The sequence below is a fragment of the Flavobacterium sp. DW-iso2 genome (assembly GCF_058725285.1).
Genome location: NZ_JBZXDY010000026.1, coordinates 1 through 57,671, shown reverse-complemented (window position 1 = coordinate 57,671; position 57,671 = coordinate 1). Strand labels below are relative to the sequence as shown.

General features: G+C 34.3%; 50 protein-coding genes and 2 tRNA genes. 39 read left to right on the top strand and 13 right to left on the bottom strand.

What is annotated here, in order from left to right; genetic code table 11:
- The first annotated feature begins 1,897 nt into the window (after positions 1-1,897).
- Both AC4PRO_RS15225 and AC4PRO_RS15220 read left to right on the top strand, forming a co-directional pair.
- Positions 1,898-3,037 (top strand): DegT/DnrJ/EryC1/StrS family aminotransferase, encoded by a 1,140-nt coding sequence (locus AC4PRO_RS15225; RefSeq protein WP_492117958.1) that lies wholly within the window; start codon positions 1,898-1,900, stop codon positions 3,035-3,037.
- A 105-nt stretch (positions 3,038-3,142) separates the two neighbouring features.
- Positions 3,143-5,113, top strand: a complete 1,971-nt coding sequence (locus AC4PRO_RS15220) for a polysaccharide biosynthesis protein (RefSeq protein WP_492117957.1) — start codon at positions 3,143-3,145, stop codon at positions 5,111-5,113.
- A gap of 1,638 nt (positions 5,114-6,751) precedes the next feature.
- Here the strand turns inward: AC4PRO_RS15220 and AC4PRO_RS15215 are convergent.
- Positions 6,752-7,492, bottom strand: a complete 741-nt coding sequence (locus AC4PRO_RS15215) for a tyrosine-protein phosphatase (RefSeq protein ID WP_492117956.1) — start codon at positions 7,490-7,492, stop codon at positions 6,752-6,754.
- A 454-nt stretch (positions 7,493-7,946) separates the two neighbouring features.
- Here AC4PRO_RS15215 and AC4PRO_RS15210 point away from each other — a divergent pair, with 454 nt between their 5' ends.
- From AC4PRO_RS15210 to AC4PRO_RS15085, 26 genes are all read left to right on the top strand, one after another.
- Positions 7,947-8,816, top strand: coding sequence for an ABC transporter permease (locus AC4PRO_RS15210; RefSeq protein ID WP_074724532.1), 870 nt, complete (start codon positions 7,947-7,949; stop codon positions 8,814-8,816).
- Positions 8,817-9,037: 221 nt separating this feature from the next.
- Positions 9,038-10,333, top strand: coding sequence for an ABC transporter ATP-binding protein (locus tag AC4PRO_RS15205; RefSeq protein WP_492117955.1), 1,296 nt, complete (start codon positions 9,038-9,040; stop codon positions 10,331-10,333).
- The gene (locus AC4PRO_RS15200; protein WP_492117954.1) at positions 10,330-11,061 is read left to right on the top strand and encodes an FkbM family methyltransferase; all 732 of its coding nucleotides are present in this window, start codon (positions 10,330-10,332) and stop codon (positions 11,059-11,061) included. Before AC4PRO_RS15205 ends, AC4PRO_RS15200 begins: the two co-directional genes overlap by 4 nt.
- Entirely contained in the window at positions 11,061-11,846 is a 786-nt protein-coding gene (locus AC4PRO_RS15195; RefSeq protein WP_492117953.1) for a glycosyltransferase family 32 protein, read from the top strand. The genes AC4PRO_RS15200 and AC4PRO_RS15195 overlap by 1 nt, the downstream gene beginning before the upstream one ends.
- Positions 11,847-11,851: 5 nt before the next feature.
- Positions 11,852-12,751: a glycosyltransferase family 2 protein gene (locus AC4PRO_RS15190; RefSeq protein ID WP_492117952.1), complete on the top strand. Its 900-nt coding sequence runs from the start codon at positions 11,852-11,854 to the stop codon at positions 12,749-12,751.
- Between the two features lie 10 nt (positions 12,752-12,761).
- Positions 12,762-13,673, top strand: a complete 912-nt coding sequence (locus AC4PRO_RS15185; protein ID WP_492117951.1) for a glycosyltransferase — start codon at positions 12,762-12,764, stop codon at positions 13,671-13,673.
- Positions 13,670-14,875 carry a glycosyltransferase family protein gene (locus AC4PRO_RS15180; RefSeq protein ID WP_492117950.1) on the top strand — a complete coding sequence of 402 codons (1,206 nt, stop codon included), beginning with the start codon at positions 13,670-13,672 and terminating at the stop codon, positions 14,873-14,875. Before AC4PRO_RS15185 ends, AC4PRO_RS15180 begins: the two co-directional genes overlap by 4 nt.
- Positions 14,869-15,753, top strand: coding sequence for a glycosyltransferase family 2 protein (locus tag AC4PRO_RS15175; protein ID WP_492117949.1), 885 nt, complete (start codon positions 14,869-14,871; stop codon positions 15,751-15,753). Before AC4PRO_RS15180 ends, AC4PRO_RS15175 begins: the two co-directional genes overlap by 7 nt.
- On the top strand, positions 15,754-16,764 hold the full coding sequence (locus AC4PRO_RS15170; protein WP_492117948.1) for a glycosyltransferase family A protein: 1,011 nt from the start codon (positions 15,754-15,756) through the stop codon (positions 16,762-16,764).
- A gap of 2 nt (positions 16,765-16,766) precedes the next feature.
- Complete coding sequence (locus tag AC4PRO_RS15165) at positions 16,767-17,681, top strand: glycosyltransferase family 2 protein (protein ID WP_492117947.1); 915 nt, start codon at positions 16,767-16,769, stop codon at positions 17,679-17,681.
- Between the two features lie 24 nt (positions 17,682-17,705).
- Complete coding sequence (locus AC4PRO_RS15160; RefSeq protein WP_492117946.1) at positions 17,706-18,383, top strand: acylneuraminate cytidylyltransferase family protein; 678 nt, start codon at positions 17,706-17,708, stop codon at positions 18,381-18,383.
- Positions 18,384-18,443: 60 nt separating this feature from the next.
- Positions 18,444-19,484 (top strand): N-acetylneuraminate synthase family protein, encoded by a 1,041-nt coding sequence (locus AC4PRO_RS15155; RefSeq protein ID WP_492117945.1) that lies wholly within the window; start codon positions 18,444-18,446, stop codon positions 19,482-19,484.
- Positions 19,485-19,835: 351 nt separating this feature from the next.
- On the top strand, positions 19,836-20,960 hold the full coding sequence (gene neuC, locus AC4PRO_RS15150) for a UDP-N-acetylglucosamine 2-epimerase (protein ID WP_492117944.1): 1,125 nt from the start codon (positions 19,836-19,838) through the stop codon (positions 20,958-20,960).
- Entirely contained in the window at positions 20,960-21,889 is a 930-nt protein-coding gene (locus AC4PRO_RS15145) for an alpha-1,2-fucosyltransferase (RefSeq protein ID WP_492117943.1), read from the top strand. The genes neuC and AC4PRO_RS15145 overlap by 1 nt, the downstream gene beginning before the upstream one ends.
- A 9-nt stretch (positions 21,890-21,898) precedes the next feature.
- The gene (locus AC4PRO_RS15140) at positions 21,899-23,296 is read left to right on the top strand and encodes a hypothetical protein (protein WP_492117942.1); all 1,398 of its coding nucleotides are present in this window, start codon (positions 21,899-21,901) and stop codon (positions 23,294-23,296) included.
- Positions 23,289-24,368: a glycosyltransferase family 4 protein gene (locus AC4PRO_RS15135; RefSeq protein ID WP_492117941.1), complete on the top strand. Its 1,080-nt coding sequence runs from the start codon at positions 23,289-23,291 to the stop codon at positions 24,366-24,368. Before AC4PRO_RS15140 ends, AC4PRO_RS15135 begins: the two co-directional genes overlap by 8 nt.
- Before the next feature lie 56 nt (positions 24,369-24,424).
- Complete coding sequence (locus AC4PRO_RS15130; RefSeq protein WP_492117940.1) at positions 24,425-25,858, top strand: MBOAT family O-acyltransferase; 1,434 nt, start codon at positions 24,425-24,427, stop codon at positions 25,856-25,858.
- 18 nt (positions 25,859-25,876) lie between these two features.
- Complete coding sequence (locus tag AC4PRO_RS15125; RefSeq protein WP_492117939.1) at positions 25,877-26,764, top strand: hypothetical protein; 888 nt, start codon at positions 25,877-25,879, stop codon at positions 26,762-26,764.
- Positions 26,761-27,915 (top strand): glycosyltransferase family 4 protein, encoded by a 1,155-nt coding sequence (locus AC4PRO_RS15120; protein ID WP_492117938.1) that lies wholly within the window; start codon positions 26,761-26,763, stop codon positions 27,913-27,915. The genes AC4PRO_RS15125 and AC4PRO_RS15120 overlap by 4 nt, the downstream gene beginning before the upstream one ends.
- Positions 27,908-29,449: a glycosyltransferase family 2 protein gene (locus AC4PRO_RS15115; protein ID WP_492117937.1), complete on the top strand. Its 1,542-nt coding sequence runs from the start codon at positions 27,908-27,910 to the stop codon at positions 29,447-29,449. Before AC4PRO_RS15120 ends, AC4PRO_RS15115 begins: the two co-directional genes overlap by 8 nt.
- A 1-nt stretch (position 29,450) precedes the next feature.
- On the top strand, positions 29,451-30,443 hold the full coding sequence (locus AC4PRO_RS15110; RefSeq protein ID WP_492117936.1) for a glycosyltransferase family 2 protein: 993 nt from the start codon (positions 29,451-29,453) through the stop codon (positions 30,441-30,443).
- Positions 30,444-30,476: 33 nt separating this feature from the next.
- Complete coding sequence (locus tag AC4PRO_RS15105; RefSeq protein WP_492117935.1) at positions 30,477-31,430, top strand: glycosyltransferase; 954 nt, start codon at positions 30,477-30,479, stop codon at positions 31,428-31,430.
- A gap of 45 nt (positions 31,431-31,475) precedes the next feature.
- Positions 31,476-32,594, top strand: a complete 1,119-nt coding sequence (locus AC4PRO_RS15100; RefSeq protein WP_492117934.1) for a glycosyltransferase — start codon at positions 31,476-31,478, stop codon at positions 32,592-32,594.
- The gene (locus tag AC4PRO_RS15095) at positions 32,591-33,667 is read left to right on the top strand and encodes a glycosyltransferase (RefSeq protein ID WP_492117933.1); all 1,077 of its coding nucleotides are present in this window, start codon (positions 32,591-32,593) and stop codon (positions 33,665-33,667) included. Before AC4PRO_RS15100 ends, AC4PRO_RS15095 begins: the two co-directional genes overlap by 4 nt.
- On the top strand, positions 33,664-35,028 hold the full coding sequence (locus tag AC4PRO_RS15090) for an O-antigen ligase family protein (protein ID WP_492117932.1): 1,365 nt from the start codon (positions 33,664-33,666) through the stop codon (positions 35,026-35,028). Before AC4PRO_RS15095 ends, AC4PRO_RS15090 begins: the two co-directional genes overlap by 4 nt.
- Before the next feature lie 103 nt (positions 35,029-35,131).
- Positions 35,132-36,529, top strand: coding sequence for a sugar transferase (locus AC4PRO_RS15085; protein ID WP_492117961.1), 1,398 nt, complete (start codon positions 35,132-35,134; stop codon positions 36,527-36,529).
- Positions 36,530-36,944: 415 nt separating this feature from the next.
- Here AC4PRO_RS15085 and AC4PRO_RS15080 read toward each other — a convergent pair whose 3' ends face one another.
- Both AC4PRO_RS15080 and AC4PRO_RS15075 read right to left on the bottom strand, forming a co-directional pair.
- Entirely contained in the window at positions 36,945-38,084 is a 1,140-nt protein-coding gene (locus AC4PRO_RS15080; protein ID WP_492117931.1) for a lipoprotein N-acyltransferase Lnb domain-containing protein, read from the bottom strand.
- A gap of 19 nt (positions 38,085-38,103) precedes the next feature.
- A complete protein-coding gene (locus AC4PRO_RS15075; RefSeq protein ID WP_492117930.1) occupies positions 38,104-39,174 on the bottom strand; it encodes a putative type IX sorting system protein PorV2 in 1,071 nt (356 codons plus the stop codon).
- Between the two features lie 193 nt (positions 39,175-39,367).
- Between AC4PRO_RS15075 and AC4PRO_RS15070 the strand changes: the two genes are divergently transcribed.
- Complete coding sequence (locus tag AC4PRO_RS15070; RefSeq protein ID WP_492117929.1) at positions 39,368-40,093, top strand: CDP-alcohol phosphatidyltransferase family protein; 726 nt, start codon at positions 39,368-39,370, stop codon at positions 40,091-40,093.
- Complete coding sequence (locus AC4PRO_RS15065; RefSeq protein ID WP_492117928.1) at positions 40,074-40,937, top strand: glycoside hydrolase family 25 protein; 864 nt, start codon at positions 40,074-40,076, stop codon at positions 40,935-40,937. Before AC4PRO_RS15070 ends, AC4PRO_RS15065 begins: the two co-directional genes overlap by 20 nt.
- Before the next feature lie 25 nt (positions 40,938-40,962).
- On the opposite strand, the gene AC4PRO_RS15060 is transcribed toward AC4PRO_RS15065, so the two are convergent.
- From AC4PRO_RS15060 to AC4PRO_RS15040, 5 genes are all read right to left on the bottom strand, one after another.
- Positions 40,963-41,196: a DUF5808 domain-containing protein gene (locus AC4PRO_RS15060; protein WP_074724502.1), complete on the bottom strand. Its 234-nt coding sequence runs from the start codon at positions 41,194-41,196 to the stop codon at positions 40,963-40,965.
- Positions 41,197-41,437: 241 nt separating this feature from the next.
- Positions 41,438-42,178 (bottom strand): LPS export ABC transporter ATP-binding protein, encoded by a 741-nt coding sequence (lptB, locus tag AC4PRO_RS15055; protein WP_074724501.1) that lies wholly within the window; start codon positions 42,176-42,178, stop codon positions 41,438-41,440.
- Positions 42,179-42,340: 162 nt separating this feature from the next.
- Entirely contained in the window at positions 42,341-42,694 is a 354-nt protein-coding gene (locus AC4PRO_RS15050; RefSeq protein WP_074724500.1) for a carboxymuconolactone decarboxylase family protein, read from the bottom strand.
- A 2-nt stretch (positions 42,695-42,696) separates the two neighbouring features.
- Complete coding sequence (gene tatC, locus AC4PRO_RS15045; protein WP_074724499.1) at positions 42,697-43,503, bottom strand: twin-arginine translocase subunit TatC; 807 nt, start codon at positions 43,501-43,503, stop codon at positions 42,697-42,699.
- Entirely contained in the window at positions 43,503-44,468 is a 966-nt protein-coding gene (locus tag AC4PRO_RS15040; RefSeq protein WP_492117927.1) for a KpsF/GutQ family sugar-phosphate isomerase, read from the bottom strand. Before AC4PRO_RS15040 ends, tatC begins: the two co-directional genes overlap by 1 nt.
- 95 nt (positions 44,469-44,563) lie before the next feature.
- Here AC4PRO_RS15040 and AC4PRO_RS15035 point away from each other — a divergent pair, with 95 nt between their 5' ends.
- Positions 44,564-46,759, top strand: a complete 2,196-nt coding sequence (locus tag AC4PRO_RS15035) for a RecQ family ATP-dependent DNA helicase (protein ID WP_492117926.1) — start codon at positions 44,564-44,566, stop codon at positions 46,757-46,759.
- Positions 46,760-46,969: 210 nt separating this feature from the next.
- Here AC4PRO_RS15035 and AC4PRO_RS15030 read toward each other — a convergent pair whose 3' ends face one another.
- Positions 46,970-47,218, bottom strand: coding sequence for a hypothetical protein (locus tag AC4PRO_RS15030; protein ID WP_074724497.1), 249 nt, complete (start codon positions 47,216-47,218; stop codon positions 46,970-46,972).
- A 158-nt stretch (positions 47,219-47,376) separates the two neighbouring features.
- On the opposite strand from AC4PRO_RS15030, the gene AC4PRO_RS15025 reads away from it, so the two are divergent.
- Positions 47,377-48,951, top strand: coding sequence for an NAD(P)/FAD-dependent oxidoreductase (locus AC4PRO_RS15025; RefSeq protein ID WP_492117925.1), 1,575 nt, complete (start codon positions 47,377-47,379; stop codon positions 48,949-48,951).
- 43 nt (positions 48,952-48,994) lie between these two features.
- Here the strand turns inward: AC4PRO_RS15025 and AC4PRO_RS15020 are convergent, their stop codons facing one another.
- The 4 genes from AC4PRO_RS15020 to AC4PRO_RS15005 all read right to left on the bottom strand — a co-directional run bounded on the left by AC4PRO_RS15020 (position 48,995) and on the right by AC4PRO_RS15005 (position 54,109).
- A complete protein-coding gene (locus AC4PRO_RS15020; protein ID WP_492117924.1) occupies positions 48,995-49,951 on the bottom strand; it encodes a quinone oxidoreductase family protein in 957 nt (318 codons plus the stop codon).
- Positions 49,952-50,039: 88 nt separating this feature from the next.
- Positions 50,040-52,502 carry a PAS domain-containing hybrid sensor histidine kinase/response regulator gene (locus tag AC4PRO_RS15015; protein ID WP_492117923.1) on the bottom strand — a complete coding sequence of 821 codons (2,463 nt, stop codon included), beginning with the start codon at positions 52,500-52,502 and terminating at the stop codon, positions 50,040-50,042.
- Positions 52,503-52,880: 378 nt separating this feature from the next.
- On the bottom strand, positions 52,881-53,330 hold the full coding sequence (gene msrB, locus AC4PRO_RS15010) for a peptide-methionine (R)-S-oxide reductase MsrB (RefSeq protein ID WP_492117922.1): 450 nt from the start codon (positions 53,328-53,330) through the stop codon (positions 52,881-52,883).
- A 317-nt stretch (positions 53,331-53,647) separates the two neighbouring features.
- A complete protein-coding gene (locus tag AC4PRO_RS15005; RefSeq protein WP_492117921.1) occupies positions 53,648-54,109 on the bottom strand; it encodes a GNAT family N-acetyltransferase in 462 nt (153 codons plus the stop codon).
- A 169-nt stretch (positions 54,110-54,278) separates the two neighbouring features.
- On the opposite strand from AC4PRO_RS15005, the gene idi reads away from it, so the two are divergent.
- The 7 genes from idi to AC4PRO_RS14970 all read left to right on the top strand — a co-directional run bounded on the left by idi (position 54,279) and on the right by AC4PRO_RS14970 (position 57,499).
- Complete coding sequence (idi, locus tag AC4PRO_RS15000; protein WP_074724491.1) at positions 54,279-54,806, top strand: isopentenyl-diphosphate Delta-isomerase; 528 nt, start codon at positions 54,279-54,281, stop codon at positions 54,804-54,806.
- Positions 54,807-54,887: 81 nt separating this feature from the next.
- Positions 54,888-55,298 carry a 6-pyruvoyl trahydropterin synthase family protein gene (locus AC4PRO_RS14995; RefSeq protein WP_074724490.1) on the top strand — a complete coding sequence of 137 codons (411 nt, stop codon included), beginning with the start codon at positions 54,888-54,890 and terminating at the stop codon, positions 55,296-55,298.
- A complete protein-coding gene (locus AC4PRO_RS14990; RefSeq protein WP_074724489.1) occupies positions 55,298-55,756 on the top strand; it encodes a peroxiredoxin in 459 nt (152 codons plus the stop codon). The genes AC4PRO_RS14995 and AC4PRO_RS14990 overlap by 1 nt, the downstream gene beginning before the upstream one ends.
- 62 nt (positions 55,757-55,818) lie before the next feature.
- Positions 55,819-56,787 (top strand): type I phosphomannose isomerase catalytic subunit, encoded by a 969-nt coding sequence (locus AC4PRO_RS14985; RefSeq protein ID WP_492117920.1) that lies wholly within the window; start codon positions 55,819-55,821, stop codon positions 56,785-56,787.
- Between the two features lie 57 nt (positions 56,788-56,844).
- Complete coding sequence (locus tag AC4PRO_RS14980) at positions 56,845-57,111, top strand: hypothetical protein (protein ID WP_074724488.1); 267 nt, start codon at positions 56,845-56,847, stop codon at positions 57,109-57,111.
- Positions 57,112-57,189: 78 nt separating this feature from the next.
- Positions 57,190-57,263 (top strand) — tRNA-Thr (locus AC4PRO_RS14975).
- A gap of 162 nt (positions 57,264-57,425) precedes the next feature.
- Positions 57,426-57,499 (top strand) — tRNA-Thr (locus AC4PRO_RS14970).
- The last annotated feature ends 172 nt before the right edge of the window (positions 57,500-57,671 follow it).

Genomic DNA, 57,671 nt, shown 5'->3' with positions numbered 1-57,671 from the left:
AAAAGGGGAAACGAATGGGTACTTCACTTGCGATTGCATATTGTTTTTTGAATTACTATTTTACTTTTTTAGCTCATTACTTTTTTATTTTTAGCGGTACTCGCTGAATCTTTGATTTATCTTGATGAACCCTTCGTCTTCGCTCAGGGTGACGGTAACAAAAAATTATTCATGGGTTAATATTGGTTTTTTTGTATTCATGACCCGAGCCTGAAAGGCGAACGGATGAAATAATCTTCGATTTCACTGCCTGAAAATTAAAAACTTAAAAACTGTTTTTTACCTGACAGCCACTGGCTGTCCTCCTTTTAATTTCAAATGTTTTTTCGTTGTTTTTCGACGTTTTTAATTTAAGGGCGGGGCAGGAATCGATTCCGATCACGTTATTTTTTCCTCAACCAGTTTGCTTCATTCTTCGCAATGCCGAGGTGAAATTAAAAAAGGGAAAATTGGGTTTGCCTTGTGATTGTTTGGTTCTTCGTAATGCGAGGCGAATTAAATGATGAGTTTTAGAATAGTGGTTTTTTTAATTTTTTCCCCAACCCTAAAGGGAGAAATTAAAAAAGGGGAAACGAATGGGTACTTCACTTGCGATTGCATATTGTTTTTTGAATTACTATTTTACTTTTTTCCTTGATGAACCCTTCGTCTTCGCTCAGGGTGACGGTAACAAAAAAATCACTGCCTCACGATTTTTATCCCAGAAATCATCGGCCAAATTTATCTCACTTAACCTTTATTTTATTTGTGTTCGATGAACCTCACTTCATTTCGGTTTTCCCTATCGCAGCCCCAGCCGCTCGTCGTTCCTCCTCGACTCGGGGGCCACTCCCGCCGGCCAACGCAAAAATCCACGCCGTGATTTTAGAGATAAAATAGTAGGGCGGGACAGGAATTGATTCCGATCACATTATTTTTTCCTCAACCAGTTTGCTTCATTCTTCGCAATGACGAGGTGAAATTAAAAAAGGGAAAGGGACGAGTACTTCACTTGCGATTGCATATTGTTTTTTGAATTACTATTTTACTTTTTTCCTTGATGAAAAAAGTAACAAAAAAATCAAGCCTGAAAATTAAAAACTCAAAAACTACCTCAAAACACCGTTCCGCGCCCCGAGCCGTTCGCCTTTCAGGCTCAACTCGCGGAGCGCTGCCACTTTGTTTTTTCGTTGTTTTTCGACGTTTTTAATTTAAGGGCGGGGCAGGAATCGATTCCGATCACGTTATTTTTTCCTCAACCAGTTTGCTTCATTCTTCGCAATGACGAGGTGAAATTAAAAAAGGGAAAAGGGATTGTTTTTTAACGAGTTATCTTTCTTTAAAAAAATCACAGGGCTCCCTTTAGGGTTGGGGCTAAACCTCTGTTTTTTTTAATTTCCAGTAGAAGTTTATTAAGTGGAATGATAATTATATTTTACTTTTTTAGCTCATTACTTTTTTATTTTTAGCGGTACTCGCTGAATCTTTGATTTATCTTGATGAACCCTTCGTCTTCGCTCAGGGTGACGGTAACAAAAAATTATTTATGGGTTAATATTGTTTTTTTTGTATTCATGACCCGAGCCTGAAAGGCGAACAGATGAAATAATCTCCGATTTTACTGCCTGATCCCGATAGCTATCGGGATTTAATGATTAAAAATGTGTTCTTTATTTACCTGACAGCCAATGGCTATCTTCCTTTTAATTTCTGATATTTCTTGAGGGTTTAAATTTAAGGGCGGATTTAAAAGTGAAGTTTTGACTCTAAGGGGCATAAGATTATCGACATGACTTCATGGTAATTGTTATGAAATAAAAGAATAGTTATTGAAGCTTTAAAAGCATTGCACTCACAAAGTGCAAAATATATATTATTTTAGCCTAGGTTACACTCCATAAGTATTAATTTTTAAGTAATGGCTGAGAATAAAATTTGGCTTTCGACTCCCCACATGGGTGGCACTGAACAGAAGTATATTCAAGAGGCTTTTGATTCTAATTGGATTGCTCCAATAGGACTAAATTTGACTGTTTTTGAACAAAATTTAGAAAACTATTTGGGGTTGGGAAATGTTGCCGTTTTAAATTCGGGGACGGCGGCGATTCATTTGGGATTAATTCTTTTGGGGGTGGAGTCAGGGGATGAGGTGCTTTGTCAAAGCATGACCTTTTCGGCCTCTGCCAATCCAATTTTATATTTGGGGGCAGCGCCTGTTTTTATTGATAGCGAACCTGAAACTTGGAATTTGTGCCCCGTTGCACTTGAAGCAGCGATTGTAGATAGAATTGCTAAAGGCAAAATTCCAAAAGTGATAATAGCGGTCGATTTATATGGTACTCCTTATAAGATCGAGGCGATACGAGCGATTGCTGAACGCTATGGGATTCCTATTCTTGAAGATAGTGCAGAGGCATTGGGTAGTTGTTATAAAGGACAAAAATGCGGTACTTTTGGTGATATTAGTGTTTTATCTTTTAATGGAGGGAAGGTGATAACGACGTCGGGTGGAGGAGCGATTGTAGCTAATTCTGCAGTGTTAAAACAGAGGGCTATATTTTTAGCGACGCAAGCAAGAGAAGAGACACCGCATTTTGAGCATACCGAAATTGGATATAATTATCGAATGAGTAACATTTGTGCAGGAATTGGTCGAGGTCAAATGGAAGTTTTGGATGCTCATGTAATTTTAAGAAGGGAAATGCATGAATTTTATGTGGATGTATTCAAGGATATTGCGGGGGTAACGGTCTTTACCGTACCCAATGACCATTTCTTTTCAAATTATTGGTTAAGTACCGTTTTGATAGATCCTAAAAAGACACTTGGAATTACTAGGGAAGCAATGCGATTAGCGCTAGAGAAAGCAAATATAGAATCACGTCCGTTATGGAAGCCGATGCATTTGCAGCCTGTTTTTCGCGATTTTCCTTATTATGGTAACGCTATTGCTGAGACCCTTTTTGCCAATGGACTTTGTTTGCCATCTGGTTCTAATCTTACAGAAGAGGATCGAAGTAGGATAAAAGCGGTGGTTTTCAATTTGTTCAGCGCGTAAAAAGAGTGAATAGGCCTTTCTGCCGGTGGGCAAAGAAAAAGGAATAAAAAAATTTTATTTGAATGCAATTAGTAGTAATTTTGACATTGTCTAAATATATATATTTTGAGTAATCATACAAATCCCGATTCGACACCTATTCTCAAGAATTTTTTTTCTAGGGAGAATCTAAGGTTTAATATTCATAATCTAAGTTATCTGCCTAGATGGATTATCGTTATGATGGATTGCGCCGTTTTAATGGTGGCCTTTTTTTTTACCTATCTGCTGTTTAGAGGTACAGGACTAGATTATATTGTGACTACACATACGGCATTGTATCTTAGTTTTCTGTTTGGGGTTAATATATTCTTTTTTTGGTTGTTTAGAACTTATTCTGGAATTATAAGGCACTCTTCTTATATCGATGCTGTTAAGTTGTTGTTTTCACAAATGGCTGTTTTAATAATACTCTTGCTATTAAACTTTGCTTTTGAATTATTCTATGGGTATAAGGCCTTTTTAAATACCGCGCTTTTTATTAATATGGTTCTTTCTTTTTGTGGGCTGTTTATGTATCGTGTGATTGTAAAACAGACTTTCGAATATTATTTTTCAGAAAAAAGCGACATAAAATTATCGAGAACAATAATTTATGGAACAGATGCCAATGCGATATCAGTTGCTAATGCTTTAAAGTTAGAGTCTCCTCCTCGTTTTAAAATTGTGGCGTTTGTAGATAAGAATGATCAAAACTCATCTAAAAGGATGTTGGATTTACCTATTTTGATTTTAAAGAAGAAACTACCTACTCTCATGCGTTCCATTGGGGCTGAAGGCGTTATTATCGCCGATAAAAGTTTGTCAAAAGAAGAACGATTAGTCATTGTAGATCAATGCTTAGAGTTTAATTATAAGGTATACATTATTCCCTTGATTACGGACTGGGAAAATCAAAAGGAGATCTCGCAAAAAGTAAAAACGATACAAATTGAGGATCTTCTGGAAAGAAAGCCAATTGTTTTGGATAATAAATCCATTTCGAAACAATTAAAAGATAATACCATTTTAATTACAGGTGCAGCAGGTTCTATCGGTAGCGAAATTGTAAGGCAGGTATTGCTTTATAATCCTAAAAAGATTATTATCCTGGATCAAGCTGAAACGCCCTTGCATCATTTGAGATTAGAGACTGAAGTGTTGCCTACGAATTCCAAAATTAGGACGGTTGTAGGGGATATTAGAAATAGAGAAGCAATGGATAGGGTTTTTCGACTCTATAAACCCCAAGTAGTTTTCCATGCGGCAGCTTACAAGCATGTGCCTTTAATGGAAGAAAATCCTTCTCAAGCGATTCTTACCAATATTGGCGGGACTAAAAACCTTGCCGATTTATCCTGCCTGTACAAGGTTAGGAAATTTGTAATGATTTCTACAGACAAAGCCGTCAATCCTAGTAATGTAATGGGTGCAAGTAAGCGTATTTCAGAGAAATATGTGCAGTCTTTATCATTAAAAACGGAGCGAAAAGTAGGGGAAAAGACGACTAAATTTATTACTACCCGTTTTGGTAATGTTTTGGGTTCAAATGGGTCTGTAGTGCCGCTGTTTACTAAGCAAATTGCCGAAGGAGGACCGATTACGATTACACATCCTGATATTATAAGGTATTTCATGACTATTCCAGAAGCTTGCCAGCTGGTTCTTGAGGCGGGTGCGATGGGTAAAGGGGGTGAAATTTATATTTTTGATATGGGGAAACCGGTTAAAATTATTGATTTGGCGAGAAAGATGATTAAGTTGGCGGGATACGTGCCTGATAAAGAGATAAAAATCCAAATTGTCGGTTTAAGACCTGGGGAGAAGTTGTATGAAGAATTGCTTAATGATACCTCCAAGACGATTCTTACGCATCACGAAAAAATAATGATTGCAGAGGAAATTCAAGACGAATTTGAATCTTTGCATGCTGATATTGAATCTTTAATCGATAATGCAGATTTTTTAGGGAATGATGAAATTGTAATGAAAATGAAGAAGATCGTACCGGAATTTAAAAGTATGAATTCTACTTTTGAATTGTTGGATGTGAAATAGGAACTAATTAAGTTTGATTAAAAAAAGCTCACAAGGATTTATCTTTGTGAGCTTTTTTTGTTTAGGGCAGTTGATTTTTTGTGGTTCGTTTGAATTTGTTACTTCCGATAAGGAATGATAATTATATTTTTCTTTTGTCTTGATACAAAAGAAATACCGTTTGTTTATTCAATTCAGTATTCCGAAGGAATTCGGAATACTGTTTTCATATTACAACGGCATTGTACCGGAAGGTTTGTTAATACGATGTGCAACCCGATGGCACAACAAAAAATCAAGCCTGAAAATTAAAAAATTTAAAACTGTTTTTTACCTGACAGCCACTGGCTGTCCTCCTTTTAATTCAAATGTTTTATCGTTGTTTTTTTTCGTTTTTAATTTAAGGGCGGGGCAGGAATCGATTCCGATTTCGTTGTTTTTTGCTCCACAAGATTGCTTGATTCTTCGCAATGACTGGGAGAAGTTAAAAAGGGAAAGGGATGGGTATTTTTTAATTTTTTTTCCGCCGGATTGCTTCATTCTTCGCAATGACTGGGCGAAATTAAAAAAGGGAAAAGTGATTGTTTTTTAACGAGTTATCTTTCTTTAAAAAAATCAGAGGGCTCCCTTTAGGGTTGGGGCTAAACCTCTGTTTTTTTTAATTTCCAGTAGAAGTTTATTAAGTGGAATGATAATTATATTTTTCTTTTGTCTTGATACAAAAGAAACAAAAAATCAAGCCTGAAAATTAAAAACCCAAAAACTACCTCAAAACGCCGTTCCGCGCCCCGAGCCGTTCGCCTTTCAGGCTCAACTCGCGGAGCGCTGCCACTTTGTTTTTTCGTTGTTTTTTTTCGTTTTTAATTTAAGGGCGGCTCTAATACATACAATGCTATTCGAAGGGATATGCGGTTTGTTATGAGGGTGTTTTTTTTTTATTTTTTACCTGAACCAGATTGCTTCATTTTTTGCAATGACTGGGAGAAATTAATAATGGGAAAAGGGATGGGTATTTTGGGTATTTTTTAATTTTTTTTTCCAACCCTAAAGGGAGAAATTAAAAAAGGGAAAAGTGATTGTTTTTTAACGAGTTATCTTTCTTTAAAAAAATCAGAGGGCTCCCTTTAGGGTTGGGGCTAAACCTCTGTTTTTTTTAATTTCCAGAAGAAGTTTATTAAGTGGAATGATAATTATATTTTTCTTTTGTCTTGATACAAAAGAAATACCGTTTGTGTATTCAATTCAGTATTCCGAAGGAATTCGGAATACTGTTTTCATATTACAACGGCATTGTACCGCAAGGTTTGTTAATATGATCTGCAACCCGATGGCACAACAAAAAATCAAGCCTGAAAATTAAAAGCTTGAAAACTGCTTTTTACCTGACAGCCGCTGGCTGTCCTCCTTTTAATTTCAAATGTTTTTTCGTTGTTTTTTTTTCGTTTTTAATTTAAGGGCGGCTCTAATACATACGATGCTATTCGAAGGGATATGCGGTTTGTTATGAGGGTGTTTTTTTTTTATTTTTTACCTGAACCAGATTGCTTCATTTTTTGCAATGACTGGGAGAAATTAATAATGGGAAAAGGGATGGGTATTTTGGGTATTTTTTAATTTTTTTTTCCAAACCTAAAGGGAGAAATTAAAAAAGGCGGGACCTTATTTGGTTTTAAAAAATTGGTTGTTGGCTATGACTTCTTTTAAGGGTGTGACATCTTTTAGTGTTACTTTTTGTTCGAAAGCTGCAATATGATTGTCATGATGCACATCAGATCCTACGTAAGCGTACATTCCTTTTGCCAGTAACTGCTCTGCTACTTTAGCGATTTGAGCGCCGTAATAGCCTACAACCGATAATAAATTGAGCTGAAATAGGCAACCTGCTCTTTTTAGTTTGGCATATTCATTAAAATTGTTGTGGTAAAACAAGTACCGTTCTGGATGTGCTAATACTGGGATGTAACCTGCTAGCTGCAAGTCAAAGAGAATGGAGTACAACTGAATGGGCGCATTGATGTATGACATTTCGACCAAAACATAGTTGTCTTTAAGGGTCAATAGGTCATGGGATTCAAAAAGGCGCACGAACTGGTCGTCCATAAAGTATTCGGCGGCGGCGTGGAAAGGAATTTTGATATTGTTTTTCTCAAACTGCAGTATTGTTTCCGTTTTTTTGGAGACGATCCCTTCGCGGGTATTCTCCCAAACATGCTCCCTAATATGGGGTGTGGTAATGAAATGCGTCACTCCAAAACGTTGAAGTGCTTGGGTAAGTCGCAACGTATCCTCAAAAGTTCTGGCGCCGTCATCGATTCCCGGTAATAAATGAGAATGAATATCGACATGGCCTTCTGGGATGAGGTCTTTTAAAACTGGCTTATTTTTGGAAAAGAAAAACACTGCTTTATTTTTAAAAAATGATACTACAAAGGAACACTATTTTAGGAGTTAGTTCGTATAAAAATATGCATTAGCCCAGTTAATATGAAAAGTAAACAATAGCAATTATGTACTTGCCGATGGCTTCTTTTCTTGAGGTGGTGGTAATCGTTAGCTACTTTGCTGTTTTTGATAAAGGGTTTTCGAAAAGGGATGTAGCATTTTTAAGATTAAGAATTCTAGTGTAATAAGGTAGTAGCATGGAATTCTTTTTCTTCATCGAATTACATGGTTTTCGTAAATAATTTTAATTCTAAGTTTCTATGTGTTAAAATCAAAATTTGGAGACTAGTAATCAAAAATTAAGCACAATATTTGGGGCAAAAGGTTATATTTGTGCCCTATCAATACCACGAAGGGTTAGAATTTTGGAATTCAAAGATTTAACCTGGGAATAGCCGCTTAGCATCCATACATGAATTACCAAGAAAAAACAGATACCGATTGGTTGTTTGAGATAACACCCAAAAACAAGTTCTTCTCCCTCAATCTCAATGAAGTTTGGCAATACCGGGATTTGCTACTGCTTTTTGTGAAAAGAGATGTGGTGACTGTTTACAAGCAAACCGTTTTAGGACCACTTTGGTATTTGATTCAACCTTTATTCACCTCGATTACCTTTACGATCATATTTAATAATCTGGCCGGTATCAGTACCGGAACCGTGCCTCCTTTTTTGTTTAATTTGGCAGGAATAACGGTTTGGAATTACTTTACGGCTTGCCTTACGGGAACGTCCAATACTTTTGGTGCGAATGCTGGAATTTTTGGTAAGGTGTATTTCCCTAGGTTGATCGTGCCTATTTCAATCGTGATTTCTAATTTGATTAAATTTGGAATCCAGTTCCTCATTTTCATCGTTTTTTACATTTATTATTACAGTCAAGGCGCTTTAGTTAGTTTGAACGCCGCTGCAGCATTCTTCCCTTTGCTTATTGTCTTGATGGGCGTTTTAGGATTGGGATTGGGGATGATTATTTCGTCTTTGGTAACCAAATACAGGGATTTTAGTTATCTAATTGGTTTTGGCGTGCAACTGCTGATGTATTTATCGGCGGTGATGTATCCTATGGCTTTGATAAAGGAAAAAATTCCGAGTTATGGCTGGCTGGTTCAATATAATCCACTAGCTTACGTCATAGAAACTGCGCGCTATATGTTATTGAATGTGGGGCAAATTTCGGTTTTTGGGTTGCTGTATACATTTGCTGTAACGGTGATTGTATTTTTAGTAGGGGTGTTGATTTTTAATAAAACGGAGAAAAGTTTTATCGATACCGTTTAAATTCCTCCCCCCGGCCCCCTCCGAAGGAAGGGGAGTCGATGCGAAGTCTTTGTCCTGTTAGAGAGTACTAGCGAATAAAAAAATAAAGTAGCAGCTGTTGTCATTAAATTGTGACTCAGAATGCGGAGCCGTGGACGGGCGTTAGGTAATTCATGGTTTGTTATGTATATAATTAACAGTAATTATTCCCGAACTTTTAGTGGCGTAATTTAGAGCAACAAATGAAAAATAAAGATATAATTCTAAAAGCCGAAAACATCTCAAAACAATACCGCTTAGGACAAGTAGGTACAGGTACGCTGAGTCATGACTTGAACCGTTGGTGGCATCAAGTGCGGGGCAAAGAAAATCCTTATTTAAAAATTGGAGATACTAATGACCGTTCTACTAAGGGATCTAGCGACTATGTATGGGCATTACAAGATATTAATTTTGAGGTAGAACGTGGAGAGGTCTTAGGTATCATTGGTAAAAACGGGGCGGGGAAATCGACTTTGCTCAAAATCCTATCCCGCGTTACGGCACCTACTACAGGAAGCATCAAGTTTGGAGGTCGTGTAGCCTCTTTGCTAGAAGTAGGAACGGGTTTTAATGGCGAAATGACAGGCAGAGAAAACATCTACCTAAACGGCGCTATTTTGGGTATGACCAAAAAAGAAATTGCTTCAAAAATTGATGAAATCATTGATTTTTCGGGTTGTGAGCGGTACATTGATACTCCTGTAAAGCGTTATAGCTCCGGTATGACGGTGCGTTTGGCTTTTGCCGTGGCAGCTTTTCTAGAGCCTGAAATATTGGTAATCGATGAGGTTTTGGCAGTAGGTGATGCCGAGTTCCAGAAAAAAGCGATTGGCAAAATGCAGGATATATCTCGTGAAGGAGGGAGAACGGTGTTGTTTGTGAGTCATAATATGGCGGCAGTGAAGAGTTTGTGTACGAGAGGGATTGTTTTGGAGCATGGGAAGGTTGTTTTTGAAGGAGGTATTCAGGATTCTATATCAAGATATTATAATTCAAATTTTAACGTTGATGAAAATGAATTTTTAGGCATTTATAATTTACAAAACCATAGAGATAAAAAGTCTAAATTTGGAATACAACAAGCAGAATTGTTTTGCAACGGGCAATTGACTGACACAATATACACTGGATCAACATTTTTATTAAAATTATATTTTGAGACTAACAGAGACTTTTTTGAGGGAGAAGTTGGACTAGTTATAAAAGATTCTGACCAAGTTTCATATATAGGGATTAATAATAAACATTTAGGAAACAGCATTACTGTGAAGGAGGGAAATGGAGAAGCTGAAATAGTTATTGAAGAATTTCCAATATTCGACAATGGTGATTATTGGATAAATCTTTATATAGGTGATCAAGGGCCAGGATATGAATGTTTAGAAAATGCTATAAAATTCAAAATTATTGGAGAAGATGTTTTTGGATCTGGAAGATCATTAGATAAAGTTTGGAATAAAATTTTTCACAATAAAATACAGATTAAAATAAAATGAGATACGTATTAAATTATTGTATTTTACAAGCTTTAAAAGTGCTAAATAAATATGGTAGAGGATATAATTTGAAAAAAAAAATTGACTCTAGTGAGAGAATTTTAGAGAGAAATTTTAAAAAGGGTGCGAATTTTAGTTTCGTGCAAGTTGGTGCAAATGATGGAATTAGTTTTGATTTTTTATATGATTTTGTAACTAAAAGAAAAGCATCTGGAATAGTTATAGAGCCTATAAATGATTATTTTGATGAGTTAACTATTAATTATAAAGATTATCCAAAAATTATTAAAGTTAACAAAGCGGTACATCCTACTGAAAAAGAAATTGTTATATATAAAATTGACCCTGTAGCAGTTAAAAACTATCCAGATTGGGTGAAAGGTATTGCCTCATTTGATCCTGACCATCATGTTAAACTTGAAATTAATTCAGACGATATTATTGAAGAAAATGTTGCAGCAGATACTTTGATGAATATAGTAAATGAAAAATACAAGAGTAAGAAAGTTGATTATCTACAAGTAGATACAGAGGGGTTTGATTATCAAGTTTTAACCATGATCGATTTTGCGAAATTTAAACCTAAAATACTAAAATATGAATCTGTAAACCTATCCAAAGAAGATCAACATAATTCTCGTTTATTATTGCAAAAGAGCGGATATTATTTGTTTAATGAATTCGGTGACACCATAGGTTTACGTTTAGATAAAATAAAGATCTTGTAATGATTCCAAAAGTTATTCACTACTGTTGGTTTGGAGGTAAAAAAAAACCAAAATTAATTCGTGATTGTATCAAATCTTGGAGAACACATTTACAGGATTACGAGATTGTAGAATGGAACGAAAAAAACTGTGATTTGACGCACCCTTTTGTCCAATCCGCTTATCAACTGAAAAAGTGGGCCTTTGTAGCAGATTACATTAGATTGAAAATCTTGTATGAAAAAGGCGGTGTGTATCTTGATACTGATATGTTAATCTTAAAACCATTGGATAGTTTTTTATCTAATAAAACTTTTCTAGGAGCAGAATGTTTAGAATTCATTAATTGTGCCATTGTAGGAACAGTAAGTAAAAGTGTGTTTATTTACAATTGTTTACAACAATATGAAAATATAAATATTACAGTTGATTTTAATTGGGGATTAATTTCAATTCCACGAATTATTACAACTGTTTTTAGGCATAATTATGCGTTTAACCATCCGTTTGATAAAATTATTCAAGAAAAAGATATTGTAATTTATCCTATAAATTATTTTTATGCTTTGCCTTACGAAAAAAAGTTTGATGTATCAAATTATAAAAAATACATTCAAAAGGAAAGTTTTGCTGTCCATTTATGGACTAGTTCATGGCTAGACCATAATGAGTTTCATTATTTAAAGAATGGAAACTATCGTTTAGGTTTGAAAAAAATACTAATAAATATTTTAGTCAAAAAGAATAGTAACTATCAGTATTTAAGAGATGTTATTTATGCTGTTAAACAATCTTTTTCTAAGTAATTTCTATGTCAACATTAATTTCAATAATTATACCTTGTTACAATCAAGCACAATACCTTGATGAAACTTTGCAATCGGTATCGGATCAAACGTATTCTAATTGGGAATGTATTATTGTAAATGATGGTAGTCCTGATATTACTGACGAAGTTGCTAAAGTGTGGTTAGATAAAGATATTCGGTTTAAATACATTTACAAAGAAAACGGGGGGCTGAGTAGCGCCAGGAATTCAGGTTTAGAAATTGCTAAGGGTGATTATATTCAGTTTTTAGATGCCGATGATTATTTAAATTCATGTAAACTTGAACTATCGTTAAGTACTATTCAATTAGATATTGAGAATAATATTATAATTTCAAACTTCAGAATGTTTGATAATGATCCTACTCAATCTTCAATACCTTATTGTAATTTATCTGCTGATTTGTTTTGTTTTGATAAACTATTGTACGATTGGGAAAATGGCTTCACAATACCTATACATTGCGGTTTGTTTGACGTTTCATTGTTTCGAGATTTTCGGTTTCCAGAGGAGTTAAAAGCAAAGGAAGATTGGATAATGTGGATATCCATTTATAAAAATAATTGTAACACTTTTTTTATAGATAAACCTTTGGCGCTCTATAGAAGGAACCCCAATAGTATGACGCAATCTGTGGATATGCTAGATGACTTTATTAGAGCGTATAAGTATCTAAAACCTTATTTGTCAGCTGAGGAGTATCAAAAGCTCACAATAGTTTTGCTATCTAGGTATTATAAATCAGCAGGCTATTTTAAGTACCGTCTCAATCAAGTAGAGGCAACCAATACTTACAGGTTGGGATTTTTGTTAAAAAAAACAGTACTTAAACTACGAATCTTAAAACCTTGTAAATACTTTTTTGAAAAGTTAATCAAATAAAATTTTCCTTTTGTTAGCCATTGTAATCCCTTATTATAAAATCCGTTTTTTTGAAGCTACCCTACAATCTTTGGCACTTCAAACCGATAAACGATTTAAAGTATATATAGGTAATGATGCTAGTAACGATGATCCAACTGCACTTTTAGAAAAGTATCAAAATCAATTTGATTTTGAGTACCATTATTACGATACTAATTTAGGATCTCTCTCCTTAACACAACAGTGGGAACGTTGTTTAACACAAGTTCAAGAAGAAGAATGGGTGATGCTTTTGGGCGATGACGATGTGCTTGATTTCAATTGCGTAGCTTGTTTTTATGGAAATATAGATAAAATTATAAAAAATGAGATCAATGTAATTCGGTTTGCAACTGTGGTTATTGATCAAAATGATTTGTCTTTATCGGGAATTTATAAGCATCCAGAATTGGAGCGATCCACTGATTTTTTGATGCGAAAATTTAAAGGAGGAACACGTAGTTCCCTGAGTGAATTTATTTTCAAAACCTCGGTCTTAAAAGAAGTACAGTTCAAAAATTTCCCGCTTGCCTGGTATTCGGATACCTTATCAGTATTGGAGGTTTCTAATTTTGGATTGCTTTTCACTATTAACGAAGCAGTCGTTTATTTTAGATTAAGCGGTGATAATATCACTTCTAGAAATGATAATTTGGGTTTAAAGAACGTGGCTACTTTTGAGTTTTATTATTATTTGTTAAAAGTAAAAAATTCTTTTTTCAATGATAAAGAGATTAGTATTTTAAAATTCAATCTTGAGAAAACATTTTTAGATAATAAAAAAAATATTCGTTTTTGGAGGTTATTCACAAGGCTATATTGGAAAAAAAAATACATCAAAGACTATCTAGCGTTTTTAGTAAAGGCAACAACTATAGTAATACAAAAAGTAAGTAAATGAAAATTTTAGTAATATTACAAGATCTAAGGGTTTCAGGCACTAGCGAAGGGATAGTTTCACGTTCTTTTATTAGTAAGTTGCAACGATTGTATCCCAATGCAGTAATCGATATTCATTATTTTATGACCTATGTGCATGATTACAATAAAGAATTACTTTCAGTAAATAGTGTCACTGAGCATTATATTAAAAGAAAACCTGCGTTCTTGTTAAAAATATCAAATGCCATATATAGAAGGGTTTTTACAAAATCGTTATATAGATCTTTCATAATAAGGCAATATAGGAGTCCAATTTCTAATATCGACAGCAGTCGATATGATTTTGTTTTTGTTAGAAGTTCAGGATTAGAATTTGAAACGATTTTGAGTCTTAAAGGTTTACCAATATTGGGTAAAGCAATTGTTAATTTTCATGATCCCTATCCGCTTTTCTTTGATACAAGTGGTTCCGGCACTTTAAGTAAAAGAGATCTTCTAGACTTTAAAGAAATGTGTCAAATAGTTCAAGGTTCATATCGTTGTATAACACCTTCTTATCTGCTTTCTAGAGATTTACAGCTGATTTATGGCAATCACAAAAAGTTCTACACATTACCGCACCAGTACGATGAAGTAGTTTTCGATTTGTCAAGTTCTGTTCAGGTTCGAAAAAAACAAAAGCCGATTAGTATTTCCTATCACGGAGGGTTGCAATTCGGTCGTAATATTGATATTTTGATTGATGCTTATATTGAGTTGATTAAAAAAGATAAATTGATTTTAGAACAGTCAGAATTAGTTCTTCGTTTGAAAAGTTCTGAAAATAACAGATTAAAAGAAAAATACAAAGAGTTTAAAACTATCCATATTTTAGACGGAATTGATTTTTCAAATTCAGCAAACGAACAAAGGAAAGAGGCTGATATTATTGTCCTAATCGAAAGTTCACTGGATTATAGTAATATCTTATTAGGAAAAGCACCATTTGTAGCATCGCTTTCTAAACCCGTTTTAGCCTTGTTGCCCAAAGTTTGTGAATTGCGTGCTATTATAAAAGCGGATAGTTATATAAGTAGGAGTAATGATCAAAATGATATTCAAATTAAACTCGAAGACCTGATTATGAAAACTTTAGATAAAAAGAGATCATTTGAGCCTTTTGGTGATTATTTTAGTGATGAAAATTTTAAATTAACGCTTGAAAATGTAATCAAGTGTTAGCAATAATTATCCCTTATTACAAGATTGATTTTTTTGAAGCTACATTATCGTCTTTGGCAAATCAAACCGATATGAGATTTACCGTATATGTTGGAAATGATAACAGCTCTAAAGATCCTTGTCTATTATTAGAGAAATATGAAAACGAATTTAACTTTGTTTACCAAAAATATGATAATAACCTAGGATCTATCTCATTAGTGAAACAATGGGAAAGGTGTATTACATTAGCTAGGGATGAAAAATGGATAATGATTTTAGGGGATGATGACGTTTTAGGAAAAAATGTCATTGAAAAGTTCTATGATCATTTAAGTGAATTTGAAAATGAGTGTAATGTAATTCGATTTTCAACGGTTAAAATAAATGATATTGGAAATGCTATTTCTGATCAATATTTTAATCCAATTGAGGAATTAGCGATTGATTTTCTTTTTAGAGAGACAAGGAGTTCACTAAGTGAGTATATATTTAGAAAGGAACAATTATTAAAAATAGGATTTAAAAATTTTCCATTGGCATGGCAGTCTGATGTTTTAGCTATTTTAGAATTATCTAATTTTAAGCAAATTTATTCCATAAATGAAGCTATTGTTCAAATTAGAATTTCCAATGAAAGTATTTCAGGAAGTACAGATAACCAGAATAAAAAACTACAAGCTACATTTCAATTTTATTACTACTTGTTAGTTTGTAAAAATAATTTATTTACGGCTAGTCAAAAACAAATTTTATTAGATAAGCTGAGAAATAGTTATTTTCACAGAAAAAAAAGTACAATCAATTTCTTGAGAATTTCATACTTGCATATCATTTTTTTTTCTTTAAAAGAATATGGTAATTTTTTAAAATTATTTTGGTTTAAAATTATAAAATAAATGCGCGTAGGATCAAACCCACATAAGGATATGACGATAGAGACAACTGAATATTTGCATCAGGTTGTTATTCCTATTTATATACCCAATCAAGAAGGGTATTTTAAAGATAGTTTCGCTATTTTAAAGTTGTGCTTGCAATCGTTATTTGCCACTGTGCATTCAAAAACGTTTATTACTGTTGTAAACAATGGTAGTTGTAGCGTTGTAGCAAATTATTTAAAAGATTTATATCAATCCAATCAAATTCAGGAATTTATTGATACCGAGAATATAGGTAAGTTAAATGCAGTTTTAAAAGGTATTGTAGGGAATGATATTGCACTGGTCACAATCTCCGATGCCGATGTACTTTTTTCACACAACTGGCAAATGGAAACTGCGAAAATTTTTGCTAAAGTTCCTAAAGCTGGTGTAGTAGGGATTGTACCTCAATTTAAAATGTATGAGAGCAATTGCGGTAATGTATTATTTGATAATTTATTCAATGCTAAAATTCGTTTTACCGCTGTAAAAAATAAGGCAGCACTAATTCGCTTTTACGATAGTTTAGGATGGGATCGAAAATACAATCAGGATTATTTAGAGTGTAATTTAGCATTGAAAATTGATAATGAATATACTGCTTTAATTGGCTCAGGTCATTTTGTGGCTACTTATAAAAAAGATATTTTTGAAACTGTAGTAAGTTATATTGGTTTTAAAATGGGTGGTGATAGCGAAGGATATTTAGATCGTTTGCCATTGGATAAAGATTGTTGGCGTTTAACAACTCAAGATAATTATGCCTTTCATATGGGTAATGTTTTGGAAGATTGGATGGTAATAAATCATGATTCTTTTATTGAAACACCAATAATACCTAATAATTTTCAAAAGCAGAAAAAGATCAATTCGCTCTCTTATTTAATTAAAAATAGATTGTTTGTCAAATTTATTTCGGTAAAATGGATGATGAAACTATTTTTAAAATGGAAGAAATTACCAAACGTGATGATTGATAGGTATTGAGTATGGCAGCTATGAAAAGGGATTTTACTTTATTAATTACGACTCATAATCGATTGAACGATCTTAAACTTACCTTAGCAAATAGTAGTAATTTATTAAAGCAAACTAAGTGTATTATTTGTGATGATGGCTCAACAGATGGTACAGCTAATTTTATAAAGGGGAAATATCCTGAAATTCAATTGATTAAAAACGAGCGAAGTAAAGGGTTGATTTTTAGTCGCAATCGTTTATTGAGTTTGGTAACTACTAAATATGCGATTTCATTAGATGACGATGCACATTTAGTAACGCAAGAACCTTTAAACAGTCTCCTAAATCATTTTAATGAAAACCCTAATTGTGGCGTTATTGCACTGCGAATATTCTGGGGTTTTACAATGCCAAGAAATGTTTTTTCTAATGAAGTTGCAACGCCTGTTCAAGGTTTTGTAGGCTGCGGACATGTATGGCGCATGAAGGCTTGGCAGGACATTCCTAATTACCCTGAATGGTTTGTGTTTTATGGTGAAGAAGATTTTGCAGCTTATCATTTATTTAAGAAAAAGTGGAGCGTTCATTATTTTCCTGAAGTACTAGTGCAACATAGAGTAGATGTTAAAGGGCGTCGAAGCAATCCAGATTATACTATTCGTTTACGACGTTCTTTACGATCTGGTTGGTATTTACTTTTTTTATTTACTCCCATGTATTTAATACCAAGAAAATTTGCGTATTCAATATACATGCAACTAAAATTGAAAGTGTTTAAGGGAGATAAAAAAGCATTAATAGCACTTTTTTTAGCATTATTTGATGTAGTTATTGCAATTCCTAAACTTATAGGAACTAGTAATCGTTTAACAAAATCTGAATTTAATTCTCATAGCAAGCAAGAAGAAACAAAGATATATTGGAAAGCTGACGAAACTCGCTAGGCCAAAAAAAACACCAACTTGTATATGAAAACGATCACAATAATTCCAGCTCGCGGAGGATCAAAACGTTTACCAAATAAAAACGTGCTTTTATTAAATGGTATTCCCCTTATTGCACATTCTATTTTGTATGCTCAAGCAAATGGGAATTTGATTGATGAAATTTATGTATCAACTGATGAGGCAGCAATAAAAGAAATTGCAATTGCCTACGGTGCAAAAGTGATTGATAGACCTGAAGCAATTTCGGGAGATCTAGAACCTACGGTTAGTGCCTTGCAACATGTTTTAAAAAGTATCGATGATGACATTGAATCCGTTATTTTACTACAGCCAACGAATCCGTTGCGTCCAGAAAACTTGCTAATTGAAGCTTTTGAAAAATACAAAAGTAGCGCTCTTGATAGTCTTTTTACAGTGACTCAGAGTCATCAAAAGTTGGGGAAAATTAAGGCAAATAAGTTCCATCCTTTTAATTATGAAATTGGGCAACGTTCTCAGGATTTAGAACCTTTATTTTATGAAAATGGATTACTTTATATCTCAAAAGCAGATTTAATTATCAAAGGAATAATTGTTTCTGAAAATGGATTTCCATTCGAACTAAATCATATTTTTGCTAACGTTGATATTGATACCCAAGACGATTTGGAGTATGCTGAATATTTAATAAAAAAAGTGTCTCGACTGCGCTCGACATGACAAATCTAAAACAGTTGTCAGCTCGAGCGCAATCGAGAGGCATAACTTATAACGTATTTTATGAACCCCTATATAGAAATTGCAGGAAGAAAAATAGGACCCGATTTTCCGCCATTAGTTATAGCGGAGATAGGTATTAATCATGAGGGTTCTTTGGCTTTGGCTAAAGAAATGGTTGATGCTGCAAAACGGGCTGGCGTGGAGGTGGTAAAGCACCAAACGCATATTGTAGCAGATGAAATGAGTGGTGCTGCGAAGAAAGTAATTCCCGGCAATGCCACGGTATCTATTTATGAAATTATGGAACGCTGTTCTTTAAACGAAAGTGACGAACTAGAATTAAAAAATTATGTTGAAAGCAAGGGCATGATTTTTATTTCGACGCCATTTTCTAGAGCTGCCGCCGATCGATTAGAAAAGTTTGGCGTTCAAGCTTATAAAATTGGTTCGGGGGAGTGCAATAATTATCCTTTGTTAGCCCATATTGCTTCTTTTGGGAAACCAGTGATTTTAAGTACAGGAATGAATACCATTGAAAGTGTCGCAAAAGCGGTCGCCATTTTTGATAAACATAATGTTCCTGTAGCGCTATTGCATACTACTAATTTATATCCTACACCAGTTCATCTCGTGCGTTTTGGAGCGATGACACAATTACACGAGGCTTTCCCAGACAAAGTTTTTGGATTATCGGATCATACTTTAAATAACAATGCTTGTTTGGGTGCTGTAGCCTTAGGAGCCAGTATTTTAGAACGTCATTTTACAGATACCATGCAACGTAAAGGTCCAGATATTGTGTGTAGCATGGATGAAAAAGCATGTGCAGATTTAATTGTAGCGTCAAATGAAATTTGGCAAATGCGCGGCGGTAATAAGAAACCAGCCAAAGAAGAACAAGTAACTATTGATTTTGCTTTTGCAACGGTTTGCAGTATTGCAGCTATAAAAAAAGGAGAATTATTGACTATGGATAACATTTGGGTAAAGCGACCAGGAACAGGTGAAATTTTAGCGATTCATTTTGACGAAATAATTGGAAAAACAGCGATTAGGGATATTACAAATGATGAACAGTTGAAATTTGAAGATATTGATTAATAAGGGCTTCGACTCCGCTCAGCCTGACAGTGGTACTTGAGACAAATATTGTCAATTCGAGCGGAGTCGAGAATCTCTTATAATTGAAAATTTGTATTGATAGAAAAGGGCTTCGACTCCGCTCAGCCTGACAGTTGAGAGGTTAATGGAAAATACATTGACAATTCGAGCGGAGTCGAGAATCTACTTAAAAAAAATATTGATTAATAAATAAATAGCTTCGACTCCGCTCAGCTTGACAGTGGTACTTGAGACAAATATTGTCAATTCGAGCGGAGTCGAGAATCTTATTTACATAAAAACGAGCTTCGACTCCGCTCAGCCTGACAGTGGTAATTGAAAAAATAATTAATGAGAAAAATAATATTCTTAACGGGTACTCGTGCTGATTTTGGGAAAATAAAATCACTAATTTCAGTTTTAGATACTCATCCTAATTTTGAGGTATATGTATTTGTTACTGGAATGCATTTGCAAATGGAGTATGGTTACACCCTATTAGAAATTGAACGTTGCAATTTTACGAACATTCATACATTTGATAATCATACCCATGAAACTACCATGGATTTGACTCTGGCAAAAACCATTGAGGGGCTTTCAACTTATACTAAAAAAGTTACTCCAGATTTAATCGTCGTTCATGGTGATCGTGTTGAAACATTGGCTGGAGCAATTGTAGGATCATTGAATAATGTTTTAGTAGCACATATTGAAGGAGGCGAGTTATCCGGTACGGTTGACGAGTTAATCAGGCACAGTGTGAGTAAATTGAGTCACATTCATTTTGTTTCCAATGAGGATGCGGCAAAACGATTGCTGCAAATGGGCGAAATCGAATCTTCTATTTTTACTATTGGCTCTCCCGATATTGATATTATGTTTTCGGATAATCTTCCGCATCTTAGTATTGCAAAAAAATATTATCAAATTGATTTTGAAAAATTTGCTATTGTGATGTTTCATCCTGTAACTACGGAGTCACATCAAATGAAAGAATATACAACTAATTTTGTTACTAGTTTACTGGCAGATAACCATAATTATATAGTGATTTACCCCAACAATGATTTAGGTAGTCGTTTTATTATGGAACAATATGAAAGACTAAAAGAGAATACACGCTTTAGAGTTTTTCCTTCTTTGCGGTTTGAATATTTCTTGACTTTACTTAAAAATTCGCAATTTATAATTGGGAATAGTAGCGCCGGTATTAGAGAAGCACCTTATTATGCCATTCCTATTATTAATATAGGAACACGCCAACAAAATAGAGCAGTACATACAGATATTATTAATGCTAACTATACAATTGAAAGTATAAATAACGCCTTAAAAATAATTGATACTCATAAACCAGGTAATGTAGTAGGTGATTTTGGAAAAGGAAATAGCTCACAACTGTTTTTGGAGTCTATGGAAAGTGAGAAACTATGGGCTATTAATTATCAAAAACAATTTAGAGATTCCATTTAATGATTACTTATTTAAATCTAGGCTATAAGGGAAATCTAGGCAATCAGCTGTTTCAAGTAGCTTCTTGCATTGGGATTGCACAATCATCCCAACGTAAGTATTGCTTTCCTATGTGGTACTATGCTGATTTTTTTCAAGGTACTTTTGAAATTGTTACTGATCATGATAATTGGGTGAAAATTAATGAAGAAAAATTTAATTTTCACGAATGGAATATTACTGATGAACGTGCTAATTTAAATGGCTGGTTACAAACAGAGAAGTATTTTAAAGACGCCAATATCAAAGATTATTTTGCATTTAAGAATGATTTTAAAACAAAAATTTTAGGAGACTATAAGCATCTTTTTGATAAGAAGACAATTCTAATCTCGGTTAGAAGAGGAGACTTTGTAAATCACCCGCATTATTATCAATTGTCATTCAAATATTATTTTTTAGCATTAGTGCAAAATTTTCCCGATTGGAAAGAAAGAAATATAGTATTTACTAGTGATGATATCAAATACTGTAAGAGACATTTTTCTTTTATATCGAATAGTTTTTTCTTAGAAGATTTAGCACCAATTGAACAATTAGCAATAGGTTCGCAATGTTCTGATTTTATAATTAGTAATTCTACTTTTTCATGGTGGATTGCCTGGTTAGGAGAAAAAGAGAATACTAAGATTATTAGGCCAATTAAAAATTTGAGAGGTGAATTTGCATCAAAAAACAATGATTCAGATTATTTTCCTCAAAGATGGATTTCTTTTGATGATAATCAATATTGCATTGGACAGGATTATTTGGCTTTTAAAATAAAAGGAAATTATTATCTTTTTATTGATAATATGGAACATGTTTTTAAAATTTTTCTTAAAATCTTAAAGAAGAAAATGAAGTCTTTTTTAGGCTATTTTAAAAAGCATTTATCAAAAACAGTTTAAAGAGTTATAATGCGAAAACTAGGAATAGTGATTACTGACGGAGTAGGATATAGAAATTTTATCATGAGTGATTTCATAGTAGAGGCGCTCGATCAATTTGATTCGATTGTGATCTATTCGGGCTTACCATTAAGTGCTTATCCTGCCAGCTTGCCTTCCGCTGTAATCGTACAAGAATTAGCTGTTTATAAAGAATCGAAACTAACTTGGTTTTTTAGAAAATGGAAGGAAGTCGCTCATCTACAAAAGCACAAGTCTTTCTATGGAATGAATGATGCTCTCACTTCGGGCTATCCCAAAGAAAATTCTTTAAGAGCAATCTTAGTGAAATTTATTTATTTTGTGACTCAAAGAATACATTCAGACGCGAGCATTCTATTTATTGAAAAATTACAATTTGCGTCTTTTTCTTCGAGTAAAATAACAAAATCTTATTTGAATATGTTAAAGGAGGATTCTCCTTCTTATGTATTTTTTACTCATCAAAGACCGTCTTATTTGGCTCCTTTTCTATATGCCACAATAAAATCAAAAATTGCTGTAAGTAGTTTTATTTTTAGTTGGGATAATTTATCTTCAAAAGGGAGAATGCTAGGGGCATTCGATTCTTTTTTGGTTTGGAGTGATTTAATGAAGGAGGAGTTGCTTTATTTTTATCCTAAAGTAAAAGCTTCAAAAGTAAAAGTAGTAGGGACACCGCAGTTTGAGCCTTATATCATGGATAAGTATGAAATTGACAAAGAGGTTTTTTATGCCAATTTTTATTTAGATAAAACCAAGAAAATTATTTGTTATAGCTGTGCTGATTCTAGTATTGGTGCTAATGATGCAATGGTGATTAGAAGTATTATAGTAGCCATAAGAGAAAATAAAATTAATACGGCTTGTCAATTACTGGTGCGTACATCACCCGCAGAAGGACCAACTCGATTTGATAGGTTAAAGAACGAGTTTCCAGAAATCAATTGGAATTACCCGAAATGGGTTTTGACACGTGAGAATCATGCCGAGAGTTGGTCGCAACGCATTCCTTCTGAACAGGATATTAAAGATTTACGTGGAATACTTCAATATGCCGACTTAAATGTGAATATGTGCTCGACAATGAGTTTAGATTTTATGTTGTTCGATAAACCAGTTATTAATACTGTTTTTGGGAACAATGAAAACGGTTTTTATTATGATCAAAGATTCTTAAATTACGACCATTATAAAAAAGTAATTGATAGTGATGCAGTTGTGATTGCTATTAATGAGGCTGAATTAATCATCCAAATTAATGCAGCTTTAGAAACCAGTGATTTAAGAAGTCAGCACAGAAAAAATCTGATTAAATTACAAATCAGTCAAGATTTAAAAGGAACCAGTAAAAGAATAGCGAAAACCTTATCATCGTTAAATGGATAGTACTAAAAGAATAGCGATCTTGTGTAATTATGTACTGTTACCCGAAAGAGTAGGAGGTATGGATTATTTCTTTTGGCAATTTGATGCCAATTGTAAATTGAATAGTATTCAAGTCGATTGGTTTTTTCCTAATGAAGCTACACATGGACAATATAGTGCAATGACTATTAAATCCAGTAACGGTCAAGCTATTGAATCGTTTTTTTTGGATTATTGTCAAAAGAATCAAGTCGCTTATAGCCATGTTGTCACGCATTTTCTAGAATTGTGTACGCCGTTTTTTTACAAATTAAATAGAATATCCAATGCTAAGGTGATTGGGGTGGATCACAATCCAAGACCTCTCCATGGTTATTCTTTAAAAAAGAAAATCGAGAAAAAAATCAAAGGAATCCTCTTTTCAAAATACATTGATTTGTTTGTTGGAGTGTCTAATTATACCAAAACGGAACTACTATATGATTTTGGATTTCAGCTAAAAAAGAAGGCACAAGTAATTTATAATGGCGTTGTAATAAAAGATATTTTAGAGAATAAGCGTTCTCATTATGCACAGCCTACTTTTCTTGTTGCTTCGCATTTAAGGGAGTCAAAAGGAATTCAAGATTTAATTAAAGCTGTTTATTTATTGCCTGATACAATTAAGGCGAAAATAAAGATTGACGTTTATGGTGATGGGCCATATAAAGATAACTTGATTGGGATGGTTGTTAAGTATCAATTAGCGCATTGTTTTATTTTTAAAGGGAGTTGTGATAATCTAAAAGTATTATATTCAAATTATGATTATATGCTTCAGCCAACATACATGGAGTGTTTTAGTCTATCCATTTTAGAAAGTTTAGCAGCTAACGTTCCCGTAATTACAACCAGTGTAGGAGGAAATGAAGAAGTAGTTACTGATACTGTTAATGGTTATATTTTCAAACCGAAGGATATAATGAAACTGAAGGGTATTATTGAATCCATTTATAAAGGCACTTTTAAGATAGAATCAAATACTCGAGAAATAATAGAAATAAATTTTTCTTTAGATAAAATGGTTCAAAATCACTTGCAATTAGTGCTATAAAAACAATGATAACAGTAACGAAATAGTATATTTGCACGTTAATTTAGTTTCCTACTATGTTTTTTAATTCCCTAACCTTCGCGGTTTTTTTACCTATCGTTTTTCTGTTATACTGGTTTGTTTTTAATAAAACAAAGAGCAGTCAAAATTTGCTACTCATTCTAGCGAGCTATTATTTCTATTCTTGTTGGGATTGGCGTTTTCTGTTTTTATTAGTTTTCTCTACTTTTTTAGATTACTATACTGGAATCCAAATTGAAAAAAGCAATAAAGACAAAACGAGGAAATTTTGGTTTTGGTTGAGTATCGGGATCAATTTAGGCTTCCTTGGGGTTTTTAAATATTATAACTTTTTCGCTAGCTCATTTGCTACACTTTTGAGTGATTTTGGATTAAAGTCATCTCCTTTTTTGTTGGATGTAGTTTTACCAGTTGGAATTTCATTTTATACTTTCCACGGATTATCGTATGTAATTGATATTTATAAAAAGAGAATCAAAGCCGAATATAATTTTGTTGATTATTCGCTTTTTGTATCCTATTTTCCTTTATTGGTTGCTGGCCCAATTGAGAGAGCCACACACTTATTACCACAAGTAAAAGTAAAACGCAGCTTTGATTTTGAAAAAGCCAAGCAAGGATTGTTTCAATTTACTTGGGGATTAGTCAAGAAAGTGGTTATAGCCGATACCTGCGCAACCTATGCCAATGCTATTTTTGACAATTATACAGGAATGAATTCTTGGTCCTTAATTTTAGGATCGGTTTATTTTGCTTTCCAAATTTATGGTGACTTCTCAGGTTATTCGGATATGGCTCTTGGAATGTCTAAGTTGTTTGGAATCGATTTACTAAAGAATTTCAATTATCCTTACTTTTCTCGAGATATTGCTGAATTTTGGCGCCGCTGGCACATTTCGCTGTCATCCTGGTTTCGGGATTATGTGTACATACCACTAGGCGGAAGTAGAGGGACTAAAATGAAGCAAGTGCGTAATGTATTTATCATTTTTGTATTGAGTGGTTTTTGGCATGGTGCCAACTGGACCTACCTTGCTTGGGGATTTATTAATGCTTTGTATTTCTTACCGCTTTTACTATTAAATAAAAATAGGTCTAATATTGAAATGGTGCAATTAAAATGGAATTTTGCTTCCGCAAAAGTGGTCTTCCATATATTTTACACTTTTGTACTAGCTTGCTTGGCTTGGATTTTTTTTAGAGCGAACTCCATTACAGATGCGGTTTTGTATATCAAAAGGATTTTTACCGACGGAAGTTTTAGTTCACAATACCTTTCAAACGAACGCTATAATTATGAACTGTTACTTATGATTGGATTGTTTGTAATTGTGGAATGGAATAATAGATTCAAAGAAGAACCTATTTCTGGAAAAAATAGTTGGTTGCGACTAAGTTTTGCCGTTGCTGCTATTTTAGCTTTCGGAACTTTTTCTGATTACAAAGAGTTCATCTACTTCCAGTTTTAAAAACCTATTTAATAGACCATGAAAAAGTTTCTACTTTTAATTTTAAAAATAATAGTGCTAACCGCAATCATAGCGGTGGTTTTAGACTTTGTCTACACAACAGTTTATGAACAATCAAAAAATAGAGGGAAAATCGATTATATATTTAATTCCACTGCACGTGATTATGATGTAGTTGTTCTAGGTTCATCTAGGGCTAATAATCATTTTGTCACCGAATTATTCGAAAAAAAGGAAATAAAAGCCTTCAATTTTGGGATGAGTGGCGGGCATTTATACGAAGCTTCATTGCTGCTTAAATTGATGATTGAACGTAACTATGTAATAAAGAACGTAATTCTTGAAGCCGATTTGAATTTATCCAATGATCACGACGCAGAAGGGATTTCGGCTAAGTTTTTGCCTTATTTGCATCGTTCTGAAACAGTAAAAAAGCATTTCGAGAAGGAAGCTAATTTTAAGGAGCTCTTTTATATTCCGTTTTACAGGTACCTCAAATTTGAAACAAGAATAGGTTTTAGAGATATGTTTAAAACTTTAGTTAAAGAGCCGACTAACAACTTATCTAATCGGGGCTATTATCCATTAGGAAACACTACTAAAGGAAATATGAAAAACAATATTTCTAACTTAAACCCACTGCCTCATAACAAATATTACGAAGAGATTAAAGCAGCCTGTAAAGCCAATAATATTAATTTCATTGCAATAATGACACCCATGTGTGAAAACGTGGTGGGAATGAATTATTTTGATAAAGTACAAAAGGCCTACCCCGAGATTCATAATTATGAAAATGTAGTGGTTGAAAACAAGTATTTTTCTTCCTGCGGACACATGAATGATGCAGGCGCTCGTAAATTCACAGCTGCAGTTATCAATGATTTTTTTACATCTAAAAAATGAAAATAGCATTTTTAACTCCTGAATATCCACACGCCCGTACCGGTAATTCTGGCGGGATTGGAACTAGTATTAAAAACCTAGCCCTGGGACTTGTTGCTGTGGGTTGTGTTGTTCGAGTACTTGTTTATGGTCAAGACAAAGACGGTGTTTTTGAAGATAATGGTATTACAATCCAACAGATTAAAAATGTCAAAATAAAGGGATTGTCTTGGTTTTTTACTCGAAAAAAACTAGAACTAATCATCAATAACTTGCATGATAAGCAGCAGATTGATCTTGTAGAAGCACCAGATTGGACAGGAATCACTTCTTTTATTTCCCCTAAAAAATGTCCAGTTGTTATTCGATTGAATGGATCCGATACTTATTTCTGTAATCTAGATCATCGTCCAGTAAAATGGAAAAATAAATTTCATGAAAAACGTGCCTTAAAAAATGCAGATGGATTGCTCGCTGTAAGTCAGTTTAGTGCCGATAAAACAAATGAAGTTTTTGGTATCCATAAGCAATTTACGATTATACCAAACTCCATTGATACGGTTACTTTTGGGAGAAATCAGGAAATAGTAGTAGTGCCGAATACGATTTTATATTTTGGAAGTTTGATCCGAAAAAAGGGATTGCTTGAACTGCCGTTCATCTTTAACGAAGTACTTAAAAATAATACTACTGCTCAATTAATTTTAGTAGGTAAGGATGTTCCTGATATTATTTCGGGATCACTTTCTACCTGGGGAATGATGCGCGGTTTATTTACTAAGGAAGCCTTACTTAATGTAACCTATATTGGTAGTGTTCCTTATGATGCTATACAAACGCATATTAATCAAGCTAGTGTTTGTGTTTTTCCTTCTTTTGCAGAAGCATTACCTGTGTCCTGGATTGAAGCGATGGCAATGCAAAAACCAATTGTATCTTCAAATATTGGTTGGGCAACTGCGATTGTTGATGACGGACTGAATGGGTTTTTGGTGCATCCAAAAGAACATGCTCTTTATGCGGACAAAATTAATAGCTTGCTTAAGAATAACTCAATGCAACAGCAATTTGGTTTAGCTGCAAGAGAAAAAGTGATTCAGAAATTCGATATCGACATCGTGGCTAAGGAGAGTTTGTGTTTTTATAAAAATGTGATTTCGAAAAATGATTAAATTAAAAGAATTTACAACAGCCATTGGGGAAATTATTCTTTATACAGGCAATCCTAATTTAGATCAATTAGAAAAGCTATCAAAAGAGGAGGGCGATGTTTGGCATAGTTCATTTGAGCAAGGATATAAAAATGCTTTTCCAGAGTTAGTATATCAAACGGCTGTGTTTTTTTGGTATCTCAATGATTTTGATAATTTGGATCATTGTGTCAGTTGGAGAATAAACCCCAATGCTTTTGCGGTAAGGAAAACGGTTTGGGAATTAACAAATGGATTTGATGTGGACTATGAGAATGTTCAAATGCAAGCGTTAGAGTTCGGATTTAGATGCAACCGTTTTCTAGGAGCGGTTCCATTGTATGTTAAGGACTTGTTCATAAATGCAACTTTTGAAGAAGTACAAATCTCAAGAAGAGACAGGCATGTGTTCTTTCGAAAAAACTATAAAACAAGTCATGCTATATACATGATTTATAGATTTGGTTTTTGGAGATTACCCGAATGGGAAACTTTTTTTAAAGTTAAAAAAGTGTTCTCAAAAAAGAAAAACGACACTTTAATTCCGGTAAGGGAATTACAGGAAATTTCAGGGGATCCTACTGTGAGCTATATTATTCCTACCATGTTTAGGCAAGAGTATACCTTACGGCTGTTAGATGATTTATCGAATCAAAATTATAAGCCTTCTCAAGTAATAGTGGTTGATGCTACACCAGTTTTAGATCGTATAGATAACGCTTATCAAAATAAAAAATATCCTTTTGAACTAAAAGTGATTTGGCAAGAGTCAAAAGGAAGTTGTAGAGCACGAAATGAGGCAATTGCTTTGAGTGTAGGAGAATATATTGTTTTTGGTGATGATGATATTCGCATACCAGAAAATTTCATTGAAAATCATATTCGCTTCCTGCAAACCTATAATGCTGGAGCTTGCAATGGATTGGATATTCGAGCAGATCATCACAGGCAAGACTTAACCGATTTAAAAGTTAAAATTGAAAATCTTAACCCCATTCAATTGATTCGTGGCTGTTCTCAAATGTTCTCAAATGCGAATTCTTGTGTAAAAAGAGAGTTTGTAAATAAATTGGTTGGTAATGATGTTAATTTTGACGGAGGTTATGGTGAAGACAGTGATTTTGGGATGTCATTAAGCAAAATAGGAGTAACGGTATTAGCGAATCCTTATGCAGTTAACTTACATTTGAAGCCTCCAAGTGGTGGCTATCGTTTTTGGGGAAATCAAGCTAAAATAATTGGCAAAAAAAGAAAAAAGCAACCTTGGGAGTTAGATACTCCAGTGGGGAACATTCAGCCCGTTCCCAGCCCAACTGTTATGTACGGTATTTTGAAGCATTATACTATTGAACAATTAACAGAATATAAGTACAAACATTTTATTTATTATTTATTTCAAGGAAAAAAAATAAGTTTTTTGTACCGTTTGTTGCGTTTGCCTTATAAAAACATAGCGTTTAAAAAGTCGGTTTTTTATGCTCAGAAACTAATTAATTTAGGAGTTAGACATCAATAGTATGAAGTTTTCCTTAATAGTTTGTACTTACATGCGACCTGAACCTTTGTTGAAATTGTTGCAATCGGTTCAAAGTCAAACACTATATCCTCATGAAATTTTAATTGTCGATGGATCCTATAACGATGCAACAGAAATAGTGTTAAATGGGAATCCATTTCAATACTTGAACTATTTTAAAGTTAGGGATGCCGATCGTGGATTGACCAAACAAAGGAATTTTGGCATAGCCAAGGTAGGAAGAGAAGTCGAAATTGTTTGTTTTTTAGACGATGATATTGTTTTAGAAAAGGATTATTTTGAGCAATTGTTAAAAACGTATGCTGTTTTCCCTGAAGCCTTGGCTGTGGGTGGTTTTATAAAAGAACAGAAGCAATGGGAATTTGTAGGTGATAATTACAAGCCTACAATCACTGAATTTTATTATGACGGTTGGAAACAAAAAGAGGGAAGCCGTTTTGTATTTCGAAAAAAATTAGGATTAGATAGTGATTGTCCTCCAGGATATTCTTCACTGTATTCACATGGGCGCAGTGTGGGTTTTTTACCTCCAACGGGTAAAACATACGAAGTAGAAATGTTAATGGGTGGGGTGTCTTCGTTTAAAAAAACAGTATTTGAAACGATTCAGTTTTCGACTTATTTTGAAGGATACGGACTCTATGAGGATGCTGATTTTACATTACGTGTTGCTAAATTAGGTAAGTTGTACTTGAATACTGCGGCAAAACTAAATCATTATCACGATGCTTCAGGAAGGCCTAATCAATATAAATACGGTAAAATGGTTGTTAGAAATGGTTGGTACGTTTGGCGCGTTAAAAATCCAAATCCGGAGTGGAAAGACCAATTCAAGTGGCATGCCATTACCATAGTATTGACGTTGATTCGGTATAGTAATGTAGTAACTACAAAGACTAAAAAAGAGGCTTTTACTGAAGCAATTGGAAGGACCTTGGGTTGGTTGAGTTTGTTATTTAACAAGCCGAAATAAAGTACGTAGTAATTGAAATACTTTAAAAATTAAATGGTTATAACTATATTAAATATTCCTAATTTTTATTCTAGCTATTATTTGTTGGGACTTTCAAAAGAATTTCGACTTCATTATAAGATAGATAATCGTTTTACAAAATATAATAACAAACCAGTACTTATATTTCAAGTAAATAATACCATAGGTGTCATTGATAATGATGACCCAGTTGGTGTAATCCAGGAATTGTATGAAGTATGCAATTTGTATTTTGCGACTAATAAATTAAAGGAGCACCAGTCGTACGATCAGGAAAAGGTAAGGCCGTTGTTTCCTCATTATCCCGTAGCGATTTTGCCACTTTATTTTGGTTTATTCGGAATTAATTTATTTCGGTTTATAAAATTAAAAGAATTAATACGTCAAAGTTATATTCAAATTAGACGTCCTTCTTATGAAAATATAAAATTCAAAAATATAACAGATAAGTTTGTTTTTTTTTCTTCAAATATTTGGAAAAAAGAAGCTGTTGCCAATACAATTAGAGCGGAGTTTATTCGTTTTTGCCAAAAAGATGTTAGAATTAAATTTGAAGGCGGTTTTATAGCGCGCTCTGACAGTAATAATTTAGGATTTGACGATGTAATTAATGAGACCGTCTATTCGCCTAAAACTTTTTCAAAATTAAGTTCCAATTCATTAGTTGTACTTAATAACCCTGCCGTTTGTGATGCTGTGAGTTGGCGATTAGCGGAATATCTAAATCACGGTTTATTTGTATTATCTTTTCCTTTTAAAGTTGAATTACCAAGAGATTTTGAACAAGGAGAAAATATTAGTTTTATAGCTAGTACACAAGAGTATAAAGATGTTTTAGATCGTGTTTTAAGTGATTCGCTGTATCATGAAAAAATTTCGTTAAACGGTAAAAATTATTTTAATCAATATTGTACTCCAGTAGCGCAAGCGAAATATATTATTGAGCTAATTATCAAAAATATTTAACTTTAGTATTGATTAATTGTAATTCGAAATTCTGAAAAATATAACATGAAATTCCTAATCATCACACATGTTCCGCATATCATAGAACAAAATCAGTATTTTGCTTATGCACCCTATGTTCGCGAAATGAATATCTGGGCAAAGTATGCTGATGATTTAGTAATTGTAGCCCCGGAATCCAACCAATTTAAAACAGCAATTGATTCGGCTTATGAACAGGTTCGTATTGAATTTATTAGTATCAAAAATTTTGACGTTTTAAGTCTAAAAAATAGTCTCCGTGCGATTTTGAAATTCCCGAAAATCTGCTGGATAATGTATAAAGCCATGCGAGACGCAGATCACATCCATTTGCGTTGTCCGGGAAACATCGGTTTGATTGGGTGTTTTGTTCAAATATTGTTCCCAAATACACCCAAAACAGCTAAGTATGCTGGTAATTGGGATCGCAAATCAATCCAGCCTTGGACTTATGAATTGCAAAAATGGATTTTAAATAATAGCTTCCTGACCCGGAACATGCAGGTTTTGGTTTATGGTGAATGGGAAGGCAGTTCTAAAAATATAAAACCTTTTTTTACCGCCTCTTATAAAGAAACTGATAAAGTGGCGTTAGTTCAGAAAAGATTAAATGGTATAATAGGGTTTATTTATGTTGGGACATTAGTGAAGGGGAAAAATCCAATGTATGCAGTGCAGTTAGTAGAGCAATTAATTCAAAAAGGCTATGATATAGTATTAAGTTTGTACGGTGAAGGCAGTGAACGTGTTACCATTGAAAACTATATTAGTGAAAAAAAATTGAGCAATAGCATTTTTATAAGAGGGAATCAATCTAAAGAAACCCTGAAAGAGGCCTATAAACAAAGTCATTTTGTTGTCTTAGCTTCGGATAGTGAAGGTTGGCCCAAAGCAATTGCAGAAGGTATGTTTTGGGGTTGTATTGCATTGGCAACATCAGTATCTTGCGTTCCGTTTATGTTAGATTATGGAAATAGAGGTCTTTTGTTAGAAATGAATTTAGAAAAAGATATTTCGCAAATAGAAATCGTTTTAAATAATCAAGCGTATTTTGAAACGATGCAAAAAAGGGGCTCGGATTGGTCCAGAAAGTATACTTTGGATTTGTTTGAAGAAGAGATTAAAAAATTGCTGCATTCATGAGGATTATTCAAATCATAGATTCATTAGAGGCGGGAGGAGCAGAACGAATGGCAGTAAATTATGCCAATGCCTTAGCCGCAAAAGTCGAATTTTCAGGTTTAGTTGCAACTCGAAAAGAAGGTGCGCTTTTAGCTCAATTAGATAAAGGGGTGGATTATCTTTTTTTAAATAAACGAAATAGTTTTGATTTAAAAGCCGTTTTTCTAGTAAGAAGATTTGTTATCAAGAATAACGTAAAAATAGTTCACGCGCATAGTACTTCCTTTTTTATTGCGTTTTTATTAAAGGTTGTTTGTCCCTCAGTAAAATTGATATGGCATGATCATTACGGCGACAGTGAGTTTTTGAATTCAAGAGCTACGTTAATTTTTAGAATGACACTTCCTTTTTTTGAAGGGGTAATTAGTGTAAATCAAAAACTAAAAGATTGGTCGGATCAAAAATTAAATTGTAAGAATACGGTTTATTTACCTAATTTTTCCTCTTTAGTAAATGAAACTGGGACACCTACTTTTTTAAAAGGAATTGACGGTAAACGCATTGTCTGTTTGGCCAATTTGAGATCACAAAAAAATCATTTTTTACTGTTGTTAGTGGCTAAAAAACTAAAAGTAACCCATCCAGATTGGACTTTTCATTTGGTGGGCAAAGATTGTGAGGATTCCTATTCAGCAGAGATTGGAAAGAAAATTGTGGAATATAATCTAAAGAAAACGGTCTTTATGTATGGTTCTAAAAATGACATTCAAAACATAATGCGACAAGCAACAATTTGTGTTCTAACTTCAAAATCAGAAGGGTTACCAGTTGCCTTGCTCGAATACGGAAGATGTAAAAAACCGGTAGTAGTAACTGATGTTGGAGAGATTTCTTCGGTGATTCAAAACGGAAAAAATGGTTTTGTAGTCCCACAAAATGAGGCGTTGTTTTATTCAGCTCTTGTTAAATTGATAGGAAACGAATTTCTACGCGATGCTTTTGGAGAAACATTTTTTAAGATGGTTAGTAGTAGTTATTCAGAAGAAGGAATTGTAAAGCGATATTTAAAGTGGTTACAAAAGATTGAAAAATGAAACAAGAAGAGCAATCCTATCTTTATTTAATTTTATTCCATGTGGCGGTTGGGGTTGTTATTTTTTTATTCCCTTTTACTGCAAAAATATATGGGTACTCCATGTTTGTTTTAGGGTCCTATTATGTTATAAAAACCCAGAATAAAAATAATGAAGCCTTAATGGCGGCGGCTTATATAGCTGGAGCCGAAGTGCTGCTGCGAATGAGCGGTGGTAACATTACCTATGAGTTTTCTAAATATGGAGTGATGCTTTTTATTTTAATGGGGATGTATTTTAGTGGATTCTCTAAAGGAGCGGTGCCCTATTGGATTTTCTTACTATTGCTGGTTCCTAGCGTAATACTATCCACTTTTGTTTTGAATTTTGATACTAATGTTAAAAACAGTATCGCTTTTAATATTTCTGGCCCCGTCTGTTTGGCAGCAGCCTCTTTGTATACTTATCGAAGGAAAATAGCATTAAATCAGATGAATTCTTTATTGTTATGCATTGGACTGCCTATTTTAAGCTGTGCGACCTATTTGACTTTATACACTCCTAATATTCAGGATGTCATAACTAGTACAGAATCTAATTTTGAGACATCTGGGGGTTTTGGTCCCAATCAGGTGGCTACGTTCTTAGGATTGGGAATGTTCATTTTTTTTTCCCGCATTATTATGGAATCGAGATCAAAATTCTTGTTGGGGCTTAATTTACTTATCGCACTCAATATTAGTTATCGAGGGATGGTTACGTTCTCCCGTGGAGGGATGATTACTGGTTTTTTGATGATAGTTTTATTGTTGTCTTTCTTGTATTTTAAATCCAATTTTAGGGGAAGGGTAAAACTAAATTATATTATTGTCGTCATTGCTTTGGCAATGATGGCTATCTGGGGTTATACCTCTTTTCAGACTGGCGGATTAATTAATAAACGATATTCCAATCAAGATGCAGCTGGACGGGTAAAAGAAAGTCAATTGACAGGTAGAGAAGATATTGCTAGAACGGAAATTGATATGTTTTTGAATAACCCTATTTTTGGTGTTGGGGTAGGTAAAGGAGTTGAAGTTCGTGAAGTGGAGTCGGGGACTTTTGTACTGTCGCATGATGAAATCACGAGAATGCTGGCTGAGCATGGCGCTTTTGGAGTTTTAGGTTTATTAATTCTTATTTTCACACCACTAGTATTGTATTTCGAAAACAAGTTTAACATGTTTTTATTGTGTTTTGTAGCTTTTTGGTTTTTAACCATTAATCATGCAGCGATGCGAACCGCTATACCCGCTTTTGTTTACTCCCTTTCCCTGCTTAATGTGCAGTTAGAGCTTCCTAAAAGAAAACAGCAGGAATCGTTTCATGGTATCTCGAAATAACTTTGTTCGTTACAAATAGCTATCCTATTTTGTTGAAAAAATAGTGTTGTTTTAAGACGATATGGGAACAAAATCACTAAATTGCGAGAATTACCACGACAAAATAATGCCAAAAAAGAAAATACATTTTGAAATATCGGAACGTAAAATGATTCTTCGTCTCTTCGATGTTGTTCTTGTTTTGGTCGCGTTGTATTTTGTTGGGACTTTTTTTGATTTAGACTATTTAGAAGCGGTGGCAAGCAGTGGCTTCTGTGGCCTTTTTTTTGTAATGTACCTTAGTGTTTTTGCAACTATTTTTGAAATGTATAATCTACAGGTTGCTAGTAACGAGTTTCAAGTCTTAAAAAGCACGCTATTAACAGCTTCCACTACGGTGTTAATTTATCTATTGACGCCCGTTTTTTCTCCTGAACTTCCCTCAAACCGTTTGCAGATTTTAGTTTTTTCTGGGGTTGTTTTTATAACATTGATTTTCTGGAGGTTATTTTACGTCCAGTTTTTGGCGAGTAACCGATTTCTTCAGAATGCAGTATTAGTTTGTGATAAGGATCAAGTGGAAGAATTAATTTTAGGATTAGAAAATATTGATCCGCATTATAAGATTGTAGGGTATGTAAGTGCTGATACAACTGAAAATAGTGACTTTAAGCACTATCATTATGTAGCTTCTATAAATAAAAAGGACTTGGCTTCTTTTGTCAAGAAAAATGGTGTTTCAGAAATTGTAATTGCTGCTCAAAAAACAGTAGGAATTACTGCTGAACTTTACCAACAACTGATTAAACTTTTAGAATCCGGAAAATTGATTCGGGAATATACGCAGGTTTATGAAAGTAAGACCTATCGCATACCCGTGCAGTACATGGCACGCGATTTTTATCATTTTTTTCCTTTTAGTCGAAATAATCATAATAAGTTATATTTAGCAATTGTGCGGTTTTTTGAAATAGGTCTTTCGACAATTGGTCTGGCTTTTTGTTTGATTTTGATTCCAATTATTGCATTGGGTAATGCATTGGGTAATAGCGGTAAATTATTTTATACACAAGAGCGTGTTGGTAAGAATGGAGTCGTCTTCTCTATTTTGAAATTCAGGAGTATGAAGAACAATTCTGAGCATAATGGAGCTGTTTTTTCTACAAATGGCGATGCGAGGATAACTGCGTTCGGAAAATTTATGCGTAAAACCCGCATCGATGAGTTTCCTCAATTTCTTAATATTTTAAAAGGAGATATGGCGGTTATAGGGCCTCGGCCAGAACGTCCTTTTTTTGTAAAAGAAATTTCAGAAATTATGCCGTTCTATGAGACCAGGCATATTATAAAACCGGGACTTACTGGATGGGCACAAGTTAATTATTCGTATGGAGAATCGATTGATGATAGCCTAATTAAATTGCAATACGATCTTTATTACATCAAACACAGAAGCTTTTATCTGGATTTAAATATTGCACTAAAAACCATTACAACCGTATTGTTTTACAGAGGGCAGTAAGGGGTAATAACAATGACAATAACAAGGGTAAATTGTAATTTCAAAAACCAATTGTTTTAAAAGTGGCTGATTTAATTCAAAAATAAGTCTCGATTTTGCTTTAAAAATCATTTGAAATGTTGTCTACATGATTTTAAAATAGTTAACGCAGTTTTATAGAACCACTTTCCGAAACTCCCGAATGCTTTCTGGGCGAGATAAAGTAAACTCACTTTTCTAGTACTATATTTCGATCCTATTTGACTGTCCGCTAAGGGAACTAAAAATAAAAAAAACAGAACGCAGATGACGCGGATTTGATGGATAAAAACGGATTTTATTAATTTTAATGCGTTTAATCTGTGGGTTAATTTTTTAGATTGTTCTAGGTCGCTGTCAGTCCTTTAATATCAAGAGATATACTGGATTTCTTTATCTAGATAATAATGGGAATCTTCTTTTGGTTTTTTAGTGCTAATTTTACCAACAATACACCACTGGTAATAATAAGAGGTAACACAATCAATAAATGCGCCTTGTTGAGGAGTATAATTAAGTATACAGCTAAAGAAAACAGGTTAAACCAGCAGAGATTGTAAATCCATTTCTTGTTGCCTTTATAATAGAAATAAAGTAGCATAAGCAAGGCGGGGTTAAACAATAAAACATTGTAATTGTATGCCAATTCGTGATGACTCGAATAAAATCCAACAAACAAAAAGAACAACCCTAACATTCCCATTAATAAAAAGTAGATTTGGTTTATTATTTTGCGATTCATAAAGAGGATCAATCCTAGAAGAAGCAAATAAGTATAGCAGTTATTCCACCAAGAACTTGGCGGTGCTTCATTTAGATCAAGCAGCGTTTTGTTTTCCTTAGCTAGCAACTGATTTTTGAAAAGCACTGTTTTTAGGCTTTTTTGTAATTCGAAAGGTAAAAAAATTTGCGTTCCTAATTGATCTACCTTTTTTCCAAAAATGATACTGGTTCCCAACTTTTCGTAAAAGTGACCGTCAAAATAAGGATATAGTATGGTTCTGTAAGTGATCTCAGTATCGGTATTTTTTACGATAGCAGTGGTATCTAATGTTTTATTGATGATGTCCACTACCATCGAGGTGCAGTTTTTATCGATAAATTTATAGGTGTAATGACTTTCTCCCGAAGCCAAAGAAGTATTCAGATTGTCAAATAGTTTTTGTTTTAGATTAGCGGGAATATTTAATTCCTGTTCATAAACAGATCTTCTTTCGTAGGTGTAGTCGTTAATGAAATCCGTGTATGGATGTGCTACGGCAAAATACTGAAGGTCACCTTTTGTAAATTTAGCAACAAAGTTAGGCGTGTTAAAGTCAAAGGCTCCATAATTATAAACCAAATCTATAAATTGGTTCGGGTCGCTAATGCGAATGGCTGTATGTCCAAAGAGAGAATACGATTCGTTTCCAGTTCCGCAAGTTAAGACGCTAACACGAGCATTTTCTGATAGTATAGGGGTTTGTGCAAAAGCGGTACTGACCGTGGTGACAAATAGTAGAAAGAGGGCTATTTTTTTTAAAAGGGAAGTATTCATTGTTTTATTGTTGGTATAGTTAATTTCTAAAAAGGGACAAATCCACTTTTAACGAAAATATATTCGAATACAAAGCAGCACTTTGATTTCCTAAATCGGTTAAGGCGTAATCCACTTGGATGCCTTTGTATTTAAACCCTAATCCAATATTAGGTTGGAAACCTACTTTAGTAGTGTTGTCTAGTTGTTCGACATTTTGGAAATTGCCCACTCCGGCACGCACAAAAACCAGATCCGTATATCCAAATTCGAATCCTAAAGCAGGATCTACACTCACAAAATCAGAAGAAATCAGATCATTAGTTTTGGCAAAGCGCATGTTTACATTGGCTGCAGCCATAATGCTATAGTCGTATCGGATTATGAATTTTTTAGAGAGCCCTAATTGTGCTTTCGGAGCTGTAATTTCGGTACTTTCCGGCAGTTCTTGGTTTTGTCCCGGTACAGCATCTGCAATTTTTTGATATTCTTTTTCGTTTATATTCCATACATTATAAGTAGTGGTGATGTCGCGAACCATCAATCCAAATTTCCAATTGTTTTTTTCAAATTGGAGTCCAACATCAAATCCAAATCCCCAGGAATCCGCAAATTTACCTATAATTCTTCTTATAACTTTGGCATTTACTCCATATTGAAATCCAGGAACGGGTAATTTTCGAGCATAAGAAAAGGTGAAGCCGTAATCAGCCGTAGAAAAAAGACTGATGCGGTTGTAATCAATGTTTCCCTGACTGTCTATTAATTCAGTAGTATTCAAAATATCATCGACCCCAAAACGGATTAATGAAATACCCCAAGCACTACGGTCGTCAATGGGACTTGCATAGCCAATATAATCGTATTGGGCAATATTGGCAAAATAATTGGCATGCATCAAAGCTAGTTGATGGTCTTCTAAATTCATTAGTCCTGCAGGATTCCAATAGCCCGAATTTACATCGGCAGTCGAAGCCGTAACCGCATTTGCCATCCCTAAGGCTGCCGCATCGACTCCAATATTCATAAACTCATTTGAATATTTTCTAACAGCTTGTCCGTAATTTACGGTACAAACTAAAAGGAATAAAAAGAATTGATTTTTTTTCAATCGTATTTTTTTTGCCAACCCAAGGCGGCATTTAATTTTCATCAAAAATATAATATTTTGCTGAGCTTAGTTCGTTCTTTTGCTAAATAAATGGGATTGCTATTTGGACTGTTGATAATCTCTATAAAAAACGGGTGCTGCATTCACTTATTATATTAAATTTGTCAGCTAAGACTTTAAATTTTAATTTGCGATGAACATTAAAAAACACATTCCTAATTCCATAACATTACTTAATCTGCTATGTGGCTGTATCGCGATGGTCTTTGTGACTCAGTCCGATTTTGAAATGGCTTTTTATTTTGTTTGTCTAGGCATCTTTTTAGATTTTTTTGATGGTTTTTTTGCGCGTTTATTGAAAGTCTCAGGTCCGCTGGGTTTACAGTTAGATTCGCTAGCAGATATGGTTACAAGTGGAGTAGTACCTGGATATGTGATGTTTTTTTTACTTTCGAATAGTCAACATGAAATTTCAACGCACTTTATGATGCCTTACCTAGGGTTTATCATTACCATGGGTTCCTGTTACCGATTGGCTGTATTTAATATCGATACCCGTCAGACGAATTCATTCATTGGATTGCCAACGCCAGCTAATGCATTGTTTATTTTAAGTTTGCCTTTAGTGTTAAAATATTCGGACTCTTTAGTTGTTCTCGAAATCTTGACAAATCAATGGGTTTTGTTAGTGATCACACTTTTTAGTGCTTATATCTTGAATGCTGAGATTCCACTGTTTTCTTTGAAGATTAAAAAGTTTAACCTTAAGGATAATGCACTCCAAATTGTCTTTTTATTCCTTTCTTTTTTATTGTTGATTTTTTTCCAATATGCAGGAATTCCATTGGTCATCATTGGGTATGTACTACTGTCAATAGTGAGCAATAAATTTTTATTGGATGAGAAAAAAAAGCGTTAAAAGAAAGCCGCCTGTAACTCGCAGGACTAAAAAGAAGGCTTCTTTTTTCTCAGGAAAGGTGTTGCGTTTTACAATCAGTTCTTGTTTTATAGTTCTATTTTTAGGAGTGGGGTACCATTATCGAAATGGTCTAGCCTATTATTTTAGTTTTAAATCAAGTAAGGTTTTGCAACAGGAAGCGGAGGACAAGCGCATTTCAGATGTTAGAAATTACCAGGTTTTAGATAAGCATGAAGGAAAAGCAATTGGACTTGATGTTTCTGAATATCAAGGAAAAATCAGCTGGATGGATGTTGATACCTTAGAAAATAAATATCCCGTGCACTTTGTATTTATTCGTGCTACTGTGGGTAGTGACCGATTGGATAAGCAATTTGATGACAATTGGCTTGGCGCCAAAAAAAACAAACTGATTCGAGGAGCCTATCATTACTATCGTCCTAACGAAAATTCTATAGAACAAGCTGAACTTTTTATTAAAACAGTAACTTTAAGAAAAGGAGATTTACCTCCTGTTCTGGATATTGAAAAACTACCTGAAAATCAGTCTGTGGAGCGACTAAAAGTGGGGCTAAAAAGATGGTTAAAAAAGGTAGAGGAACATTATAAAGTAAAACCTATTATTTATACCGGTGAAAGATATTATGACGATTTTTTAAAAGAAGAATTTAGTGATTATCTTTTTTGGATTGCCAACTATAATTTCTATCGTGAGAATATAGAAGAGGATTGGTTGTTTTGGCAATTCACTGAAAAAGCTTCTGTTTCTGGAATAAAAGGCAATGTTGATGTAAATATCTATAATGGTGATTTGCAGCAGTTGCGATTTATTACCATTGAATAACGCGATTTAGTTACTAAGATTAGGATTATTTTTTTGGAGCGAAAAAAGTAATTCCAATTATAATGATTAGTACAATTATAAATACGGCTACTGAAATCGCATTTGCAAAATTGACAGTCCATCCAGCCCAAGCCATTCTTTTTGGTGGTAAAATTCGTTTGTCTTCTTTGTTGTAATAAAAGATTCCCAACTTCCAATTGTTAGGGTCTTTGTGCCATTTCTCTAAAGTTTCTTTGCTTGGTTTTTCGTTTTGATTCATTGTAGGGTTAGTTTTTAGATTAAGAATTTTTTGGTTGCTAAAGTTGTGTCAAGGAAAATATATTTGTTCCTAAGCTTCATAAGAATCAAGAAATGTACTCAATAGCTTTTAGTAGTTCTATAGTTTAGTGCTTCGGAAGGGGGCGAGAGTATCGAGAGCCTTCCTTGCTCAATTATTCTTAATAGCGTTTTTTTGTAACATCCAGTCACCCCTCCTTCGGAGGGATCGGGGGGGGAGGTCTTTAAAACTCGATTTTTTTCTTTCTCAATTCGAAATTCTGTCCTAGGTACACGCGACGTACCATTTCATCTTCTACTAATTCTTCTGGCACTCCTGCTTTTAGAATTCCTCCTTCAAACATAAGGTAAGTTTTATCAGTAATAGCTAAGGTTTCCTGTACGTTGTGATCCGTGATGAGAATTCCGATATTTTTATTTTTTAATTGCGCTACAATTCTTTGAATGTCTTCAACGGCAACGGGATCGACACCAGCAAAAGGTTCGTCCAGCAGGATAAATTTAGGGTCGGTAGCTAGGCATCGTGCAATTTCGGTACGACGACGTTCTCCTCCAGACAGTAAATCACCCCGATTTGTGCGGATGTGCTCTAAACTAAATTCATCGATTAGGCTTTCCATTTTGGCAACTTGCTCTTCTTTAGAAAGGGTAGTTAGTTGTAAAACACTCAAGATATTGTCTTCGATGCTTAATTTTCTAAAAACAGAGGCTTCTTGTGCTAAATAGCCAATTCCTTGCTGCGCCCTTTTGTACATAGGATAGTCGGTAATATTTAAATCGTCAAGATAAATGTTACCTGAATTTGGTTTAACCAATCCTACAATCATATAGAAAGAAGTTGTTTTTCCAGCCCCGTTAGGACCTAGCAGACCAACGATTTCACCTTGATTTACTTCGACCGAAATTCCCTTTACGACACTTCTGCCTTTGTATGTTTTTACTAAATTCTCAGCTCTTAAAATCATATGCTTTGGTTTAAACGTTAATCGTTTAATTTGGTTAATCGTTTCAAATAAACGAATAACCAAATTAAGAAATAACCCTATTAACAATTATTTAGTTTCTTCCCGAGTTTAGTTATTGGCCTAACAAGGTCAGGAACTACTTTTTAATCAAAAAGAAGAGTGTTATTTTGTTGTGGTTTCTTCTAATGCTTCCCAGAACTCATACGCTCTACGTAAATGAGGTACTACGATGGTTCCACCAACTAAGGTTGCAATTCCCATTGCTTCCATCATTTCGTCTTTCGTTACTCCAATTTTATGACTGGTTTCCAAATGGTATTTTACACAATCGTCACAACGTAAAACAGCCGAAGCTACTAGGCCCAATAGTTCTTTTGTTTTCACATCAAGAGCACCAGCAGCATACGCATTAGTGTCAAGGTTGAAAATACGTTTCACTATTTTGTTGTTGTCAGCCAGTAATTTTTCGTTCATTCTAGAACGGTATTCATTAAATTCTTCAATAATAGCAGCCATAATTATTCTTTTTTATTTTTAGATACAAATACCGAGATAAAGATACTTGCTTCATAGATTAGTAACATTGGAATCGCAACAATAGTTTGGCTTACTACATCTGGCGGCGTTACGATGGCAGCTATAATAAGAACAAGTACAATTGCATATTTTCTATAGGTTCTTAAAAATTCAGGGCTTACAAGTCCTAGTTTTGTCAAGAAATAGATGATAATAGGTAATTCAAAAAACAATCCACTTGCCAGCACAGATGTTTTTACCATTCCGATATAGGAATCTAGTGTAAACTGATTGAGTACTACAGGACTGACTGTAAAGGTAGCGACGAAGTTTACTGACATGGGAATCACTACAAAATAGCCAAATAATACTCCGATAAAGAAAAGTAGTGATGAAAAAAAGATGAATGCTTTGGCGTTTTTCTTTTCGTTTACATAAAGTGCAGGACTGATAAATTTCCATATTTCCCATAAGATATAAGGGAAACTTAGAATAAAACCGGCCAGAATACAGACCCAGATAAATACATTTACTTGTCCTTCCATCTCCGTATTCTGAATGATAAACGGCATTTCAGTAATACAAATACTATCTGCAAATCCCAATGAATGGGATAGGTCACAGAAAAAATGATAGGTAAAGAATGAAGGTCTGGTGGGCCCAAATATAATGGTGTCAAATAAGTAATCACTAAAAAAATAAGTGGCAAAAGCCATAATTATTATTGCTATTGTACTACGTACTAATAACCATCTTAAATCTTCAAGATGATCTAAAAACGACATTTCGTTTTGGTTTTTCTTTGCCATTATGCTATTCCTTCTTTTAAAATATCGTGTAGATGTAAAACGCCTTTGTACTCGCCGTGGTCTACCACGACTAATTGTGTAATAGAGAAATCTTCGAGAATATTCAATGCGTCAACAACCATATCGTTGGATTGAATTAATTTTGGATTTTTAGTCATAATGTCCTTCGCAGTTAATTCTGAAAATGAATCTCTTTCGTTCAACATTCTTCGTATGTCACCATCGGTTATAATTCCGATAACTTTATCGTTTTCAATAACTGCGGTAACACCAAGGCGTTTCTCTGAGATTTCAAAAATAACTTTTTTGATTGGGGTATCAGGTGAAACCATTGGTTTTAAAGTATGCTCTAACATGTCTTTAACCTTGAGTAATAATTTTTTGCCCAAAGCACCTCCAGGATGATATTTAGCAAAATCCTCTGGTTTAAAATTTCTGATTTCCATTAGGCAAACTGCAATAGCATCACCCATAACAAGCTGTGCAGTTGTGCTGCTAGTAGGCGCTAAGTTAATCGGGCAAGCTTCTTTTTCTACAGTGGTGTTCAACACAAAATCAGAACCTTTTGCAAGGAAAGAGGTCGTATTTCCAGTTATGGCGATCAATGTGTTTCCAAAACGCTTTAAAAGAGGGACTAAAACCTTTATTTCTGGACTGTTTCCGCTTTTGGAGATACATATAATAATATCCTCATTTTGTACCATCCCTAAATCACCATGAATGGCTTCAGAGGCATGAAGAAACATAGAAGGCGTCCCAGTTGAATTAAAGGTAGCGACCATTTTCTGGGCAATGATGGCGCTTTTTCCTATTCCGGTAACGATTACTCGTCCCTTGGAATTGTAAATTGCTTGTGTAGCTTTTGAGAAATTTTCGTCAAGAAAGTCTGTCAGTTTTTTAATAGCTTCACTCTCAGTAAGTATGGTTTTTTTGGCAATAGCCAAAATATTTTCTTTAGAAATCAAAACAGAATATTTTAAATTTGTGAGTGTAAAAGAAAGTTGTATCTTTATATGGTGCAAATTTATACAAAATACCACATAATACCATACAATAAAGAATGAATTCAAATGAAATTGATATCCATAAAGAATTAAAGAAATATTTTGGCTTTAGCCAATTTAAAGGGCTGCAAGAACAGGTGATTAAAAGTTTACTCAATAAACAAAATACATTTGTAATTATGCCTACAGGCGGTGGTAAATCGCTCTGTTATCAACTCCCCGCTTTAATTCAGGAAGGAACAGCAATCGTTGTTTCTCCTTTGATTGCTTTAATGAAAAACCAAGTAGATGCCATTAGGAGTTTATCTACAGAAAGAGGTATTGCCCATGTTTTAAACTCATCACTGACAAAAACAGAAATTGCTCAAGTTAAAGCGGATATTACTTCTGGATTAACGAAGCTGCTCTATGTTGCGCCAGAATCTTTGACAAAAGAGGAAAATGTCAACTTTCTTAAAAATGTAACCATATCTTTTGTAGCTATTGATGAAGCGCATTGCATCTCCGAGTGGGGGCATGATTTCAGGCCAGAATATAGAAATCTAAAAAACATCATTAAACAATTAGGTGATGTACCAGTCATTGGTCTTACCGCTACCGCTACTCCAAAAGTGCAGGAAGATATTCTGAAAAATTTAGATATGTGTGATGCAACTACTTTTAAAGCATCATTTAACAGGCCTAATCTATATTATGAGGTACGCACAAAAACAAAAAATGTTGAATCAGATATTATTCGTTTTATAAATCAGCACAAAGGGAAGTCTGGAATTATTTATTGCCTTAGCCGTAAAAAAGTGGAAGCAATCGCCCAAGTGCTGCAAGTCAACGGAATTAGTGCCGTGCCTTATCATGCCGGATTAGACGCAAAAACACGTGCAAGACATCAGGACATGTTTCTTATGGAAGATGTAGATGTAGTGGTGGCGACAATTGCTTTTGGGATGGGAATTGACAAACCGGATGTTCGTTTTGTAATTCATCATGATATTCCAAAATCACTGGAAAGTTATTATCAAGAAACGGGTCGTGCCGGTAGAGACGGTGGAGAAGGACATTGTCTGGCTTACTATTCGTATAAAGATGTAGAAAAGCTAGAAAAATTTATGTCTGGTAAACCGGTTGCCGAACAGGAAATTGGGTTTGCTTTACTACAAGAAGTAGTGGCCTATGCAGAAACTTCTATGTCAAGAAGAAAGTTTTTACTCCATTATTTTGGTGAGGAATTCGACAGTAAAACTGGTGAGGGTGCTGATATGGATGACAATGTAAGAAATCCAAAAGCGAAAGTAGAAGCCAAAGATCAGGTTGTGAAATTACTAGAAGTAGTACGAGATACGAAGCATTTATATAAATCTAAAGAGATTGTTTTTACCTTAATTGGCAGAGTCAATGCTGTAATAAAAGCACATAGAACTGATTCTCAATCTTTTTTCGGTTGTGGTGTTGCTTTTGATGAGAAATATTGGATGGCCTTATTGAGACAAGTGCTTGTGGGAGGCTATTTATCTAAAGACATTGAAACCTATGGTATCGTAAAAATAACAGGTAAAGGATTGGATTTTATTAAAAAACCAAGTTCTTTTATGATGTCTGAAGATCATGAATACAATGAAGCAGGAGACGAAGCAATTGTAAGTGCATCTAAATCTTCGGGAGCAATAGATGAAGTGTTGATGGGTATGTTGCGTGATTTGCGTAAAAAAGCATCTAAAAAGCTGGGAGTACCGCCATTTGTTGTTTTTCAAGACCCTTCACTTGAAGATATGGCCTTAAAATATCCTATTTCTCTCCATGAATTGATAAATATTCATGGAGTCGGAGAAGGAAAAGCGAAGAAATATGGTGCCGAATTTGTCGAATTAATAAATCGTTATGTGATAGATAATGAGATTATACGGCCAGATGATTTGGTTGTAAAATCGACAGGAATCAAGTCAGCCATGAAATTATATATTATTCAAAATGTCGACAGAAAATTGTCTTTAGATGATATCGCTAAAGCGAAAGGGTTGACAATGGAAGCCTTGCTTAAGGAAATGGAGCAAATTGTCTATTCAGGGACTAAATTGAATATCAAATATTGGGTCGATGAAATGCTTGATGATGAGCAGCAAGAGGAGATTTATGATTATTTTATGGAATCAGAATCAGATAAGATAGAAGGGGCCTTAAAAGAATTTGAAGGGGATTACGACATTGATGAATTGCGCTTAATGCGAATAAAATTTATCAGCGAAGTCGCGAATTAAAAAAAGTATTCAGTTTACAGTGTTCAGTATTCAGAGATTCTGGTGCTATTTGACTTTTGAAAATCCTGATAAAACATATCCGCAAACTTGTCATTCTGACGAAGGAGGAATCACCGTTAGGTGAGCAGCTTGATGAGATTCTTCGTTCCTCAGAATGACAAACTAGTTTTCAGTGTTCAGAAATACAGTAAACTGAATACTAATTACTGACTACTGATTACTTTCTTCATAAAGTTCACCACGATGTGGTTTCAAGGCATCACGTACTTGAATCATGTTTTCATCAGTAACGACCATAAAAGCAATAGCCTGCATTTCGCCTTGAATTGTAAAACCGGTAATATTTAAAGGCAATTTTTCTATTGCTATATATTCTTTTAAGTGAATTTCGTGATGTTCAGCAGTTTTTGCCGAAGCAGGGCCACGGAAATCCCATATTAGTTTTATTTGTCTAGACATGCTAAATTAGTATAAGGTTCAAGAGGCAAAGTTACAAAGTTTAGAAGACGAAAAACAATTACCGACAAAACAAACAATCAAATCCACTTCAAAATACTATTTTTGCACTTTGTTTTTCGATAAAGACAAGGAATAGATAACCGAATTATCACTCAAAAATGCCTCAAGAACACCTATTACAAGTCTCTCCGGAAATTGCTGCAAACGAAATGTACCTAAAGGAATACCTTGGAAAGCTGCTAAAGATTTCTCCAAAAGAAATTCAGCATGTTTCTATTTTAAAGCGTTCTATTGATGCACGTCAAAAAGCAATTAAAATCAATCTGAAAGTGACGGTTTATTTGAAAGGAGAGCCTTTTGAAGAAAATAAAATACAACTTCCTGATTACGGAAATGTAGCAAACGCTCAAGAAGTAATTGTTGTTGGGGCTGGGCCTGCCGGACTTTTTGCCGCCTTGCAGCTTATTGAATTGGGCTTAAAGCCAATAGTGATCGAAAGAGGGAAAGATGTTCGTGGCCGCCGTCGTGACTTGAAGGCGATCAATGTAGATCATCTTGTAAATGAAGATTCTAATTATTGCTTTGGAGAAGGCGGAGCAGGAACGTATTCTGACGGAAAATTATACACACGATCTAAAAAAAGAGGTGATGTAACTCGAATTTTGGAATTATTAGTGGCGTATGGCGCTACTCCAGATATTTTAATAGAAGCACATCCACACATTGGAACCAATAAATTACCTCAAATTATTCAGGATATTCGAGAGAAAATCATCGAGTGTGGCGGGCAAGTGCTGTTCGAAACCCGTGTGACTGATGTTTTAGTGAAAAATAATGAAGTTCAAGGAATCGTAACCCAAAAGGGAGATACGATTTTAGCCAATAAAATGATTTTGGCTACGGGGCATTCTGCAAGAGATATTTTTGAATTATTAGATAGGAAAAAGATATTTATTGAGGCGAAACCTTTTGCCTTGGGCGTTAGAGCAGAGCATCCGCAATCCTTAATTGACAGTATTCAGTATAGCTGTGATTATCGTGGAGAACTATTGCCGCCAGCACCTTATAGTATTGTAAAGCAAGTAGGAGGTAGAGGCATGTATTCCTTTTGTATGTGTCCCGGAGGTGTAATCGCGCCTTGTGCGACAAGTCCTGGTGAAGTAGTGACCAATGGTTGGTCTCCTTCAAAAAGAGATCAGGCAACGGCAAATTCTGGTATTGTAGTCGAATTGAAGCTGGAAGATTTTAAGCCTTTCGCAAAATATGGAGCTCTTGCCGGAATGGAGTTTCAAAAAAGTATCGAGCAAAAAGCATGGCATTTGGCTGGGGAAAGCCAAAAAGTTCCCGCGCAACGCATGATTGATTTTACACAAAGTAAAGTTTCTTCGGAAATTCCGAAAACCTCTTATGTTCCTGGAACTACATCAGTAGAAATGGGTCAAGTTTTTCCAGGTTTTTTAACTCAGATTTTAAGGGAGGGCTTTTCTGAATTTGGGAAATCCATGCGTGGGTATTTGACTAACGACGCGATATTGCATGCACCAGAATCAAGAACATCGTCACCTGTACGAATCCCAAGAGACCCAATTACTTACGAACATCTACAGATAAAAGGATTGTATCCTTGTGGAGAAGGAGCAGGTTATGCGGGCGGAATTATTTCGGCTGCTATTGATGGCGAGAAATGTGCCTTGATGATTGGCGAAAGTCTACGTAAAAAAACCTCGATTTAATTTTATATAAATCGAGGTTGGTATTTTTAGTTGTTCTTTCTAATTAAGGAATAAGAATTATTTTCCCAGTACTTTTTCTGCTTTCCAAGAAATCATGTGCTTTTTTACCTTCAGATAATTTAAAGGTAGTAGGAGTTGCAATAGTAATTTTATTGCTGCTAATCCAGTCAAACAATTGATGGGCTCTTTTAATGCGTTGTTTTTTAGATGTTAAATAGCTCCATAAATCACCACCGGTTAAGGTTTTTGAAGTGTCCATTAACATTCTTGGGTTGATAAAATCTGGATCTCCGCCTGCCATACCAAAAAATACTACTTGTCCACAAGTTTTGGTTACTTCAAAACTATCACTTAATGTGCTGCCTACACTGTCGTAAACTACATCTACTCCATTGGGACAGTATGATAATACCTTAGATTTCCAGTCTTCAGAATATAAAAACACTTTGTTAGCTCCGTTTTTTAAAGCCATTTCTGCTTTAGATGCTGATGAGGTTAGACCAATAACGGAGGCGCCTAATAATTTGCTGATTTGAGTCAAAAACTGACCGACTCCTCCCGCTGAAGCATGGATGAGTACAGTTTCTCCTTTTTGTGTTTTATGACTGTCAGTCGCTAAATAATGAGCGGTTAATCCTTGAAGAAGAATGGTGGCGGCGGTTTCGAAACTAATGGCATCTGGTAAAGGAATAGCATGTTCAATTTGAACGGCTACCAATTCTGCATTAGCGAAGGGGACATCAGCAAATGCAATACGATCTCCAACATTGAACTTAGTATTGTTTGAATTAACCACTACACCTGCACCTTCGTAACCTGCAATAAAAGGAGGATTTCCTTTTAAATGATAATTTCCTTTTCGGCGGTACACATCTGCATAATTTAATCCTATCGCACGCATTTCGACTAGAATTTCATTTTTTTTAAGTGTTGGTGTTGGTATGTCGGTATATTCAAGAACATCTGAATCGCCAAATGTTGCGAAAGTAAGTGCTTTCATATTTAATATTGTATTTCTTTGAAAGGTAAAGTGAATTAAAAATCAGTACGGTTTTCTAAAATCATAAAAAAGATATAATTGATGTTAGCTAATTTATTTTTTTTAAAAGATGTTTGTGGATTTTGTCATACAATAATTTTTCATCAATTGGTTTGGATACGTAATCATTCATTCCTACTGAGATGCATTTTTCTACGTCGGCAGTGGTGACGTCAGCAGTAAGGGCAATAATTGGAATTTTAGAATTCAGAACATTACGGATGTATGAAGTAGTCTCAAAACCATTCATTATTGGCATTTGTAAGTCCATTAAAACGATATCATAGTCATTTTTTTGAAGTAAATCGACAGCAATCTGGCCATTGTCAGCCATATCAATATCAAATCCGAAATCCAATAATACTATTTTTATTAAAAGTTGATTTAAGATTACGTCTTCGACAACTAATACTTTTATTCCTTTGGTCGTTGATTCTTTGGAAATATCAAGTCCTATCGTTGCCAGTTCGGTGGCGCTTGCGATTTCTTTTGGGTTCGGTTTCATAAAATTCATTGTAAACCCAAAAGAGGATCCTTTTCCTTCTTCACTAAATGCTATTATTGTTCCTCCTTGCATTTCGACCAATTGCTTAACGATAGCAAGACCGAGCCCTGTTCCTCCATAAGAATTACTAATTGCTTTTGTAGCCTGTTCGAAATTTTTAAAGATGTGTGCGAGTCTGTCTTGAGCAATTCCAATGCCCGTGTCGGTTACTAGAATTTCAATGGTACAAGATTCAGTATCCTCGTTCAACAGGCGCGTGTTTACGCTTATTTTTCCTTTTGAAGTAAATTTAAGAGCGTTACTCATTAAATTTAAAATAATTTGACGCAAACGCATTGGATCCCCAATCAAAAGTTTAGGGATAGCTGGATCATAGTTATGGGATAGCGCTATGTTTTTTTCCAACATCTTTTGTTCAAAAAGATGAAGCGTCGCAGAAATGGACTTCGATAGTTTAAAAGCCGTTTTCTCAAAGCTCATCATTCCAGCATCTACCTTTGCGATGTCTAAGATGTCATTAATTAAAATAATTAAAGCATCTCCTGATTCTTTTATGGCAGTAATATATTCGGTTTGAGATTGATTTAACTCTGTCTTTAAAACGACATTGGTAAATCCAATAATCGCATTCATTGGAGTTCTAATCTCATGGCTCATATTTGACAAAAATTGCTGCTTTGACCTCACGGCTTCTTCTGCAATAAGTGTTTTGTGCTCTGCATTAATTTTTGATTCAATTAATGCGTTTTTTGCCAAGACTTGTTCGGTTACTTCGTAGGCGATTATGGTTACTCCCGATATCGTTTTGTCTGCCTCATAATAAGGCTGATATACAAAGTTAAAATAAGCCTGCTCTAATTGGCCATTGCGAAGTAAAGGCGCCAAAAGTTCATTTCCGTAAAATGGAATTCCTGTGGTGTAGACCTTATTCAACAATACAGGAAATTCCTTATCCTTAAGTTCAGGTAAAATAGTGGTAAATTCTTTTCCTTCGACGTCATTACCCTTTCCCCACATGTTTTTGATACTGTCATTTGCTAAAGTAACTACCATCTTTTCACCTTTTAATATTGCTATGGCAAAAGGGGATTTAGTAAGCAACATATTATAGCGTTTCTCACTATCTTCAATTTTTTTCGATGCTTTTTTTTCAGTCTCACGCTGTTTCTCCCATGCTTTTTTTTCTTTCAATTGAAGTTCAACGGATAATCGCCGTACTTCAGAAATATCTTTGATTGCCAAAAGGATTAATTGCTCTCCATGTGTTTTTTGATAAATGCTTTTAGCATTAAATAATATTGTTTTTTCACCTACATCAGAAAAATGATGAGTAACTTCTAGATCCTGAGAACTTAATTCAGTAGTAAAAATGTTTTGAATCAGTAGACGTAATTCTGGGATGTCCCATTGCTTGCTGTTTAGGTCGAATAGAGCAATTCCTTCGGCCTCGTCTTTACGGATGGAATATTCTTTACAAAAAGATTTACTGGCCGATTTGATTTCTAAGTCTTCATTGAGTATCAACATGGGTTCATTGATCGTCGCAATAATTTCTTCAGAATATTCGTATGATTCTGCTAATAGTGCAATATGAGTTTTCAGTTCTTTATTTTCAGTCACATCTTCAATCATCTGAATGATGTAATTCACATTATTATTTTTGTCTAGCAATGGTGAGTTAACAACACTCCAGTAGCGTTCTTCAAATTCACCACCTTCTGATTGGCGTCTTCTAATATCATGTTTTTGAATGTCCATTTTATCGGCAACATGATACTGAAGTACGCGATTTAAAGAAGTCCGTAACTTATTCAGTACGTCTGACGATTTGTTTGTGGGATTATCAGGAAACACATCAAAAATGCTTTTGTTTACAACATCTGCCCGTTCAGTCATTGTAGCTTTTAAATAGGCATCAGAGATAGTAATTATATTAAAATGGGAATCTAACACTAGTAATAGCGCTGGAGATTGTTCAAATAGGCTGATGTAGTCGCTACTATCCATAGAATATTAAATTAAATACTGCGGTATTTTTATGCTTTTAAATCGTAATAATTTAAGATTCCTTTTTTAATAAAAATCAGGTAAAGATATAAAAAAAACGATGCGATATTATTTAATTATTTGGTAGTAAATCATGCGGATAAAACTAAATTGTAGTTTGCGATTTTGGCTTATAAAATGATTTCTTTTAGCGGAACTATTCCTTTTTTTAGTAAAAATTTAAAGGTATTATTATAGGTGTAATATTTTTTCAGCCACTATTATTGGTTGCGATTAATTCACTATCTTTAATTTCAATGCATGAAAGCAAGTCGAAAAACAAGATTGTTCGTTGTTTTTCAACTTGTCCATGAAATGATTGGAATTGTTTTGAATTTGTTATTCTGTATCAGGTATAAAGTCAAGGGCTATAGAATTCATGCAGTATCTTTTTCCCGTGGGAGCAGGGCCATCATCAAAAAGATGACCTAAATGACCATCACATCTTCCACAAAGGGCTTCAATTCGCTCCATGCCTAGCGAGTTGTCTTTTTTATAAATAACACTGTTTTTATTGTCTTGTTCGAAAAAACTCGGCCAACCGCAGCTACTTGAAAATTTGGCTCCAGAACGAAATAATTTGTTACCGCAGGCCGCACAGTAATAGGTTCCTTTTTCATCTGTGTTCCAAAATTTTCCTGTAAAAGGTCTTTCGGTATCGGCATTTCTAGTTACTTCATACACATCTTCGGGTAATACTTTTTTCCACTCGGCATCCGTCAGATGTAGTTCTGTGGTATCTGTATTAGAATAAAATGGGTTTTCCGGTTTGCTAATTTTATTTTCCATAGTTTTTGATTTTTGTAGTTTAGTTTGCTTTTCCGCTGTTTGGCCGTAGGTAATAGATAGAAGTAACTGAAGCAAAAATATAGAGCTCATAATTGCTATTCTTTTCATGTGTAAGTGCTAGTCGTTTGGGGTAGGGACACCTGTTTTAGTATGCCGTTTTGATAGTTAATGGTTTTATTTTATTGTTTGTAACAAATATAAGCATCGATTCTGCTTTGTGGTGTGTTATACTTTGGGTATTAACAGCTATTTATATAAGTTTTAACTATTGTTATTTATGGATAGAAAGTGTTTTTGATTTTGCTGCTGACTAATTCTTATAATCCTGTTCTCATGTTAACTAAATGTTTTTTAAATCCCACTTTTTCATAAGCTCTAATTGCCGAGGGATTATCATTATAGACATCTAACCTCATTTCTGTTATGTTTTGAGACTGACACCATTCTTTTAGGGTATTAATAATAATTGCATTGATTCCCTTTCCTCTGTATTTGGGATCCGTATACATAAATCCTAGATAAGCGTAACTGTCGTGATTCAAATAGGGTTTTGCTGTTTCTATTCGAGCATAACCGGAGCCTACAATTTCAGAGTCGATTTCAGCAACGAGTATTTCAATATGCGGTGCGCTAATCATCATTTCGATGTCGTAATAATTAATTTTACCCTCTTTTAAAGTAGGGTCAAAAGGGCGTTCGGCAGTAATGATTCCTTGTTCAAATGCTAGAAGTAACTTCAAGTCTTGTAGTCGTGCTTTGCGGATATTTATTTTATTCATTATCATAGCGGTTTTTGGTTATCAAAAGTAAGAAAGAATCTGCGAATGGTTTTTATCGAATACAGATCTAATTCCAACGAATTGTTTTAACTTCAACAAATCGAAACAGAACGTTAAAGGATACGCTATTATTTAACTTTTGTGTATTTTTGTAACGCTAAAAATAATTATGATAGAAGAAAATGTAATATTAGTTAATAAGGACGATGAGCAAATTGGATTGATGCCCAAGTTAGAGGCGCATGAAAAAGCAGTTTTACATCGTGCTTTTTCAGTTTTTGTTTTGAATAGTAAAAATGAAATCATGCTGCAACAGCGTGCTCATCAAAAATATCATTCTCCGCTACTTTGGACAAACACCTGTTGTAGTCATCAAAGGGAAGGGGAGTCAAATATTGAGGCTGGGAGTAGACGATTGTTTGAAGAAATGGGTTTTAAAACAGAACTCAAAGAACTTTTTCATTTTATATACAAAGCTCCGTTTGATAATGGTTTAACAGAGCATGAGCTTGATCATGTCATGATTGGTTATTATGATGAAAGTCCACTGATAAATCCAGAAGAGGTAGAAGCCTGGAAATGGATGGCTATTGATGAAGTGAAATATGACATGCAAGAACATCCTGAGATTTATACCGTTTGGTTTAAAATAATTTTCGATGAATTCTATCATTTTTTGGAAGATCATAAAATTTAATACTATCCTAACCCTTAATTTGCTTATCCAAAATTCATTCGTGATTTCTAACGGAGGCAAAGGTTTAAATTATAAATAAGTATGAAAGTAACTATAAGTAGAAAGGCTCATTTTAACGCAGCACATCGATTGTATCGTAAGGATTGGACTTTCGAGAAAAATGATGCTGTCTTTGGAAAATGCAACAATCCTAATTATCACGGACACAACTATGAGTTAATTGTAGGTGTTACTGGTGAAATTGATCCTGAGACTGGTTATGTCATGGATATAAAGATTTTATCGGATATCATTAAAGACGAGGTAGAGAATCAGTTCGATCATAAAAATTTAAATGTAGATGTTCCCGAATTTGAAAACCTCAATCCTACAGCCGAGAATATAGTCGTGGTTATTTGGAATAAAATAAGAAAGAGAATTAAGGCAGAATTTGATTTAGAAGTCATTCTATATGAGACTCCCCGTAATTTCGTAACGTATAAAGGAGAGTAATGGAATTAAAAATAGGGGATAGTATTCCGAATTTTAAAGCGAAAGACACCAATGGAAATGACTTTAACAGTCAAAAATTAGTTGGACAAAAACCATTAGTCATTTATTTTTATCCTAAAGACAATACACCAGGATGCACCGCGCAGGCATGCAGCTTTAGAGATCAATATGAAGACTTCAAAGACTTAGGCGCTGAGGTTATTGGAATTAGTAGTGATAGTGTCGAGTCTCATCAAAAATTCTCCAAACAGTATAAATTGCCGTTTATTCTTTTATCAGATCACGATAAGAAAATTAGGAAACTTTTTGGCGTTCCATCTGGAATGTTCGGTTTGCTTCCGGGAAGAGTGACTTATGTTACCGACAAAGAAGGAGTAATAATAATGATTTTTGATAGTATGATGGCTTCAAAACATATTCCAAAAGCGTTAGAAGCAGTTAAAAAACTAGTTTCTTAATTCAGAAAATAGCATTATATATTTGTAAAACAGAGAAAGCTGTTTTTTTAAAATAAATGAAAATGAGTAAAAAAATATATCCATTACAGTTTAATCCCATATTAAAGGAGAGGATTTGGGGGGGAGAAAAACTGAAAACCGTTCTCAATAAATCAATTACGTCAAATATAACAGGAGAAAGTTGGGAGTTATCAACCGTTGAAGGTGATGTTAGTGTCATTGCTAATGGAGATTTGAAAGGGAAGTTATTGACCGACGTTATTGATGAAGCTCCAAATGAAATGTTAGGGACAGCCGTTCATGAACGTTTTGGGAGGCAGTTTCCATTACTCTTTAAATATTTAGATGCTCGAGAAGACTTATCAATTCAAGTTCATCCCAATGATGCCTTGGCAAAGAAAAGGCACAATTCTTTTGGAAAAACAGAAATGTGGTACATCATGCAAGCAGATGAAGGATCTGAGATAATTGTTGGCTTCAAGGAAGATTCTAATGCACAAGAATTTTTAGAAAAGGTAGAAAGTAAAACCTTAGTTTCTATCCTAGATAGTGTAGAAGTAAAAGAAGGGGATGTATTCTTTCTTGAAACAGGAACGGTGCATGCTATAGGTGCGGGATTAGTAGTGGCAGAGATTCAGCAAACATCAGATATTACTTATCGAATTTATGACTTTAATCGGGTAGATGCACAGGGCAATACCAGAGAGTTGCATTTAGATTTAGCTGTTGAAGCTATAAATTATCACAAGCTAGATACCCGTAGAGAATATTTAGAGGAAGAAAATCAGTCAAATACAATTGTAAACTGTCCTTATTTCACGACAAATTTTATTCCGTTGACAGATGCGATAAACATTTCGAAGACTGGAAATAGTTTTACGGTATATATGTGTATTGACGGAACATTTGAAATAGAGTACAATAAGGATATCTATCAGTACAAAAAAGGAGACACAGTACTAATTCCTGCAGCGATGGACTATTATGCAATCAGTGGAAAAGCTTCAATTTTAGAAATTTACATTTCATAGTTAGTAATAGAAAGATTATATGTACTTTTGCAGACGCAAATTAAAATTAAAAATAAAATGGCAAATATTAAGAACTTAAAAAAAGACATCAACTACGTATTAGGAGATATTATTGAAGCAGTTTACTTGTTCGAGATTTCTACTACTGGAAAACCAACAACTGAAACTAATGATTTAATTGACGAAGCTATCGCTGCTTTTGATGTTTTGATCACAAAAGTGAACGCTAAGAATGTAGAAGATAAAAAAGCACACTTCAAACAAATCAATGTTGAATTGGAACAAACTGCAAATCAATTGATTGCTAAAATCAACGAATTGTAGTCAAGAAAAACGATAAAAAATAGCAGATTTGTTTTGGAAAACACGAATTCATCTGTATATTTGCACCCGTAATGAGACGCCAGCGTAGCTCAGTTGGCTAGAGCAGCTGATTTGTAATCAGCAGGTCGTGGGTTCGAGTCCCTCCGCCGGCTCATCGTAAAACCATCTAACTTTTGTTAGATGGTTTTTTTATTTTAGGCCTAGTGAGATTACTCATTTTGCCAGTTTTTGAATAGAAAAAATAATCTTAAATTAAATAGGGTTTTTATTTGGAGAATTGAAATTCTGCTGTATATTTGCACCCGAAATGAGACGCCAGCGTAGCTCAGTTGGCTAGAGCAGCTGATTTGTAATCAGCAGGTCGTGGGTTCGAGTCCCTCCGCCGGCTCATCGTAAAACCATCTAACTTTTGTTAGGTGGTTTTTTTATGCAATGTGTTTTCGATTTGAAGATGAGGTAAAGGAGGATGGAGTGACTTGGGATTAAGTCGATAATCTGTGGAGCAATAAAAATCAGGTTTAAGTCGAAAATGTTTTTATTTTTCTCTGTTCAAGGTGATT

What these genes read in the sequence shown, in the direction of transcription:
- AC4PRO_RS15225 (WP_492117958.1), top strand. Translation starts at nt 1,898, where the DNA reads ATGGCTGAGAATAAAATTTGGCTTTCGACTCCCCACATGGGTGGCACT.
- AC4PRO_RS15210 (WP_074724532.1), top strand. Translation starts at nt 7,947, where the DNA reads ATGAATTACCAAGAAAAAACAGATACCGATTGGTTGTTTGAGATAACA.
- AC4PRO_RS15205 (WP_492117955.1), top strand. Translation starts at nt 9,038, where the DNA reads ATGAAAAATAAAGATATAATTCTAAAAGCCGAAAACATCTCAAAACAA.
- AC4PRO_RS15200 (WP_492117954.1), top strand. Translation starts at nt 10,330, where the DNA reads ATGAGATACGTATTAAATTATTGTATTTTACAAGCTTTAAAAGTGCTA.
- AC4PRO_RS15195 (WP_492117953.1), top strand. Translation starts at nt 11,061, where the DNA reads ATGATTCCAAAAGTTATTCACTACTGTTGGTTTGGAGGTAAAAAAAAA.
- AC4PRO_RS15190 (WP_492117952.1), top strand. Translation starts at nt 11,852, where the DNA reads ATGTCAACATTAATTTCAATAATTATACCTTGTTACAATCAAGCACAA.
- AC4PRO_RS15180 (WP_492117950.1), top strand. Translation starts at nt 13,670, where the DNA reads ATGAAAATTTTAGTAATATTACAAGATCTAAGGGTTTCAGGCACTAGC.
- AC4PRO_RS15170 (WP_492117948.1), top strand. Translation starts at nt 15,754, where the DNA reads ATGCGCGTAGGATCAAACCCACATAAGGATATGACGATAGAGACAACT.
- AC4PRO_RS15165 (WP_492117947.1), top strand. Translation starts at nt 16,767, where the DNA reads ATGGCAGCTATGAAAAGGGATTTTACTTTATTAATTACGACTCATAAT.
- AC4PRO_RS15160 (WP_492117946.1), top strand. Translation starts at nt 17,706, where the DNA reads ATGAAAACGATCACAATAATTCCAGCTCGCGGAGGATCAAAACGTTTA.
- AC4PRO_RS15155 (WP_492117945.1), top strand. Translation starts at nt 18,444, where the DNA reads ATGAACCCCTATATAGAAATTGCAGGAAGAAAAATAGGACCCGATTTT.
- neuC (WP_492117944.1), top strand. Translation starts at nt 19,836, where the DNA reads ATGAGAAAAATAATATTCTTAACGGGTACTCGTGCTGATTTTGGGAAA.
- AC4PRO_RS15145 (WP_492117943.1), top strand. Translation starts at nt 20,960, where the DNA reads ATGATTACTTATTTAAATCTAGGCTATAAGGGAAATCTAGGCAATCAG.
- AC4PRO_RS15140 (WP_492117942.1), top strand. Translation starts at nt 21,899, where the DNA reads ATGCGAAAACTAGGAATAGTGATTACTGACGGAGTAGGATATAGAAAT.
- AC4PRO_RS15135 (WP_492117941.1), top strand. Translation starts at nt 23,289, where the DNA reads ATGGATAGTACTAAAAGAATAGCGATCTTGTGTAATTATGTACTGTTA.
- AC4PRO_RS15130 (WP_492117940.1), top strand. Translation starts at nt 24,425, where the DNA reads ATGTTTTTTAATTCCCTAACCTTCGCGGTTTTTTTACCTATCGTTTTT.
- AC4PRO_RS15125 (WP_492117939.1), top strand. Translation starts at nt 25,877, where the DNA reads ATGAAAAAGTTTCTACTTTTAATTTTAAAAATAATAGTGCTAACCGCA.
- AC4PRO_RS15120 (WP_492117938.1), top strand. Translation starts at nt 26,761, where the DNA reads ATGAAAATAGCATTTTTAACTCCTGAATATCCACACGCCCGTACCGGT.
- AC4PRO_RS15115 (WP_492117937.1), top strand. Translation starts at nt 27,908, where the DNA reads ATGATTAAATTAAAAGAATTTACAACAGCCATTGGGGAAATTATTCTT.
- AC4PRO_RS15110 (WP_492117936.1), top strand. Translation starts at nt 29,451, where the DNA reads ATGAAGTTTTCCTTAATAGTTTGTACTTACATGCGACCTGAACCTTTG.
- AC4PRO_RS15105 (WP_492117935.1), top strand. Translation starts at nt 30,477, where the DNA reads ATGGTTATAACTATATTAAATATTCCTAATTTTTATTCTAGCTATTAT.
- AC4PRO_RS15100 (WP_492117934.1), top strand. Translation starts at nt 31,476, where the DNA reads ATGAAATTCCTAATCATCACACATGTTCCGCATATCATAGAACAAAAT.
- AC4PRO_RS15095 (WP_492117933.1), top strand. Translation starts at nt 32,591, where the DNA reads ATGAGGATTATTCAAATCATAGATTCATTAGAGGCGGGAGGAGCAGAA.
- AC4PRO_RS15090 (WP_492117932.1), top strand. Translation starts at nt 33,664, where the DNA reads ATGAAACAAGAAGAGCAATCCTATCTTTATTTAATTTTATTCCATGTG.
- AC4PRO_RS15080 (WP_492117931.1), bottom strand. Translation starts at nt 38,084, where the DNA reads ATGAATACTTCCCTTTTAAAAAAAATAGCCCTCTTTCTACTATTTGTC.
- AC4PRO_RS15070 (WP_492117929.1), top strand. Translation starts at nt 39,368, where the DNA reads ATGAACATTAAAAAACACATTCCTAATTCCATAACATTACTTAATCTG.
- AC4PRO_RS15065 (WP_492117928.1), top strand. Translation starts at nt 40,074, where the DNA reads ATGAGAAAAAAAAGCGTTAAAAGAAAGCCGCCTGTAACTCGCAGGACT.
- AC4PRO_RS15060 (WP_074724502.1), bottom strand. Translation starts at nt 41,196, where the DNA reads ATGAATCAAAACGAAAAACCAAGCAAAGAAACTTTAGAGAAATGGCAC.
- lptB (WP_074724501.1), bottom strand. Translation starts at nt 42,178, where the DNA reads ATGATTTTAAGAGCTGAGAATTTAGTAAAAACATACAAAGGCAGAAGT.
- AC4PRO_RS15050 (WP_074724500.1), bottom strand. Translation starts at nt 42,694, where the DNA reads ATGGCTGCTATTATTGAAGAATTTAATGAATACCGTTCTAGAATGAAC.
- tatC (WP_074724499.1), bottom strand. Translation starts at nt 43,503, where the DNA reads ATGGCAAAGAAAAACCAAAACGAAATGTCGTTTTTAGATCATCTTGAA.
- AC4PRO_RS15035 (WP_492117926.1), top strand. Translation starts at nt 44,564, where the DNA reads ATGAATTCAAATGAAATTGATATCCATAAAGAATTAAAGAAATATTTT.
- AC4PRO_RS15030 (WP_074724497.1), bottom strand. Translation starts at nt 47,218, where the DNA reads ATGTCTAGACAAATAAAACTAATATGGGATTTCCGTGGCCCTGCTTCG.
- AC4PRO_RS15025 (WP_492117925.1), top strand. Translation starts at nt 47,377, where the DNA reads ATGCCTCAAGAACACCTATTACAAGTCTCTCCGGAAATTGCTGCAAAC.
- AC4PRO_RS15020 (WP_492117924.1), bottom strand. Translation starts at nt 49,951, where the DNA reads ATGAAAGCACTTACTTTCGCAACATTTGGCGATTCAGATGTTCTTGAA.
- AC4PRO_RS15015 (WP_492117923.1), bottom strand. Translation starts at nt 52,502, where the DNA reads ATGGATAGTAGCGACTACATCAGCCTATTTGAACAATCTCCAGCGCTA.
- msrB (WP_492117922.1), bottom strand. Translation starts at nt 53,330, where the DNA reads ATGGAAAATAAAATTAGCAAACCGGAAAACCCATTTTATTCTAATACA.
- AC4PRO_RS15005 (WP_492117921.1), bottom strand. Translation starts at nt 54,109, where the DNA reads ATGAATAAAATAAATATCCGCAAAGCACGACTACAAGACTTGAAGTTA.
- idi (WP_074724491.1), top strand. Translation starts at nt 54,279, where the DNA reads ATGATAGAAGAAAATGTAATATTAGTTAATAAGGACGATGAGCAAATT.
- AC4PRO_RS14995 (WP_074724490.1), top strand. Translation starts at nt 54,888, where the DNA reads ATGAAAGTAACTATAAGTAGAAAGGCTCATTTTAACGCAGCACATCGA.
- AC4PRO_RS14990 (WP_074724489.1), top strand. Translation starts at nt 55,298, where the DNA reads ATGGAATTAAAAATAGGGGATAGTATTCCGAATTTTAAAGCGAAAGAC.
- AC4PRO_RS14985 (WP_492117920.1), top strand. Translation starts at nt 55,819, where the DNA reads ATGAGTAAAAAAATATATCCATTACAGTTTAATCCCATATTAAAGGAG.
- AC4PRO_RS14980 (WP_074724488.1), top strand. Translation starts at nt 56,845, where the DNA reads ATGGCAAATATTAAGAACTTAAAAAAAGACATCAACTACGTATTAGGA.